The following is a 57,409-nucleotide window of genomic DNA, read 5'->3' on the forward strand; positions in this document are numbered from 1 at the left end:
CATGATTCGGCTCCTGCTGGAGAACGAGGCGGATTGCCTCATTCGCCAACATAAAACCGCGTGACCGGCCTCGCCCTGACCTCCCGCGTCGGACCGGAGCCCTCTACCGCGCGAGCGGTTTCGTTCGGCGGCCATAAGCAGCCGCCGGAACCCAACCTGCGACCGTCCGTTCCCCATTCAACATACGACAGCCACTGGGGTTGACCTGTCTTGCGTAGCAATCGGAAAGGAGGACTGCAGGGCTCCGCGTCGCCGGAATCGTCGCTATTTCCATACGCAGAGAACCGACGGCTGCCATTGCTTCGATCTGGAGGCCCGCGTTACGCGACGCCGTACAATGAGGCGTTTCCCACCCGTCGACAGATCGCATTCTGCGCCGCCCTACATCGCCATGAATCACGACACTGAACACGCTCTCGCTGCCGCGCAAAAGAACCTCATGGCCGGTCAATTCGACGATGCAACACGTCTGCTGAGCGGTATTCTGGCAAGCGTCCCCGACCACGGTGAAGCTCTTGCGGGCCTCGGTTACATCGCGGCCAAACAGGGCGATCATGCACGCGCAGCGGCGTATCTGATACAGGCATCGGCGCACATGTCCATGTCGGCGGAACACCTGAATTTCGCCGCGCAGGTGTGTCAGTTGGCGCAACGTCACGATGATGCGATAGCGCTGTTCGAGCGCTGCCTGGCCCAGTTTCCAAACCATGCCGCTTCATTGCATGGCGTCGCAATGTCGCTGATACAGCTTGGCGAACCGCAGCGTGCACTCGAAATCCTGGTGCATCTGTGCAAAATCCAGGCACATTCAGCCGAAGCGCATTACAACCGGGGCGCGCTGCTCGGCAAGTTGGAGCGCTATGAGGACGAACTGGATGCCTACCGGCAGGCGATCGCGCTCAAGCCGCGTTTCGTGCGCGCATACGTCAATCTCGGTGTCGCGTTGCGAGATCTGCGACGCTTTGATGAGGCGTTGCTTCAATTCAAGAAGGCGCTTTCGCTCGATCCGAACGACGTCGGCGCCCGCACCAATCGGGCTCAGACGAATTTGCTGCTCGGCGAATTCGAACACGGCTGGCGCGAATATGAATGGCGTTGGCGCGATGGCACCGATAGCCACGGTTTTCCGCAGAACACGCTATGGACCGGCACCCAACCGATACGTGACAAGACAATACTCGTTCATCACGAGCAGGGGTTCGGCGACACGCTGCAATTCGTGCGTTTCGTGGATCGACTCAGTGCAGTTGGAGCTCGGGTCGTGTTGCGTGTTCAGGATGCACTGCTGCCGCTTCTCAAGAATTATCAGGGTGCGGCCGAAGTCATCGGCGAGACAGGACAGGTGCCGCATTTCGATTATCACGTTCCGACCCTGAGTCTACCGTTTGCGCTCAAGGTTCGTGCACCCGATCTCGCGGTGACCGGTCCATATATTCACGCAGACGACGCGCTTGTACGTCAATGGGACGATCTTTTTGCAGGCTCTGCTCGACGGCCGAGAGTTGGGATCGTATGGTCGGGAAGCCTGACGCATGTAAATGACTGCAACCGGTCTATGTCGCTCAAGCAACTGAAGCCGTTGTTAGATGCCGACGCGGACTTCTTCGCGCTGCAACAGGATGTACGCGACAGTGATCGTACGTGCCTCGCGCAGCTTGAGCAGCGCGCGGTGCTGCGTGATGTTTCCACGCGGCTCACTACGTTCGCTGAGACGGCTGCGCTGATCGCTCGCCTCGACCTCGTCATCAGCGTCGACACGGCTGTAGCGCATCTGTCGGGGGCGCTCGGCAAGCCCGTATGGATTGCTTTGCCGTTCATGCCGGACTGGAGATGGCAACTCGACAGAAGCGATAGTCCATGGTACGCACAGGCGCACTTGTTTCGACAAACGACGCGAGGTGATTGGACTGGCGTAGTGGCTGCGCTTCGCGCAGAGCTCGACGCATTGCGGGGTGCCTGAACGAGCGTCCAAGAAAGACACTGGACTGCGAGACGCCCGCCGAACGATTCCAGCAAACTATTGCATCCACCGGTTGAATCCGCCGCTCTCTTACGGACATTCGCTATGGTGACTCGACAGGCGGCTCAGGGTCGAACTCTGCCGACCGTAATATGCCCGGTTCGCCGATAAGCATTCGCTCGCTCATTCTGGCAAATACGCACGCCCGGTGGTATTTTTGGTGGTATCCGTACCGGCAAAATTCCTCGAACCCGCTCAAGCAAAGCGATAGCAGGGGGTTTTTCATTCCGGCCCTGCTCAAACAATCTTCCCGATTCCCAATCGTCCGGAAGACATCGCCAGTCGCATCTCCCATCAAAAACCCTTTGGCCACACCGGGATCATTCATCCAGGCTGGTAAGCACGCCCTCGCCGCCTCACCGACGGTGGAAAGTACCTTGCGACACAGAGCCCGTAAATGATCAGCGCCGCGACCGTGTAGGACACGAATCGCGCCGCAAAGAACAGCAAGACTACGACGATCGCGGCCAGCAGCATCTCCAGTCTCGGACCGAGCGCCGACAGTTGCCCGCCGCGCGCTTCGAAGGCGGTCCCCAGCAAAATCAGCAACGGGATTAACGCGAGCACCATGTGGATCGGCTCGAGGATCGGATAAGCCGCGAGCATCGTCATCGAAGCGAGCGCGTAGTCGATGCGGCTGTCCCGATGGCGGCGAAACACCAGATACGCGGACAGTAGGCAAGCAGCCAGCACCAACGCATGCGAAGCAATCGACAGCAACGTACCGGACACCGGCATGCCGACCGTCGCCGATAGCGTCTGCAGCGCGCCCCTCACGGCATTGTTCATCGGCGCGCCGCCACCGCTCATCGCCAGTGCCATGCTGTTCAGGCGCGGCATGTCCGACACGAAGTAGTGCCACAAAACGTCGAAGCCGACGCGCGCTCCGGTGATCAGCGTCAACGCAATCGCAACGACGCTCGCCATCACGAACGTCCGCCATTCGCGACGCAGCAACAGCAGGCCGGCGACGGCCAGGGGCGTGAGCTTGATCGCGATCGCAAAGCCAAGAAAGAGTCCAGCGGCATAACCTTTGCCACGCTCGATCAGCGCGAAAGTCGCAATCAACAGGAAGAACAGCAGTTCGTTCGATTGGCCGTCGTAGGTATCTTCGACGAGCGGAAAGCTCAGCAGCGCGACCGCCACCAGCAGCAGGTTCACGCTGCGCTCCGTGCCGCGGTACGCCATCGTGACGACGAGATACAAAGCCACCGAGAACAACACGAGCGACGTACTCACCCAGACGATTTTCGCGGCGAGCGGCGTCAGCAGCGCGAGCGGCGCAAACACCAGCGCGAACTGCGGCGGGTAGGCGTAGAAGATGTCGTCGCCCGTCGAGCGCGCGCCGATGCCCTGCAAAAACGCGATGAGCGCGTCGTGGTCGTACAGGCGCGCCGGGTCATGCAGCACGACGTTGAAGGCGTACAGGTAGAAATTGAAATCGCCGAAGGCGTCAGGGACGTTGCCACGAAACTTCGCGACGACGTGCAGAATACGCAGCGCGAGGCAGGCTACCGCAATCAGCAAAAGGAGCGCGGCACCCGCGCCGAAGTTCGACCTGGTTCGTACGGCGCCTGCGTTGAACATGGTGTCTCTCCGCGGTACGTCAATCAACGTGGGAGTTGCTGCGCCCATGAGACCCGCGCTAGCGGGGGCGTACCAGCAGACCATGTCGCCGGTACGGTCCGGGGATGGCCGGCATGGCCAGCCATGCCGGCTTCGTGCCGGACGACCGGACAGAGATTACCGATTCGCAAAAATCGATCTGTGCGCTCGCCCACACGAGACCGACCTATGTCGGGAACTTCGGCGCGCGAAGATCGTTCGTTGGCGGCGAATCGCCGTGTTCGCTGCGGAATGCCACGCACGTCGCGCCGATCGGCGCTTATCGGCTCGCGGCCCCCATGCCAGCGCGCGCAACCTCGCGGCGTCGCTTGATCACGTAGCCGCCCCACATCAGCGCGAGCCATGCCGGCACCAGCCACACCGAGATCGACAAGCCCGGCGTCAGCGCCAGAATCACGAGGATCGGCGCCATGAATGCCAGGCAGATCCAGTTGCTGACCGGGAACCAGAACGAGCGGAACACCAGCGTTTCGCCCGCGGCTACCATCGCCTTGCGCGACTTCAGATGCGTGAGGCTGATCAGCGCCCAGTTCAGCACCAGCGCCGCGACCACGAGCGACATCAGCAGTCCGAGCGCTTCCGCCGGGATCACGTAGTTGATGATCACGCACGCGAACGTCGCGAGCGCCGACAGACCGATCGCCAGATACGGCACGCCTCGCCGGTCGAGCTTCAGCAGCGCGCGCGGCGCGTTGCCCTGTTCGGCGAGGCCCTATTCCTCTGACATTCGGAGCCGCCCGCTTCGTTCTGCGCCGCACTTAAGCGCGCGGATTGTAATTGTCACGGGGATGGCGCCTGGGTATGTTGCCGAAGTCCACTTTTCATGCCGCGGAGCTTCAATATGTTGCCCAAACGTCTGCTTTGCGCCGCCGTGTTGTGCCTCTGTTTCGCGGGCGTCAGTACGTCCGCGCTCGCGCAGACGGTGCCCGCCGCCCAGCAAACGGCCGATGACGCCGCGTCGCAGGCAAGCGGCCAGCCTGCGCCAGCGCCTGCCCCCGCTACTGCCAGCAAGCCGCCTGCCGCCGCGCTCGGCGGACCGGTGCGCAACATCGTGCTCGTGCATGGCGCGTTCGTCGACGGATCGAGCTGGAACGGCGTGGTCGCGAAGCTGCAGCAAAAGGGTTATCACGTGAGCTCGGTGCAGAACCCGCTGACCTCGCTCGCCGACGACGTCGCCGCGACCCGCCGCGTGCTCGATCGCGAGAACGGTCCGGTGCTGCTGGTCGGGCACTCGTGGGGCGGCGTCGTGATCACCGAGGTCGCCGCGAATGCGCCGAACGTCGCCGGGCTCGTGTATGTCGCCGCGCTTGCGCCGCAACTGCACGAATCGGCGATGGACGTGATGAAGGCCGGCGGGCCGATGCCGGCCGGCCAGAGCATCAGCAAGGACGCGAACGGGTTCTTGTGGATCGACCGCGCGCGCTATCACGCCGATCTCGCCGCCGACGTGCCCGAGACCGTCACACGCGTGCTCGCCGCCGCGCAGGTGCCGATCGCCGCGAGCGCATTCGACGAACCGGTCGATCAGGTCGGCTGGAAGGACAAACCGTCGTGGTACGTGCTGACGACCAAAGACCACGCGGTGTCGCCCGATCTGCAGAGAATGATCGCCGCGCGCATCGGCGCGAAGGTGGTGCCGGTCGCGTCGAGCCATCTCGCGCCGGTGTCGCACGCCGGGGCGGTGGCGGAGGCGATCGATCACGCGGCGCGCGAGTTGAGCCGGCAGCAGCAGTAAGCCGGCGGCTCGACGCCGCGCGGCTCAGCGCAGCATGAACGACATCGCCGACAGACAGTTCAGCATCCGCACCGCATGCTCGGCCGACGCCGCACTGAAGCGCAACCTCACGCCATCGACGCGCGTAAGCGTCGGCCATTGGCAGAACAGATCGGCGAGCCCGCTCGTTTGCACGCGCAGTTCGCAGTCGATCGTTCGCGGCTCCGCGCGCGTCGCGGCAGGCGCGCGGCCCGCTTCGACATGCTGACGGACCACGTCGCGCGCGGCGGCCCGCAGCGCCTCGCGCACGCTCGCGGGCGACCGCGTGACGCCGCTTGCCTGCCCGGTTGCGGTCTTCGTGACGACGAAACGCGCGCCGGGAAAACGCGACGCGGTTTCCTCGGCGAACACGTCGTCACCCGATAAAAGCACCACGCGCGCGCCATATTCTTCGGCGAGCGCACCGTACAGCCCCGCTTCGCCCAGCTCCACGCCGTTGAACGCCACGCGCGCGAATGCGAAGCTGTTGATCGTGTGCGCGAGGATGCCGCGCGTTTGCGCCTTCGCGTGATAGCCGAGCATGAAGACCAGCGCCGCACCGTATTCGAGCCCGGCCATCATGCCGAGCGTGCGCGGCTTGCCGAGCACGAGCTGGGCGCGCGGATCGAGCAGATCGGGCAGCAGGTTGCGAAAGCCGCCGTGCGAATCATTGACCCACACGTCGGTCGCGCCGCCCGCGAACGCGCCTTCGACGGCCGCGTTGGCTTCGAGCGTCATCCAGCGTCGCGCGGCTTCGTATTCGCCGTTGCCCGCGCGCGTCTGCTCGGCATGGAACACGCCGGCGATGCCTTCGATGTCGGTGGAGATCAGGACTTTCATCGCGCGGAATTCCTCAGCAGGTGGGCAAGGTCCGGCACGCTGTCGCGCAGCGACAGCCGCCGATGGCCGTCGCGACCGGTGACCGACTCGGCGCTCCACAATGCATCGACGATCGCCTGCTCGACGCTGTCGGCGCAGGCGCGAAACAGCGGGTCCATCCAGTGATCCGCGACCAGCGGCGGCAGCGCGACGAAGTCCGCGCCGTGCGGCACCGTGTACGCGGTCGAAAACGCCAGCGCGATATCGCCGCTGCCGTGGCCGTACACCGAGCCGGTGCGCGCGAGACCGGCCGCCGCGCGCAACGACAGGCGTTTCAGCTGGCGCGCGTCGAGTGGCGCATCGGTCGCGACGATCATGATGATCGAGCCTTGCTCGGGTTGCTCGGGGGTCGCGTGAGCAGCGGCACTGGCAGCATTCGCCGCCTCAGCGACGGCCGCGCGTTCGGCCAGCATGCGGCCGAGCGGCGTGCCGTCGATCGTCAGCATCGGCAGACGGCCGAAGTTGGCAAGCACGAGCGCGCCAACGGTGTAGTCCCGGCCCGCCGCACTGAACACGCGCGACGCAGTGCCGATGCCGCCCTTCAGATCGAAACACGACATGCCGCGCCCCGCGCCGAGCGCACCGCTCGCGACATCGGCGCTGGCCGCATCGAATGCTTCGGTGAAGTGCTGTTCGGTCACGGCAAGCGCCTGAATGTCGTTCAGGTAGCCGTCGTTGCACTCGAACACGAGCGGATTGAGCGTCGACCATTCGCGGCCGATGAGCGGATTCGCGCGAATCGCCGCGCGGATCTGCGCCTGCGCGACCGTACCGACGCCGAAGGTGTTGGTCAGCGCGATCGGCGTCTCCAGCGTGCCGAGTTCGTCGAGCTGCACGAGCCCGATGCTCTTGCCGAAGCCGTTGATCACCGACGCGGCGGCCGGCACCTTGTCGACGAACGGATCGCCGCGATGCGGCCGGATCACGGTCACGCCGGTTTGCAGCGCGCCTTCGGCAAGCGTGCAATGACCGACGCTGACGCCGTCCACGTCGGCGATCGTGCCGAGCGCTCCGGCCGGCAACGTGCCGATATGCGGCGCGCGCTCAGCCCAATGATGGTTGCTCATGCTCATGGCCGATCCAGCTTCGGATCGAGCGCATCGCGCAGACCGTCGCCGAGCAGATTGAACGCGAGCACGGTCAGGAAGATAGCGAGGCTCGGAAACAGCGCGATATGCGGCGCGGTCACCATGTCGGCGCGAGCTTCGTTGAGCATCGCGCCCCACTCGGGCGTCGGCGGCTGCGCGCCCAAGCCGAGAAACGACAGGCTCGCCGCCGTGATGATCGACGTGCCGATGCGCATCGTCAGGTACACGACGACCGACGAAATCGTGCCCGGCAGAATGTGCCGCGCCATGATCGTCCAGTCCGACGCGCCGATGCTGCGCGCCGCCTCGATATAGGTGAGCTGCTTGAGCATCAGCGTATTGCCGCGCACGAGCCGCGCGAATGCCGGGATGCTGAAGATCGCCACGGCGCAGATCACGTTGATCATGCCGTTGCCGAGAATCGCGACCACGCCGATCGCGAGCAGAATGCCGGGGAACGCGAACAGCACGTCGGCCACGCGCATCGTGATGCGATCCCACCAGCCCTCGTAGTAACCGGCAAGCAGACCGAAGAACGTGCCGATCACCGCGCCGATCGCAACGGACAGAAAGCCTGCCTCGAGCGAAATGCGCGAGCCGACGAGGATGCGGCTGAAGATATCGCGGCCCAGCGAATCGACGCCGAACCAGTGCGCGGCCGACGGCCCCGCGTTCAGCGCGTCGTAGTCGAAGAAATTCTCGGGGTCGTACCGCACGATATGCGGCGCGATGATCGCGACCACGATCAGGAGCAGCACGAACACGCCGGCGGCCAGCGCGACATGCTGCTTGCGGAACTTGCGCCAGAATTCGCTCCACGGTGTGCGGATCGCGCGTTCGGAGGCAACGGGAGTGGCCGCATTCGGCCCGGTGGCAGTGGTGCTCATGCGGGCCTCACTTGAAACGGATGGTTGGGTTGATCACCGCGTACAGCACGTCGACGATCAGGTTGATGATGATGAATTCGAGCGAGAACAGCAGCACCTCGGCCTGAATGATCGGATAGTCGCGCATCGACACGGCATCGACGAGCAAACGGCCGAGGCCCGGCCAGTTGAACACCACCTCGACGACGATCGAGCCGCCGAGCAGAAAGCCGAACTGCAGACCCATCATCGTGACGACGGGAATCAGCGCGTTGCGCAGGCAATGCTTGATGATCACGAGCCGCTCGGGCACGCCCTTCGCACGCGCGGTGCGCACGAAGTCCTCGTGCAGCACTTCGACGAACGAGGCCCGCGTGAAGCGCGCCATCACGGCCGCGACCGCCGCGCCGAGCGTCAGCGACGGCAGCACGTAGCTGCGCCACGAACCATCGCCGACGATCGGCAGCCAGCCGAGCTGCACCGAGAAAATCTGCATCAGCAGCATGCCGAGCGCGAACGCCGGAAACGAAATGCCCGACACCGCGAGCGTCATGCCCAGGCGGTCCGGCCAGCGGTTGCGCCACACCGCCGAGGCGATGCCGATCGCCATGCCGATCACGACCGCCCACACCATGCTCGCGATCGTCAGCCACAACGTCGGGAAGAAGCGTTCCGCGATCTCCTGGCTCACCGGCCGCTTGCTGCGCGTCGAAACGCCGAAGTCGCCATGCGCCATCCGCCAGAAGAAACGGACGAACTGCTGCGGCAGCGGCTTGTCGAGCCCGAGGTCGGAGCGCACGAGCGCCACGGTCGCCTCGTCCGCTTCAGGACCGGCGGCGAGCCGCGCCGGATCGCCCGGCAGCAGATGCACGAACAGAAACACCAGCACGGCGACGATGAAGAGCGTCGGCAGCAGGCCTAGAAGACGTTTGACGAGGAAGTTCAGCATGAAACCAGTCCGGCAAATGAGCGGCAAATGAGCGGCAAATCAGGCGGGCAACGAGGACTCGTGTGCGGCGGCGGCGCGGCGGCGGGCTGGCTGAACCGCCGCCTGCGCATGCCGCCTCGTCAGCTCATCACCTGATCGCGATCTCGTCGAAGTTGAACGAGCCGTCCGGCGCGACGTAAGCGCCCGACAGACGCTTGCTGCGCGCATACACGACCTTCTCCTTGACGAGGAAGATCCACGGCGCGTCGGCCCAGATGCGCTTCTGCGCGTCGGTGTAGAGCGCGGCCTTCTGCGTGCGGTCGGTCGTTTCGAGCGCCTGCTTCAGATCGTTGTCGACCGCGTCGTTCTTGTAGTACGACGTGTTGACCATCTTCGGCGGAATCGAGTAGCCCGCGAGCAGCGGGCTGATCGCCCAGTCCGCCTCGCCGGTCGACGACGACCAGCCCGCGTAGTACATCCGCACCGGCGCGGTCGCCGGGTCCTGCGCGCTTTCGACCTTGGCGACGCGCTGACCCGCTTCGAGCGCCTCGACGCTGGCCTTGATGCCGACCTGCGCGAGCTGCTGCTGCACGAACTGGATCACCTTCTGCGCAGTCGAGTAGTTATACGCGGACCACAGCGTCGTTTCGAAGCCGTTCGGATAGCCCGCTTCCTTCAGCAGTTCGCGCGCCTTCGCGGGATCGTACGGCCAGGGTCCGAGCTTGACCGCATAGTCGACGCCCTGCGGCACCACGCCGTCGGCCGGCGTCGCGTAACCGGCGAACGCGACCTTCGTCAGCGCTTCCTTGTTGACCGCGTAATTCAGCGCCTCACGCACCTTCGGGTTGTCGAAGGGCTTCTGGTTCATGTTCAGGCTGATGTAGCGCTGGATGATCGACGGCGCCGCGATCAGATCGAGCTTCGGGCTCGACTGCAGTTGCGCGGCCTGCTCGAACGGCACCTGGAACGCGAAGTCCGCTTCGCCGGTGCGCATCAGCGCGGCGCGCGTGTTGTTGTCGACGACCGGCTTCCAGTCGATCGCATCGATCTTCGGATAACCCTTCTTCCAGTAGCCGGCGAACTTCTTCACGGTCAGGTCGCCGGCCGGGTCCCACTTCACGAGTTCGAATGGGCCCGTGCCGACCGGATGAAACGCGATGTCCTTGCCGTACTTCTTCAGCGCGTCCGGCGAGATCATCACCGCAGACGGATGCGCGAGCACGTTGATGAACGCCGAGAACGGCGTTTTCAGCGTGACGCGCACCGTGTACGGATCGACCACTTCCGTTTTCTCGATGCGGCTGAACATGTTGTAGCGCTTCAGCTTGTTGGCCGGATCGGTCACGCGGTCGAAGTTCGCCTTCACGGCGGCCGCATTGAAGTCGGTGCCGTCCTGGAACTTCACGCCATGGCGCAGCTTGATCGTATAGACGCGCGCGTCGGGGCTCGCCTCATAGCTGTCGGCGAGCACGTTGACGAGCTTCATGTCCTTGTCGAAGCCGAACAGCCCCTGATAGAAGGATTTCGCGACCGCCTGCGACAGCGTGTCGTTCGCGTCGTACGGATCGAGCGACGTGAAGGTCGACGCGACGGCCATCACGGCCGTCGTTTCGGCGTGCGCCAGATTGCCCGCGAGCGTCGCGAACACCACCGCGCCGCCGCTGACGAGCGCGCGCAAACGAAACGGAGAGGACGGGAACAGCAGGTTCATGAGGTTGCTCCAGGCTGCGAGTTAAGGGTGTGACAGGGTCGTTATGGTTGGCTTGTGCTTCGGCTGCGGGTGCTGCGGGTTTTGCTTCGGGTCTTTTTGCTTTAACGCGATGCGGCGCTTCGCTCAATAAGCGCCGCCGACGCGATGCTGCGCGACGAAATGATCCGGGCCCACCGCGACGAGCGGCGCGACGACCGGCTCGTCGTGCAGCGCGCGAATCGGGCTCGGAATATCGTCGGCGGCGAGCATGCGTTTCGCATAACGGCGCGCGGGATCGGCGACCGGCACCGCGCTCATCAGCTTCTTCGTGTACGGATGCTGCGGCGCCTCGAACACCGCGCGACGCGGACCGATCTCGACGATCTGGCCGAGATACATCACCGCGACGCGATGGCTGACCCGCTCGACCACCGCCATGTCGTGCGAAATGAACAGATACGCGACGCCGAGCTCGCGCTGCAGGTCGAGCATCAGATTGACGATCTGCGCCTGCACGGAGACGTCGAGCGCGGACACCGATTCGTCGGCGATCACGACCTTCGGATTCAGCGCGAGCGCGCGAGCAATCGCGATACGCTGACGCTGCCCGCCCGAAAACTCATGCGGATAGCGGCGCGCGGCCTCGGCCGGCAAACCGACTTTCTCGAGCAGCCACGCGACGCGCGCCTGCGCTTGCCCACCCTGCGCGACGCCATGCACGAGCAGCGGCTCCATGATCGAGAAGCCGACGGTCAAGCGCGGATTCAACGACGCGAACGGATCCTGGAAAATAAACTGGATATCGCGGCGCAGCGCCTGCAACGCGGGCCCGGTCAGCGAGCTGATTTCCTTGCCAGCGAATTCGATCGAGCCACTCTGACTTTCGACGAGCCTCAGCAGCGAGCGGCCCGTGGTCGACTTGCCGCAGCCCGACTCGCCGACCAGCGCGAGCGTTTCGCCGGGCCGCAGATCGAAGCTGACTTTTTCGACCGCATGCACACGGCCCGTCATACGGCCGAACAGGCCGCTACGGACCGGAAAGCGCGTGACCAGATCGCGCACGCGCAGGATCGGCGGCGTGTCGTCGCGCACCAGCGGCTGCGCTTCTTCGGCGACAGCCGCCGCCGGCTGCACCGCCGCATCGGCGCCGTTCGCGCCGGCCTGCTCGACGCTCAGGATCGGAAAGCGCGCGGGCTGATCGGTGCCCTGCATCGAGCCGAGACGAGGCACCGCCGCGAGCAGCGCCTTCGTGTACGGATGCGACGGCGCGGCGAACAACGCGTCCGACGCGCCCTCCTCGACCTTCTCGCCGCGATACATGACGAGCACGCGGTCGGCCACTTCGGCAACCACGCCCATGTCGTGCGTGATGAAGATCACGCCCATGTTCATCTCGTCCTGCAAGCCGTGAATCAGTTGCAGGATCTGCGCCTGGATCGTGACGTCGAGCGCGGTGGTCGGTTCATCGGCGATCAGCAGCGCGGGCTTGCACGACAACGCCATCGCGATCATCACGCGCTGGCGCATGCCGCCCGACAGCTGATGCGGGTAACGCGCCGCGACGCGCCTTGCCTCGGGAATCCGCACGATCTCGAGCAGACGCAAGGTTTCGGCGCGCGCGGCCTCGCGGCTCTTGCCCTGGTGCAGCGAAATCGCCTCGCTGATCTGATCGCCGACCGTGAAGACCGGATTGAGCGAGGTCATCGGCTCCTGGAAGATCATCGCGATGTCGGCGCCGCGAACTGTGCGCATCGTGCCGGACGACGCCTTCGCGAGATCGAGCACGCTGCCGTCGCGCCCCCGGAATGCGATGCTGCCGCCGGCAAGACGGCCGCCGCCATGCTCGATCAGCCGCATCAGCGCCAGCGACGTGACCGACTTGCCGGAGCCCGATTCGCCGACGATCGCGAGCGTCTCGCCGCGCTCGACCGTGAACGACAGATTGCGCACCGCGTTGAAGGTCGAATCGCCGCGGCGGAACGCGACCGTCAGATCGTCGACCGCGAGCACGCGCTGCGGCGGCAGGGTTTCGATAAGCGGGCTGGCGGTGTGCGAGGAAGAAGGCACGGTGGTTCCTTTGCTTTGAATTCGAACGCGGCTAACGGCGCCTCAGGCAGGTGGCGACACGCGCCAGCGGCTAGCCATAGATCGCCGTCACCGGCGCTTCGCCGAGCCGCGCGAAACCGCGGTACATACCCTCGGTATTGAACGGCAGCGTGACATTGCCCCGCGCGTCGACGGCGACGAGGCCGCCGCGTCCGTCGATCTTCGGCAAGCGGTTCATCACGACGTCGTGCGCGGCTTCTTCGAGCGACACCCGGCGATAGGCCATCTGCGCGGCGACGTCGTAGGCGGCGACCATGCGCATGAACATTTCGCCCGCGCCGGTGGTCGATACCGCGCAGGTCGCGTCGTCCGCGTAGCAGCCCGCGCCGATCAGCGGTGTATCGCCGACGCGGCCCACCTGCTTGTTGGTCACGCCGCCCGTCGAGGTCGCCGCGGCGAGATGCCCGTGGCGGTCGAGCGCGACCGCGCCGACGGTGCCGAACTTGCGATTCGGATCGAGCGGCTCGTGCGGCGTCGGGTCGTCGCTGCTCGAAGCCGTGGACGCGAGCGTCGCGGCGTCGTGATCGAGCATCGGACGCTGCCGCTCACGCGCCAGTTGCCATTGGCGATAGCGCGCGTCGGTATCGAAGTAGCTGTTGTCGACGAACTCGAGCCCCTGCGCGGCCGCGAACGCTTCCGCGCCGTCACCGGTGAACAGCACGTGGTCGCTGCGCTCGAGCACGCGGCGCGCGGCGAGAATCGGATTGCGCACGCGCTTCACGCAACAGATCGCGCCCGCGTCGAGCGTGCGGCCGTCCATGATCGCGGCGTCGAGCTCGTGCGTGCCGGCTGCCGTGTAGACCGCGCCGTGGCCCGCATTGAAGAGCGCGCAGTCTTCGAGCAGCCGCACCGCTTCGCTGACCGCGTCGAGCGCGCTGCCGCCGTCGGCGAGCACGCGCTGGCCAGCGCTCAGCACCGCGTTGAGCGCCGCGTGATATCCGGTTTCGGCGCTGGCCGACATCGACGTGCGCAGGATCGTCCCGGCCCCGCCGTGAATGGCAATGACTGCGTTGGAGTTCATCGTTTGGATCGTGGAGTGCGGGTGGTTCGGGGAGTGCGGGGTGCTGTGATGGCTTTTGCTTCGGCATCCCTGGCTTTCGTGCTTCTGGCTTGGGTGCTGTCGGCCTTTGCGCCGTCGCTGTGTTTTAGCCTTGCAGCCCTCGCGCGCGCGGCTTTGCTCAGGGCGCGCGCCGGCTCCTGCGCGGCGCCGGCCGCGCCCGACTGCGGATCGAACAGCCACGGCAGCACGAACTCGCTGACCTCGGCGGCCGCCTTGACCGAGCGTTGCGCGCTATACGCGACCGCGTCGCACAAGGCCTCGATGACCGCGAGCACGGCCGAATCGGCATTCGACGCGAGACGCCGGTCGGTGCGGACATACAGCGCCAGGTCCGCGAACCGCACGAGCGGCGAGCGCGGACCGTCGGTGAGCGCGAGCACGCGCGCGCCGCGTTCGGAGGCGCGGCGCGCGAGTTCGATCGTGTCCTCGACATAGCGCGGAAACGCGATGCCGATCACGAGATCGCCCGGGCCCGAACCCACGAGGTGCCGCGCCGCATGCGACGGCCCGCCGCTCAGCGCCAGCGAATGCACGTTGTCGTGATACGGCAGCAGCCCGTGCTCCATCAGGCTCGCGAGAAACGCGCTGGCGCCGAAGCCGATCACGAATACGCGACGCGCGGCGATGATCGCGTCGACGGCGGCGTCGGCGGTCGCGCGATCGATCGACGTACGCGTTGCGTGCAGATTGTTGGCGGCCTGCTCGAGCGACGCGTCGATCAGATCGTCACCGGCCGCGAGCGTTTCCTGCGCGCTGCGCAGCCGCTCGATCGGCGCGAGCGTCGCCTCGAAGCCACGCACGAGCGCCTCGCGAAACTGCGGATAACCGTCGAAGCCGAGCGCGCGCGCAAAGCGATTCGCGCTCGCGACCGACGCGCCGACCACGCTCGCGAGCTCGTCGATACGCATCGTCGCCGCGCGGAACAGATGGGCCAGCACGTACTCGCCCATGCGCTGGTGGATCGGCGTGAGCGTCGGCATCGCAGCGGTGATGCGCGTGGCAATGGCCTGCTCGGCGGGGTTCGACACAGCGGACGGGTGATGGATCATGCGAGCGGAAAGGCGCGGTTGTTCCGGGTGAAGGAGATGAAATTATATTTACATGAAACACGCGCCGAAAAAAATTCATTTTCATTATTTCGAGGGTTTTCACCGACCGAAGGTCTTCAGACAATAGAGTTCAGCATCCACGCCATGCCGCACCCCGGTGAAAATCCATTTTCATCGGGGCGACGAGTGGCTTCACCGCGTGCCGCGCTCCGCCGCTCAGCACGCCGCCGCGCTCTGTTCGGGAATGCCCAGGAGCCGCGCCGCCGGCGACATCACGATGATCAGCGCCTGCACGACGAACGCGAGCGACGCCGCGACCGGACACACGTCGATGCTCCAGCGCGCGCTGAGCGCGGCGCCGAGCAGCGCGCCCACCGGCCGCGCGCCGTAGGTGGCGGTGCTGATCAGCGCGGACACGCGGCCGATCATCCGTTCGGGCGTGATCGCCTGACGCAGCGTGGTCGAGCCGACGACCCACAGGATTGGTCCCGCGCCGAGCAGGAAGAAGCTCGCGAGCGCGAGCCAGAACGATGGGACGATCAGCGTCGCCACCATCACGAGCGACGCGAGCAGGCCGCACGACGGTCCGACGATCAACAGACGGCCGAATGCGAGACGCCGCACCACCGCGGGCGCGGCGAGCGCGCCGCAGACCATGCCGACCCCGTACGCGCCGAGCGTCACGCCGACCGCCGAGGCATTGAGCCCCAGCCGATGCACCGCGTAAGGTACATAGACCGCCTGCAGGATGAAGAAGCCGAGATTGAAGAACACGGCGGTCAGCAGCAACGGATCGCGCAGCACGAAGCGCGTGCCGTCGCGCAGCTCCAGCATGAAGTGCCGCCGCGGCGCGGCCGCGCGCGGCGGCTCGCGCAATCCCGCCAGCAACGCGACCGCGAACGCCGACAACATCGCCGCGCCGCCATACGCCCAGCCCGCGCCGATCCAGCCGACCAGCACGCCGCCCAGCGCCGGCCCCGCCGAATACGCGACGCTGCGCGCGAGTTCGAGCCGGCCGTTCGCGCTCGCATAGGCGTCGCGCGGCACGATCGACGACACCAGCGACGGCGCCGCAACGTTGTAGGCAACCGTACCCGTCGCGGCGACGAAGCCGAGCGCGGCGAGCAGCGGCAGGTTCAGCGCATGCGTGAGCACCAGCAGCAGCACGCACAGCATCGCGCAGACCCGCACGCTCTCGGCGAGCGTCATCAGAACGCGGCGCGAGCGGCGGTCGGCCCAGACGCCGAGCGGCATCGACAGCAACAGGAACGGCAGCGTCTGCGCGGTTTGCAGCAGACCGGTATCGCGCGCGTCGGCGCCGAGCGCGAACACCGCGACGAGCGGTGCGGCGGCGAGGCTGATCTGCTCCGCCGATTGCGCGCACAGGTTCGACCAGGCGAGGCGCTGGAATGCGCGGGGCAGACGTTGAGCATTGGACGGCGAAGACGACGAAGGGGAAGACGTGGCGGACATCGATGCACTCCCGAGTTTGACGTGAGGCATTCATCGTCGGCGCTTGGGACTTGCGGGGCGCTCCGCTTCTTGCGGTGTTATTCTTCGCTCGCCATGAATCTCGAAAGCATTCTCTTCACTCAAGGTTTCGGTTCGCGCCGCCAATGCCGTGCGCTGATCGGCGACGGCCGCGTCAGCGTCGACGGTGCGATTTGCACCGATGCCGACGCCGATTTCGCTATTGATGGCGGCGCGTTGCGCTTTAGCGTCGACAACGTCGAATGGCCGTATCGCGAGCACGCGTATCTGCTGCTGAACAAGCCCATCGGCTACGAATGCTCGCGCGATCCGCAGCATCATCTGAGTGTCTTCAGCCTGCTGCCGCCGCAGTTCGCCGAGCGCGGCGTGCAGTGCGTCGGCCGTCTCGATCAGGACACCACGGGCCTCCTGCTGCTCTCCGACGACGGCAAGTTCGTGCATCAGTTCACGTCGCCGAAACGCAAGGTGCCGAAGCTCTACGTCGCGACCACGCGCCATCCGCTCGACGACGCGCAGCTCGCCGCGCTGCGCGACGGCGTGCTGCTGCACGGCGAAACGAAACCGAGCGCCGCGCTCGACGCCCAGGCGCGCGACACTCACACGCTCGCGCTCACCGTGCTCGAAGGCAAATACCACCAGGTCAAGCGGATGATCGCGGCCTCGGGCAACCGCTGCGAGGCGCTGCATCGCGAACGGATCGGTGGGCTCGCGCTTCCCGCGGCGCTCGCGCCCGGCGCATGGCAATGGCTCGACGCAGCGGCTCTTGCCGCGCTGCGGGCCGGGTAAACGACTAGCCCCAACGAGCGCCCGCCTAAGCCCTAGATGCGCCGGAGAAAGCCCGCGCGCATTGCGGTGCACCGAACATAGGCCGTTGCGTTGCAGCATGCCGTTGCTTACATGTCGCCCTATACTCGTCTAAACAAACGACTACAAAGGTTTCAAGGAGGGGCGTCATGCAAATCGACGGCACGATGGCGTTTTCGCACGCAATGATCGTGTTCATCTGCCTTGCGCTGCTGCTGGTCGGCGGATTGCTGGTCATCATGCGGCTGCGGCACAAGTACCATCCGAATCTGATCGGCGCATTGATCGGCGGCATGCTGTGCTTCCTGTTGCTGGAAGTGCTGCCTGCGCTGAGCTGATGCCGGTTGGACCGCGCAGCTCGTTTTGCGCGGCGCATTGATGCGGTGCGGCGGATACGCTTTGCGGGGCAACCCGGCCCTCGCGGGGCGGTATTTTGTTTCTGCTGCCGGCCTAGCCGCGTTTCCCGTTCGCCTCGCGCAAAAAATCCTCGACGCTCGGATAGCGCAGACGTACCCGCAGTTCCTCCTTCAGACGCCGGTTCGCGAGCCGGCGCGACTCGCGCATGAACGACAGCAGCATCGGATCGATCTGCTGCTCCGCCTGCTCTCTCGTGATGCGCGGCGGGCGCGCGAGCCCGAACGCATCGGCGACCGCATCGAAATACTCCCCCATTTTCAGCGACGAATTGTCGGACGCGTGCAGTGCGCGCGCGGGCCGGCCATGCGTGGCGAGACGCACGAGGATCGCGGCGAGGTCGTCGGCGTGGATGTGATTCGTGTAGACGTCGTCGGCATCGACGAGCGCCGGCGTGCCTCTTTCGAGCCGCGCGAGCGGCAGACGGTTGCGCGCATAGATGCCCGGGATCCGCGCGATGCTCGTGGCGACGCTGCCGCGCGCCGTCGCGCGCCGCAACTGCCGCTCGGCCGACACGCGACGTTTGGCGCGCGCATTCGCGGGCCGCGGCGCGCGCGTTTCGTCGATCCACGCGCCGCCGCAATCGCCGTAGACGCCCGTCGTGCTCGCGTAAACGATGCGCACCGGAGCGCGCGAAGCGCCGGTCCGGCGCACCCCGTCGGGTACAATATCGGGTGTTTCAGCGTCCAGACCTGAAGCGCGTGCACGGCGCAACCGCGCGATCGGCGCGACGGACGACCTCGCCGCGCAAGCGTTCATGCGGCCCGCGGCACCTAACGTCGCAAGCAGCGCGCGAGTGCGTCGATCGTCGTCGCCGGACTTCTGCGGCGGCGCGAGATGCAGCACCGTCGGCGCGAGGCGCGCGAGCCGTTTGAGGCTGCCGCGCGCGTCGAGATCGCCGACGAGCGGCATCACGCCCGCGGCGCGCAACTCATCGCAGCGCGCGGCATGGCTCGTCAACGCGAAGATACGCGCGCGCGGCCGCAACAGGGACACGCAGCGCATGCCGACGTCGCCGCATCCTACGATCAGCACGCGCGGCCGGCGGAAGTTTCGTGTCGCTTTCATGGTGGGCGCATTGTAGCGGTCACACGCAACAGGTACCGCGCGGTTGATCCGGCGGGTCCCATTACGATTCCGAATTTTCGATTCCGAACACTTTATGGCATTTAACGTCACGCTCCGGCAAACCGGCCGGCAGTTTCAGGTAGAACAGGACGAACCGGTGCTCTCCGCAGCGCTGCGTCAAGGCATCGGCCTGCCGTACGGCTGCAAGAACGGCGCGTGCGGTTCGTGCAAAGGCACGGTCGTGAGCGGCGAGGTCGAACAGCGCGCGCACTCGTCGTCGGCGCTGTCGAACGACGAAAAGACGCGCGGCATGGCGCTCCTGTGCTGCGCGACCGCGTGCTCCGATCTCGAAGTCGACATCCGCGAAGTGGCCGGCGTCGGCGATGTGCAGGTCAAGAAGCTGCCGTGCCGCGTGAACGCGATCGAGCGCAAGGCCGACGACGTGATCGTCGTGAAGCTGCAACTGCCCGCCAACGAACGTCTGCAATATCTGGCCGGCCAGTACCTCGAATTCACCCTGAAGGACGGCAAGCGCCGCAGCTATTCGATGGCGAGCGCGCCGCACGTCGAAGGCCCGGTCGAACTGCACATCCGCCACATGCCCGGCGGTGCGTTCACCGACCATGTGTTCAACACGATGAAGGAGCGCGACATCCTGCGCTTCGAAGCGCCGCTCGGCACGTTCTTCCTGCGCGAAAACTCGGACAAGCCGATCGTGCTGCTCGCGTCGGGCACCGGCTTCGCGCCGCTGAAGGCGATCGTCGAGCATGCGGTGTTCAAGAGCATGACGCGCCCCATGACGCTCTACTGGGGCGCGCGCCGCAAGAAAGACCTGTATCTGCTCGAACTCGCCGAGCAATGGGCGCGCGAGATTCCGAACTTCAAGTTCGTGCCGGTGCTCTCCGAGCCCGATGCGGGCGACGCATGGACGGGCCGCACGGGCTTCGTGCATCGGGCGGTGATCGAGGATCTGCCCGATCTGTCGGCCTACCAGGTGTATGCATGCGGCGCGCCGGTGATGGTCGAATCGGCGCTGCGCGACTTCACGCAGCATCACCAGCTGCCGGAAGACGAGTTCTACGCGGACTCGTTCACCAGCGCGGCCGATCTCGCGAACGCGGTCTGATTGCACGGCGGCAAATTCCCCCCGATGCAGCGCCAGTGCAAATTCATGGTTTACACCAGCGCTTTTCTTATCGTATTCTTTCGCGCATGAACCGCATCCAGTCCGAATTCCGACGTCGCCGCTCGCCGCTCCCTTAGGGACGCCGCTGGCTTCGTCACGGACTCGCGCCACACAAAACCTGGGCGCAAGCTGTTCGAATCATGAAAGCCACGGCATGCCGTGGCTTTTCTGTTTTTCCGGCCGCCGTTTTTATTGGCCAAATCGTCACCGTTTCTTCACCCTGCTCTTACCCTTTTGCCTGGAGCCTGCCGTCATGAATTTCAATGAGTATCCAATCGATTCGCTGATGTACATCACGAACCGGCCTGAAATCGTTTTCACGCATGGTAAAGGCTCGTGGATTTACGACAACAACGGCAAGCGCTACCTGGATTTCATTCAGGGCTGGGCGGTCAATTGTCTCGGCCACTGCAACGACGGCATGATCGAAGCGCTGAACCAGCAGGCCAAGCTGCTGATCAACCCGTCGCCGGCGTTCTACAACGAGCCGATGGCGAAGCTAGCGGACCTGCTCACGCAGCACAGCTGCTTCGACAAGGTGTTCTTCGCGAACAGCGGCGCCGAGGCGAACGAAGGCGCGATCAAGCTCGCGCGCAAGTGGGGCAGAAAGTTCAAGGACGGCGCGTTCGAGATCATCACGTTCGACCACAGCTTCCACGGCCGCACGCTCGCGACGATGTCGGCCAGCGGCAAGCCGGGCTGGGACACGATCTACGCGCCGCAGGTGCCGGGCTTCCCGAAGGCGGACCTGAACGACATCGCGTCGGTGGAAAAGCTGATCAACGCGAAGACCGTCGCGGTGATGCTCGAGCCGATCCAGGGCGAAGGCGGCGTGATCCCCGCAACCCGCGAGTTCATGCAGCAACTGCGCGAGCTGACGAAAAAACACAACATCTTGCTGATCGTCGACGAAGTGCAAAGCGGCTGTGGTCGCGCCGGCACGCTGTTCGCGTATCAGCTGTCTGGCATCGAGCCGGACATCATGACGCTCGGCAAAGGCATCGGCGGCGGCGTGCCGCTCGCGGCGCTGCTGTCGAAGGCGGAAATCGCCGTGTTTGAAGCGGGCGATCAGGGCGGCACCTACAACGGCAATCCGCTGATGACCGCGGTCGGCTACTCGGTGATCTCGCAGCTGACGGCGCCGGGCTTCCTCGAAGGCGTGCGCTCGCGCGGCGAATATCTGCGCACGAAGCTGCTCGAGCTGTCCGAGGAGCGCGGCTTCAAGGGCGAGCGCGGCGAGGGTCTGCTGCGCGCGCTGCTGCTCGGCAAGGACATCGGCAACCAGATTGTCGAGAAGGCGCGCGACATGCAACCCGACGGCGTGCTGCTGAACGCCGCGCGTCCGAACCTGCTGCGCTTCATGCCGGCGCTTAACGTGACGACCGGAGAAATCGACCAGATGCTGGCGATGCTGCGCTCGGTTCTCGACTCGCTGTAATCAACCACGGAGCGCACCGATGACGACGAACACGACGCTGTCGATCCGCCGCTTCGACGCGACCGATACCGAAGCCGTGATTGCGCTATGGCAGGACGTGTTTCCCGAGTATCGCGACGTGACGCGACCGCAGCGCAACCCGCGTCAGTCGATCGCCAACAAGCTCGCGACGCAACCGGAGCTGTTCTTCGTCGCGGCGCTCGATGGACGCATCGTCGGCACCGTAATGGGCGGCTATGATGGACACCGCGGCTGGTTGTATTCGCTCGCGGTCGACGCATCGCTGCGACGTAATGGCATCGGCACGCGGCTCGTCGCGCACGTCGAGAGCGAGTTGACGAAGCTTGGTTGTCCGAAGCTGAACCTGCAGATACTGTCGTCGGCAACGGCTGAGATACGGGCGTTCTACGATGCGCTCGGGTATCGCACCGATGCGGTGATCAGCCTCGGCAAGCGGCTCGGCCAATACGCCGACGCGGCCCCGGCCGGTTGATTCGCGTCGTACGCCTGATTAAAGAAAGCCGCATGCGTTGCTTGACGCATGCGACTTTTTCAATGGTTCTCCCGCAAGCAGCGCACGTATCGGCGGATTCGGACAAATAGCAGATGGCGAGCAGTTGGATTGCCTAGAATCGTTTACGCACGAGACGACGCCGGCGCTGGAAAGACAGGTTTGCGGCGAATCGCGACCCTTCCCCCCCGGGGGCGGCTCATGCGTCTGAGTCCCAACGCGTTGGAATCCTAAGGGGAATCTTCATGGCGACTTATGTGGTGCTCCTGCAATTTACGGATCAGGGTATCCGCACGATCAAGAACAGTGCAGAGCGAGCCGGGCAGGCGGCGGAAATGGCGAAATCTTTTGGCTGCGAAATGAAGCAGATCTACTGGACGTTAGGGGCATACGACGTTGTCTCGGTCGTCGAAGCGGCAGACGAGCAGAGCTTCCTCGCCTTCGGCTTCGCACTCGGCTCGGCCGGCAATGTCCGCTCGCAAACGCTGCGTGCGTTCACAAAAGACGAAATCAGTTCGGTTATCGGGCGACTCCCTTAATTCACGTCCCAACCAGAAAAATAAAACGCGCCCCGCGACATTGCATCGCGGGGCGCGTTGCAAGCCGGACGTATGCGCCACCGGCGCGCACGTCCAACTCGTCACATGCTTATTCACCCACTCGTTCGCCCGCTCATTCGCCCGCTCATTCGCCCAAATACGCGGCCCGAACCTTCGGATCGTCAAGCATCTGCTTCGCGTCGCCCGACATCGTGATCAGACCGGAGTCCATCACGTAGCCGCGATTCGCCGCCTGCAGCGCGAGCCGCGCGTTCTGCTCGACGAGCAGCACAGTCATGCCTTCAGAGGAAATCAGGCGCACCACTTCGAAGATCTTCTCGACCATGATCGGCGACAGACCCATCGACGGTTCGTCGAGCAGCAGCAGTTTGGGCCGCGAGATGATCGCGCGTGCCATTGCGAGCATCTGCTGCTCGCCGCCCGACAGCGTGCCCGCGTATTGCGATGCACGCTCCTTCAGACGCGGAAAGAAGCCGAACATGCGCTCGACGTCCGACTTGATGCCATCGTCATCGTTGCGCAGATACGCACCCATCTGCATGTTCTCGACGATCGACATGCGCGCGAAAATGCCGCGCCCTTCCGGCACCATCGCGAGACCGCGCTTCAGAAGCTCATGCGCGGGCAACCCCTTGATCGACTGACCCATGTACTCGATGTCGCCGGCCGCATACGCCTTCAGGCCGGTGATCGCCTTCATCGTCGTGGTTTTGCCCGCGCCGTTCGCGCCGATCAGCGTGACGAGTTCGCCCTGCCCGACCTCGAGGTCGACACCCTTGACCGCCTGGATGCCACCGTAGTTGACCTGCAGGCCCTTGATTTTCAACATTGCTTGCGTCGTGGACATCAGTGGACCCCCGCACCCAGATAAGCTTCGATCACCTTCGCATCCTTCTGCACGTCCTGCGGCAAACCTTGCGCAATCACCTTGCCGTAGTCGAGCACCGTCATCTGATTGCACAGACCCATCACGAGCTTCACGTCGTGTTCGATCAGCAGAATCGTCTTGCCGTCCGCACGGATCTTGTCGAGCAGCCTGGTCAGCTCGACCTTCTCGGTGGCGTTCATGCCGGCCGCCGGTTCGTCGAGCGCGAGCAGCTTCGGATCGGTCGCCAGCGCACGCGCGATTTCGAGCCGCCGCTGGTGGCCATACGACAGGTTGCGCGACGTATAGTCCGCGTACTGCGTAATGCCGACGTAGTCGAGCAGTTCGAGCGCGCGCTCCTTGATCTCGCGCTCTTCCTGGCGTTCGGCCGGCGTCTGGAACACTGCGCCGAGCAGACCGTGCTTCGTGCGCACATGACGGCCGACCATCACGTTTTCGAGCGCGGTCATGCCGCCGAACAGACGGATGTTCTGGAACGTGCGCGCAATGCCCGCCTTCGCGACCTGATAGACCGCGGTCGGCGTGTAGCTCTCGCCGTCGAGCTTGAACTCGCCTGAATCCGGCGTGTACAGACCCGTGATCACATTGAAGAAGGTGGTCTTGCCGGCGCCGTTCGGGCCGATCAGGCCGTAGATCTCGCCCGCGCGGATCTGCAGGCCGACCTCGGAAAGCGCCTGAAGGCCGCCGAAGCGCTTGTTGACGCCCTTCACCGACAGCCGGGTCGTCGCGTTGTTGCTTACGTTATCGCTCATGTCTTTTTCTCCACCGGACCTTATGCGCGCACCGGCTTCTTGCCGCCACGCTTCGCCAGCTTCGCAATCCTGTCTTCGTGCTTCGGCGCGGGCCACAGGCCTTCCGAGCGGTACAGCATGATCACGACCATCGCGAGGCCGTACAGCAACTGACGGATCACTTCGGTATCGACGATTTCATGGCCGAAGATCATGTTCTGCAGCGGACCCATCGTCGAGCGCAGGAACTCGGGGAACACCGCGAGCAGCACCGCGCCGAGGATCACGCCCGGAATGTGGCCCATGCCGCCGAGCACCACGCAGGCGAGCACCACGACCGATTCCCAGAACGTGAACGATTCCGGCGACACGAAACCCTGGAACGAGCCGAACATGGCGCCCGACAGGCCGCCGAACGACGCGCCCATCGCGAACGCAAGCAGCTTCACGTTACGGGTATTGATGCCCATCGCCTTGGCCGCGATTTCGTCTTCGCGGATTGCGGCCCACGCGCGGCCGATCCGCGAATGCTGCAGACGCGTACAGGTCCAGATCACGAACAGCGCGCACAGCACGAACAGGTAGTAGTACAGGTACACCGACGGAAACTGCATGCCGAACAGCGAGTGTGTCTGCGCGAGGCTGAAGCCGCCGATGGACACCGGATCGATCCCGGTGATCCCCTTCGGGCCGTTGGTGATGTTCACCGGACGGTCGAGGTTGTTCATGAAGATCCGCACGATTTCCCCGAAGCCGAGGGTCACGATCGCGAGGTAGTCGCCACGCAGACGCAGTGTCGGCGCACCGAGCAGAATCCCGAACATCGCGGCGAGCGCCATCGCGATCGGCGCGATGATCCAGATCGGCACGTGGATGCCGTTCGGCGCGAGATGCGCGATCCACGCGAATTGCGTCGCGAGGTGCGGTGAGCTCAGCAGCGCGGCCGTGTAGGCGCCGATCGCGTAGAACGCGATGTAGCCCAGGTCCAGCAGGCCGGCAAAGCCGACCACCACGTTCAGGCCCAGCGCGAGCATCACGTACAGCATCGCGAAGTCGAGCACGCGGACCCAGTAGTTGCCGCCCGCGGCGCCGATGACCATCGGCGCCGCGATCACGAAGATCGCCGTGAGAATACCGATAGTCAGCGTCTTCGTGCGGTTCTTTTCGGGGATGAGCGTCGTGGACGGCTCGATCGGTTGAATTGAGGTCATGATTGTTGACTCCTTGTGGCCCGGGATCAGGCGCGATCCGCGACACGTTCGCCGAGCAGGCCCGACGGACGGAACACCAGCACGACGATCAGCACGATGAACGCGAACACGTCCTGGTAGTTACTGCCGAACACGCCGCCCGTGAGGTCGCCGATATAGCCGGCACCCAACTGCTCGATCAGGCCGAGGAGCACGCCGCCGACCATCGCGCCGCCGAGATTGCCGATACCGCCGAGCACCGCCGCGGTAAAGGCCTTCAGGCCAGGGATGAAGCCCATGTAGAAGTGCGCGTTGCCGTATTCGGACGCGATCATCACGCCGGCGAGCGCAGCCAGCGCCGAGCCGATCATGAAGGTCGCCGAAATCACGAAGTTCGGGTTCACACCCATCAGACTCGCGACGTTCGGGTTCTCGGCGATCGCGCGCATCGCACGGCCGAGCCTGGTCTTGTGCACGAGCAGCAGGAGGCCGCCCATCACGAGGAACGCCGCCACGATGATCACGATTTCAGTCATCGAGATCACGGCGCCGGGCGTCGTGTCGGTGGCCTTGATCACGTTGATCGGGTCGGTGGGCAGCAGTTGCGGGAACGGCAGCGGATTGCGCGACCAGATCATCATCGCGAGCGTCTGCAGCAGAATCGATACACCGATCGCGGTGATCAGCGGCGCGAGACGCGGCGCACGCCGCAACGGCCGGTAGGCGACCCGCTCGATCGTGTAGCCGACCACCGCGCAGACGGCCGCCGCGATGATCAACGCGATCACGAGCGTCAGCACATTGCCGAGGCCGGGGAAGTGGTTCTGCAGCACACCTATGGCGGAGAGCGCAACCATCGCGCCCACCATCAACACGTCGCCGTGGGCGAAGTTGATGATGCCCAGAATGCCGTAAACCATCGTATAGCCCAGTGCGATGATGGCGTAGACACTGCCAAGCACCAGTCCATTCAGGATCTGCTGGATGAAGATATCCATTTAATGCTCCTTAGCCCGTGCGACTGGATTCGCGTTTTTCATCTGCCGATGGGCGGTGATGCGCTACGAATCTCAACGGCACTGCGGGTACTGATGTAAAAGACCGGTAAGGGTTATCCGTTGCCGGCTTGCCCTGACGACCGTGATGCGGTCGCGAGCTCACCTTGGGCGGATGCAAAAACGGCACCGTTGGATGGTGTCGGTGCCGTCAGGCCGAACTTCCCGTCATCACATCTTTACGACGTCGAGCACTGCTTTCTTGCCGTCCTTGAAGTCGTAAAGCGTAATGGCGCCCTCTTTCAAATCACCCTTGTCGTCGAACGCGATGTGGCCGATTACCCCGTTGTAATCGGTCGAAGGCATCGCAGCCAGCACCTTGGGCGCCTCGATAGAATTAGCGCGCTTCATTGCATCGACGATCACGTACACAGCGTCATACGTGAACGGCGCGTAAATCTGCACCGGCGTGTGGAAGCGGTCCTCGTACTTCTTTTCGAAGTCCGCTCCATTGGTCATTTTCGAAAGCGCGAGTCCTGCTTCCGAACAGACCAGGTTTTGCACGGCGCTACCCGCCAGCTCACCTACCTTGTCGGTACACACACCGTCGCCGCCAAGGATTTTTGCCCTGATACCGAGCGCCGCCGCCTGCTTCGTAAACGGGCCGCCCGTCGCGTCCATGCCGCCGAACATGATGGCGTCCGGCTGAACACTCTTGATCTTCGTGAGAATGGCCCGGAAATCCGTGGCCTTGTCGCTCGTCGCCTCCCGCGCGACGATCTTCGCGCCGCTCGCCTCGGCGGTCTTCGTGAACTCGTCCGCGAGACCTTTGCCGTAGGCGGTCGCATCGTCCACGACCGCGATGCGTTTGGCGCCCAGCGCCTTCGTCGCGTAATTGGCGAGCGCCGGACCCTGCTGCGCGTCGGTCGCGACCACCCGATAGGTCGTCTTGAACCCTTGCTGCGTATAGGCCGGATTCGTCGACGACGGCGAGATCTCGACGATGCTCGCGTCGCTATAGATCTTCGACGCCGGAATCGAGACCCCGGAGTTCAGGTGTCCGATCACCGCGACCACGTGATCGTCGACCAGCTTCTGCGCGACGGCGGTGCCGGTTTTCGGGTCCGCTGCATCGTCCTGCGCGTCGAGTTGCAGCTGGATCTTGCGACCGTCGATCGTCAAACCCTGCGCATTGATTTCTTCGACCGCGAGGCGCGCCCCATTTTCGTTGTCCTTGCCCAGGTGCGCGATGCCGCCCGTCAACGGAGCCGCATGACCGATCTTCACGATAGTCGCTTCGCTCGCGGCGGCAACCGCCGCGGCCGAGGCCCCCGATGTGCCCGTTCCCGCTTCGCCATCCTGTTTCTTGCCGCACGCGGTCAGCATCGCAACCGTGGCCGCGATGGACACGGCGTAAGCAAATTTGACTCGCATCAAGTAAGGTCTCCTGCGCCTTGCAAAATCCACTGTCCAGGACCTCAAGGCCTTGAGAACGCGCGCATTGTAACTCCAATTATGCGGGTGGCAATATTGTTGAACCGGTGGGGTTTTCCTGCATTGCAACCTGATTTTGAGAGCGAAATCCGTCAAAAGGCGCAACCTGGTTGCGATCCGTTTTCGTGCACCAGTTGCACCGGCGCCGAACCCGCTGGCATCAAGTGTTGCGGGCGATCGGCGCGAATCCCGGATAGGCCGGGCTTTGCGTCGGGTATGACCATTTAGCGCGCGCTCGGCAAATTGCACCAATTCAGTGCATTCTCAATCCGTCTTAAAGCTTTGGCGAGCTTAAAACGGGGACGCATCGCGCCAAAATCGATAAAAGCCCCGATCACCATTCAAAATAATTTGTGCGCGAGACCACCGAAAGTTGACCGGTCATTCGATGTGGCACTTAATTTAATCAGAGGTTCGTCGGGCACGGGCATAAAAAAAGCGCGCCCACGGGCGCGCTTTCCTTTCAGTGTAGCTAACGGATTGTCAGGCTGGCAGACCGAGCCCGCGTGGCAGCGGAAACGCGATGTTTTCCTCGATGCCCTCGAGCGCGCGCACGTTGCGCACACCCAGTTCGCGCAAACGCGCGATCACCGCCTGCGCCAGTACCTCCGGCGCCGACGCACCGGCGGTCACGCCAATGCGGCGCTTGCCCTCGACCCAAACCGGATCGATCTGATCGGGCGAATCGACCATATAGGCTGGCACGCCGAGCTTCTCGGCGAGCTCGCGCAAGCGGTTCGAATTCGAGCTGTTCGGACTGCCGACGACGATCACGACGTCGCACTGCGGCGCCATGAACTTCACTGCGTCCTGGCGATTCTGCGTGGCGTAGCAGATGTCCTGCTTCTTCGGCTCACGGATGGACGGGTACTTGGCCTTCAGCGCGCCGATGATTTCGGCGGCGTCGTCGACCGACAGCGTGGTTTGCGTGACGAAGGCGATCCGCTCCGGATCGGCGAGCTGCAACGCCTGCACATCCTCGATGTCCTCGACCAGATGCATGCCCTCGGCCGCCTGGCCCATCGTGCCTTCGACTTCCGGATGGCCCTTGTGGCCGATCATCACGATGTCGAAACCGTCCTGGCGCATCTTCGCGACTTCGATATGCACCTTGGTCACGAGCGGACAGGTGGCGTCGTACACCCGCAGCCCGCGCGACTCCGCCTCCGAGCGCACGGCCTTCGACACGCCATGCGCGCTGAAGATCACCGTGTTGCCCGCCGGCACTTCGTCCAGGTTCTCGATGAAGATCGCACCCTTCTTGCGCAGGTCTTCGACCACATAGGCGTTATGGACGATTTCGTGACGCACGTAGATCGGCGAGCCATACAGCTTGATGGCCCGCTCGACGATCTCGATCGCCCGGTCGACGCCGGCGCAGAACCCGCGTGGCTGGGCCAGCAGGATCTCCGCTTCGGCAAGAGTCGTATCCGTGATGCTCATGTTTACAGAATCCCGATGATTTTCACTTCAAACGCCAGCGCCTGGCCGGCAAGCGGGTGATTGAAATCGAATAGGGCCGACGTTTCGCCAACTTCCTTCAGTACGCCGGCATAGCGCCCGCCGCCCGGCGCGTTGAATTCGATCAGGTCACCCGGGGAAAAATCCTCGCCGATCATGCTGTTCTCCCGCAGCGTGGCGAGGGACACGCGCTGGATCAGATCCGGATTGCGCGGGCCGAACGCCTGGCCCGGCGCTAGCTGAAAGGTCGAATGGCGGCCCACCTTCAAACCCAGCAAAATATCTTCCAGCGGCGGCGCCAGTTGACCGGCGCCGAGCAGCAGCGTGGCCGGCTTGTCGTTGAACGTGTTGATCACTTCGGCGCCATCGGCAAGGGAAAGCCGGTAATGCAGCGTGACGTGTGAACCGGGTTTCACCTCGGAAATATCGATGATGCTCATGCAATGCTCGCTCAGTCGAAGCGCTGCACGCGTGCGCCGCGGGGCAGTCGACGCGTGTGGCAAACCGTCGGCGTGCCGTGCGCAAAGTGTCTATTGTAAGCCACCTAGCGGGCGCCGGCTTGAGTCCGTCGCGCGCGAGGGCGGCACGGCCCGGCGGCGCATTGCGCCGCGTGCGCCGTCAACCTTACGCGGAGGACTCTATATATATGGCTGATTTCGCCAGCACAATCGACGAAACACCTGCGCCAACGCTGCGACGACCGAAGGCGCCGGCACGCGCCGGAGGCGGCGTGAAAGCCGCCGCGAATCGGTCGGCCGAGGCCCCGTCAGAAGCCGCCGACTCCACCGCCCGCTGCCGGCGGCAACTGTTTCGGGGTAAATGGCTCCGGCGCGACATGCCGCGCGAGCGACTGATCGAGCAGGGCCCCGACGTGCTGTCGGACACCGAAATGATCGCGCTCGTGCTCGGCTCTGGCCTGCCCGGTCACGACGTGTTCAGCGTCGCGCGGGCGCTGCTGGATCGCTTCGGCTCCCTGCGCGCGATGCTCGACGCGACTTATGCGGACTTCGACGGCATTCGCGGCATCGGCCCCGCGAAAAAAGCGCAATTACTCGCGATCATGGAAATGGCGCGTCGCTCGCTGGTCGACAAGATGCGCAAGCGCCCGCTAATGAATTCGCCCGAAGCGGTCGAAAGTTATCTGCGCCTTCTGATCGGCGGACAGCCGCAGGAGGTGTTCGTGTCGCTGTTTCTCGACGCCCGGCATCGGCTGATCCGCTGCGAGGAAAGCGCGCGCGGCTCGCTCACGCGCATGGCCGTGTATCCGCGCGAGATCGTGCGGCGGGCGCTCGCCGCGAACGCGGCCAGCCTGATCGTCGCGCATAATCATCCGTCCGGCGCCGTCGAGCCGAGTGCCAGCGACTGCCGCCTCACGCAGACGCTGCGCGACGCGCTCGCGCTCGTCGATGTGCAGTTGATCGATCATCTGGTGATCGGCGCGGACACCGTATATTCGTTCGCCCGCGCCGGCTGGCCGGGGCTCGCGCGCAAGCCCGCCCGAGCGCGGGAAGCGGAATGGCCGCCGTACGGCGCAGCGTCCCGCATCGCAAATAAGGTTTGATTTTGCGGCTTTTTTTCTGCTAGAATTCCGGTTTGCCTATTTCCAACCCCCTGTTCCGAAGCCATCAAGGCGTTCCGCAAAGGTCAGGCAGCTGTGGTAGCGAAGTGTCTCGATGCAAATTCGGCGCAACTTCGCACACTTTCAGCGCGGCTCTTTTCGGGAAACTTTCACGGCGTTCGAACTCAGAATTAGCGTATTAGGAGTGCTCTCATGGCACGCGTATGCCAAGTAACTGGGAAAGCGCCGATGAGCGGCAACAACGTTTCCCACGCGAACAACAAGACCAAGCGCCGGTTCCTGCCGAACCTGCAAAACCGCCGTATCTGGGTGGAAAGCGAAAACCGTTGGGTGCGTCTGCGCGTTTCGAACGCCGGTCTGCGCCTGATCGACAAGAACGGTATCGACGCTGTGCTCGCAGATTTGCGCGCACGCGGTGAAGCCTAAGGAGTAAATCATGGCGAAAGGCGCACGCGACAAGATCAAGCTGGAATCGACCGCAGGCACGGGTCACTTCTACACGACCACGAAGAACAAACGCAACATGCCGGAAAAGATGCTGATCAAGAAATTTGATCCGGTCATCCGCAAGCACGTTGACTACAAGGAAACCAAGATCAAGTAATCTTGGCTGTCCAGCCTGACGAAGGCAAAAACATGAAAGGCCTCGCATTCGTGCGAGGCTTTTTTGTTTTTGCGCGGACCTCGCGATAGCTCCGCAAGGCGCGCGCGAATCGCCCTATTCCGTTTGGCCAGCTTTCGCCAGGGCGATGCGGCGCGTATCCTTTGTCGTTTTCGCGGCGTGCGGTTCGCGCGCCGTCATCGCAAAACGAAAGACGGAGATGTGGGCAATGGAATTCGATGTGGCGATTGTCGGTAGCGGTCTGGCTGGTTTGAGCGTCGCGCTCAATCTCGCGCAGACACGGCGCGTTGCTGTGATCGCCAAGCGATCGCTGACCGAAGGCGCGAGCGACTGGGCGCAAGGCGGCATCGCCGCGGTGCTCGATTCGGCGGACAGCGTCGAGAATCACGTGCGCGATACGCTGACCGCAGGCGGCGGCCTGTGCGACGAGGCGGCGACACGCTTTATCGTCGAGCATGGGCGCGCCGCGATCGAATGGCTGATCGGACAGGGCGTGCCGTTCACGAAAGACGAGGCCGCCGAACTGGGCTTTCATTTGACGCGCGAAGGCGGCCATAGCCATCGCCGGATCATTCACGCGGCCGACGCGACCGGCCATGCGGTCGTCGCCACGCTCAGCGAGCAGGTGCGCCAGCATCCGAACATCACGCTGTTCGAAGACCATCACGCAATCGACCTGATCACGTCCGAACGCCTCGGCCTGCCCGGCCGCCGCTGCCATGGTCTGTATGCGCTCGATCTGCAAAGCGGCCGCACCGTTACGATCGAAGCGCCGCATACGGTGCTCGCGACCGGCGGCGCCGGCAAGGTCTACCTGTACACGACCAACCCCGACACCGCGACCGGCGACGGCATCGCGATGGCATGGCGCGCCGGTTGCCGCGTGTCGAACATGGAATTCATCCAGTTCCACCCGACGTGCCTGTTTCACCCATACGCGAAGTCGTTCCTGATTTCGGAAGCAGTGCGCGGCGAAGGCGGCATTCTGAAACTGCCGGATGGCACGCGCTTCATGCCCAATCACGACGAGCGCGCGGAGCTTGCGCCGCGCGACATCGTCGCGCGGGCGATCGATTTCGAGATCAAGAAACGCGGCATCGATTGCGTGTACCTCGACATCAGCCACCAGCCGGCCGCGTTCCTGCACGAGCATTTCCCGACGATCCTGGCACGCTGCCGCGAGTTCGGCATCGACATCACGAAAGAGCCGATTCCAGTGGTACCGGCCGCGCATTACACGTGCGGCGGCGTCGTCACCGATCTGGCGGGCCGCACCGATCTCGCGGGTCTCTACGCAGTCGGCGAAACGTCCTGCACCGGCCTGCACGGCGCGAACCGACTTGCCAGCAATTCGCTGCTCGAATGCCTCGTGACCGGCCGCTCCGCCGCCAAGGCGATCGAAGAGGAAGGCTTCGCTGCCGCCGTTCACGCGCCGCTGCCGGCCTGGGACGAAAGCCGCGTGTCCGATCCGGACGAGGAGGTCGTGGTCGCGCACAACTGGGACGAACTGCGCCGGCTGATGTGGAACTACGTCGGTATCGTGCGCACCGACAAGCGACTCGAGCGCGCGAAGCATCGGCTCGCGTTGCTGCGCGACGAGATCCACGAGTACTACGCGAACTTCAAGGTGAGCCGCGATCTGCTGGAACTGCGCAATCTGGTCGATGTGGCGTCGCTGATCGTGGACAGCGCGCGCTCGCGGCGCGAAAGCCGCGGCCTGCATTTCAGCCGCGACTGGCCGTCCACATTACCCAAGGCGCTACCGACGGTGCTCACGCCGAAGTATGTACACAGGCCGAATCCCTGACAGCCTTGGGCCGAAATACACGCTGAAACGACGCCACAAACGACAAGGCCATTGCCGGTAAGCTCCGGCAATGGCCTTGTTAAGTCGTCACGAGCGTCGACTGTCGCGCTAAAACGCGCGGCGCTCAAACGATCCGCATCGAGTAGTCGGTCGCGCGCACGTCTTTGGTCAGTGCGCCAATCGACACGCGGTCCACGCCAGTCTCCGCGATCGTGCGCACGGTCTCGAAATTCACGCCGCCGGACACTTCGAGCACCGCGCGCCCGGCCGTGATGCGAACCGCGTCGCGCATCATGTCGAACGAGAAGTTGTCGAGCAGGATCGACTGCGCGCCATGCGCGAGCGCAGTTTCCAGTTGTTCGAGCGTTTCGACTTCGATCTGGATCGGCACGCCCGCATTCAACGCGAGCGCCGCGTCCATCGCCGCGCCCAAGCCGCCGGCCGCGGCGATATGGTTTTCCTTGATCAGAATGCCGTCGTACAGCGCGAGCCGCTGGTTCGCACCGCCGCCGATGCGCACCGCGTACTTCTGCGCGAGCCGCAAGCCCGGGAGCGTCTTGCGCGTATCGAGAACGCGCGCGTGCGTGTGAGCAATCGCGTCGACATAGCGGCGCGTCGCGCTCGCCACGCCCGACAGCAGCTGCAGGAAATTCACCGCGTTGCGCTCGGCGGTCAGCAGCGCGCGCACCGGCCCGCGAAGATCGCAGACCGTCGTGTCGGCGCTCATGCGGTCGCCCTCGCGGTAACGCCATTGAACTACGATGCGAGGATCGACCGCGCGCATCACCGCATCGAACCACGGCACGCCGCACAGTACCGCTTCCTCGCGCACGATGATGCGCGCGTCGCGAACGTCATCGGCAGGCACGAGGCGGCCGGTCTGATCGCCGGTGCCGATATCTTCGGCGAGTGCATCGGCGACATTGCGTGCGAGCGCCGCGTCGAACGCCACGCCATATTGCGCGTGAATCGCCGCGAAAAGCGGCGACACTGCGTCGGCCCCTTCGCGCGCCACTACCTGCTCAGGCGCCTTCTCCACCACCTTCATTACGCTGCCCCCACATTCGAATACAGTTGCGCGTCGCGCGCGAGATCGCCGCTCGCCTGCACGCGCTTCTTGTGACGCGCCGCGAAATCGAGCATGCGATCGATAGGCAGACGCGCACGCTCGCCGATCCCACGCTCGACGAAGATTTCGTTGTGGCCGCGCTCGAGCACGTCGGCCAGATTGGCGAGTCCGTTCATCGCCATCCACGGGCAATGCGCGCAGCTCTTGCAGGTCGCGCTGTTGCCGGCCGTCGGCGCGGCAATCAGCGTCTTGCCGGGCGCGGCGAGTTGCATCTTGTGCAGGATGCCGAGGTCGGTCGCGACGATGAAGTGCGTCGCGTCGAGCTTCTGCGCGGCGTCGATCAACTGCGTGGTCGAGCCGACCACGTCCGCCTGGGCGACCACGTTGGCCGGCGACTCCGGATGCACGAGCACCTTCGCGTGCGGATAATCGGCGCGCAGCAGATCGAGTTCGATGCCCTTGAATTCGTCGTGCACGAGGCACGAGCCCTGCCACATCAGCATGTCCGCGCCGGTCTTGCCCTGGATGAAGCTGCCGAGATGACGGTCCGGCGCCCAGATGATCTTCTCGCCGCGCGCATGCAGATCGGCGACGATCTCCAACCCGATCGACGACGTCACCATCCAGTCCGCGCGCGCCTTCACGGCCGCGCTCGTGTTCGCGTACACGACCACCGTGCGGTCCGGGTGTGCGTCGCAGAACGCCGAGAACTCGTCGACCGGACAACCGAGGTCGAGCGAACAGGTCGCATCCAGATCCGGCATCAGAATGCGCTTGTCTGGACTGAGGATTTTTGCGGTCTCGCCCATGAAGCGCACGCCCGCAACCACCAGCGTCTGCGCCTCGTGATCGCGGCCGAAGCGCGCCATTTCCAGCGAATCGGCCACGCAACCGCCGGTTTCGTCGGCGAGTTCCTGCAATTCGGCGTCGACATAATAGTGCGCGACCAGCACCGCTTTCTCGCGCTTGAGTAATTCGCGAATGCGCGCCTTCAGCGCCCGCTTTTCTTCCGCCGACGGCGTCTCGGGCACCTTCGCCCACGCCTGCCCGATCCCGCAGGTCGTGCCCTGCGCCTGAGGCCGATCGAATTCGACGGTCCTGATCGCCTGCTGCTTCATCATCTCCTCTGCCCTCACCTGGCCGCCGCGGCTTGCCGATCGCGCTACACGCGCAATGCATTTCCACGGCCCAAAAATGCAGAACCCCGCCAACGCGGGGTTTTGTGACGTCCTGAAATTTTAATGGATTTCAGGCATAGCGACGCAGTCGCATCGCGAAGTCTTGCAGCGCCTTGATACCGCTCTGCTCTGCGCGATGGCACCAGTCCTGCAATTGCACCAGCAATTGCTCGCGCGACGCGTTGGAGCGCTCCCACATTGCCGCCAGTTCGTTGCGCATGTCGATGTAGGTCTTCAGCTTCTGGCTGTTCGCGAAAATCTGCGGCAGCTGGAGCTTCTGCGGCTCGTTCAGGCCCGCCTCTTCCTTGTGGAACCAGCTGCGCGCACCACGCATCACCTGATACTTTTCGCGCGCGCCGACTTCCTTCAGATGCGCGAGCTCCTGGCGGTATGCGCGCTTGATCGCTTTCGCGTAACGCGCCATCACTTCGTAGCGGTTCGCGAGCACGGCCTGCAGCGTGTCCTGATCGAGCACGAGCTTGCCGGTGGTCAGGCGCGGCGTCGGTGCGACCTTCTTCACTTTGGCCAGACGAAACGCCTGCATGATGCGGATGTACATCCAGCCAATGTCGAACTCGTACCACTTGTTCGACAGCTTCGCCGACGTCGCATACGTGTGGTGATTGTTATGCAGCTCTTCGCCACCGATGATGATGCCCCACGGGAAAATGTTGGTGCTCGCATCCGACGAATTGAAGTTGCGATAGCCCCAGAAGTGCGCGAGGCCGTTGACCACGCCCGCGGCCCAGAAAGGGATCCACACCATCTGCACGGCCCAGATGGTCAGGCCGACGACGCCGAACAGCGCGACGTTGATCACCATCATGAGGCTCACGCCAAGAATCGGGTACTTCGTGTAGACGTTGCGCTCCATCCAGTCGTTCGGTGTACCGTGACTGAACTTGCGCATCGTTTCTTCGTTTTTCGCTTCGGTGCGATAGAGCTCGGCGCCTTGGAGCAGTACCTTCCAGATGCCGCGCGTCTGCGGGCTGTGCGGATCCTCTTCGGTCTCGCATTTCGCGTGGTGCTTGCGGTGAATCGCGGCCCACTGGCCGGTCAGCATGCCGGTGGTCATCCACAGCCAGAAGCGGAAAAAATGACTGGCGATCGGGTGCAGATCCAGCGCGCGATGCGCCTGGCAGCGATGCAGATAGACGGTCACGCCGATAATCGTGATGTGCGTCACGATCAGCGTGTACACGACGAGTTGCCACCACGAGAAACGCAGCAGCCCGTGGGCAAGGAAATCGAGCAAAGAATTCAACAAGGTAAGTTACCTGCAGAACGAGAGATACGAAGCACACGCGGCGCGCGTGTCATGAAAGTGAAAGCATACAGCGGGATAGGACGATATTCTACTTGAACGGTTCCAAGTGTTTGTAACAAATAGGGATTTTTTGTGCGCAATCAAGTCGATAGCGATTGCCTGGGCACTGGCGCATGCCTTGCCGCGGCGCGAAATGGGGCTTAACGGCCGTCGTTGGCGGCACGGTTGGCGGGCCTGAGCGCGGGATCGGACGTGGTGTCGGAAATCGGATCGGTCATCGCCACCGGGTGCGGCATTGGGCCGCTTGCCTGACCGACGATGCGCACCTCGCGTTGCGGGAGCGCAATAGTGATGCCGTGCTCGGAAAAGAGACGCCAGATATTGCAGTTGACGGTTGAGAGCACGCCACGTGCCGCTCACCGCATCTTCGATCCAGAAACCCAACCCGAGATTGATGCCGTCCCGGCCAAAGCCGACCAGAAATGGCGTCGGCGCCAGTTCGCGCAGCACCCGCGGCACGTCGGCGGCGGCCTGGGCGAGCAGCGTCATCGCCGGCTCGACGTCGGATGTGTAGGCATCTGCACGGCCGCCCGCGCGTAGCCGCGGGTCAGATACGACGACTGGTTCTGCACGACGTCGGTGATCAGCTTTTCGTTCGGAATCAGCGTCTCGATGCCGTCGAGTCCGCGCGCCACGGTATAGCGTGTGCGGATCTGCGTGACGCGGCCCTGCAGGCCGCTCACGTTGATCGTGTCGCCGATCCGCAACGAGCGATCGAGAAGGGTGATGAAGCCCGATACATAGTTGCTCGCGATCTTCTGCATGCCGAAGCCGAGCCCGACGCCGAGCGCGCCGCCGAACACGCCGAGCACCGTGATGTCGATGCCGACGATCGACAGGCTGATCAGGATCGCCGCCAGCACGAAGGCCGCTCGGCCGACGCGCGCGACCACGACCTTCAGATTCCCGTCGAGCGTCTTCGTGCGCATCAGGCGATCTTCGAACGACGAGCCGAGCCACATCGCGACGATCAACGTGACGGCGACCCACAACAGCCCCGTGATCAGCGACAGCAGCGTCATATGCGCATTACCGGCGCCAAAGCTCACGCTGTCCATCCACGCGATCACGGCGTTCTGAATGCCCAACAGCGTGAGTACCATGCCGATCCACACGACCACCGACACGATCTTCTCGACGAGAAACAGCCACGGATGCTCGCCACCTTCGCGCTTGAACACCCGCCGAAGAAGAACGCGATGTAGATCAGCCCAATGCCGGCGAGCGGCACCAGCGCCAGATCGAGCAGCGCGGTGTCCATGAACTGGCCGGCGATCGCCCGCGCGAGCCACACCAGTGCCGCGCCGATCAGCGGAAAAGCCGCCCGGTCGAGGCTTTCCATGCCGAAACGCAGGCTCTCGTAGCGCGTCGATTGCGGCCGCTTGATGCGGCGGCGCAGCGTCCGCGCGAGCAGCCACGCGACGAGCAGCGTCGCAAGCAGGATCGCGACCTGCCACAGCATCCCGCGCTGACCGAAGTCGCGCGCGATGTCGCTGAACATGTGGGTAAAGTCGTATGCATGGATGTCGCCGGAATGGCCGGCGCGCGCGGATTCATCCGCCAATCCGCGCGCCGGCCTGCAGCCGGTTGCCTAGCTCTGGCGCTCGAGCACGGCGGCGAAAAAGCCGTCGGTCGCGTGGCGGTGCGGCCACAGCGACAGGTAGTCGCCCATCTCCAGCTCGATACGCTGCTCGGCAAGGACGTCGCGCACCGGCACCAGCGCGAAATCAGGGTGATCGGCGAGGAACCGCTGCACGACCGCCTCGTTTTCGGCTTCGAGAATCGAGCACGTAGCATAGACGAGCCGGCCGCCCTTCTTCACGAGACGCGCCGCGCTCGTGAGAATCGACGCCTGCTTCGGCGCCAGCTCGGCGATCGACTCCGGCGACTGGCGCCACTTCAGATCCGGGTTGCGGCGCAGCGTGCCGAGGCCGCTGCACGGTGCATCGACGAGCACGCGGTCGATCTTGCCAGCCAGACGCTTGATCTTCGCGTCGTGTTCGCTGTCGATCAGCACCGGGTTCACGTTCGACAGGCCGCTGCGCGCGAGACGCGGCTTCAGCTTCGCGAGACGCCGCTCGGAGATATCGAACGCGTAGAGCCGGCCGGTCGAGCGCATTGCCGCGCCGAGCGCCAGCGTCTTGCCGCCCGCGCCCGCACAGAAATCGACGATCATCTCGCCGCGCCGAGGTGCGACCACCGAGCACAGCAGCTGGCTGCCCTCGTCCTGCACTTCGAGCCAGCCCTGCTGGAACGCGTCGAGCTTGGTGAGCGCCGGCTTGCCGACCACGCGCACCCCGAGCGGCGCGAACGGCGTCGCGCCCGCCTCGATGCCCGCCTTCGACAGCGCACCCAGCACGTCGTCGCGGCTCGCCTTGATCGGGTTCGCGCGCAGATCGAGCGGCGCCGGGTAGTTCAGCGCGGCGGCCAGCTGCGCGAGCTCGGCGGCCTCGAAGCGCGAGCTGAGCGCCTGGCTGATCCAGTCGGGCAGGTTCAGGCGAATCCGCAGCGGCAGGCTTTCCGGGTCGATCTTCGCCACGTGTTCGAGCCAAGTCGCCTCGGCCTCGGTGACGAACGGCTTGAGCGCCGAGCGTCCGGCCGTCTGCATCAGGCCCAGCAGCGCCATGCGGCGCGCGGGGCTGCCAGTGCCGCTTTCGGCCAGATGCGCGAACTCCATCCGGCGGCGCAGCACGGCGAACACCGCCTCGGCGATCACGCCGCGCTCGGCGTGCCCGAGCTTCGGATGCGCGCGGAAGAAGCGGCTCGTGGTGGCGTCGGCGGGGCCGTTCAGCCGCAGCACTTCGGCCAGCAGCGTTTCAGTTTGTCCAATCAGGAAACCATGCAATCTCATGCGCCCTCTCCGGCGGTGTGACCGGCAAAGAGCCATTGCGGCTCCGACGGCGTAAGCGTGACGCGCGAGCCGTCCAGAGCGAGACGCCCTTCGACGAACCAGCGCACCGCGCGTGGATAAATGATGTGCTCGGTGGCGAGCACGCGTGCGGCGAGCGTCTGTGCGGTATCGCCCGCCTCGACAGGCACCGCCGACTGCAAAACGATCGGCCCGTGATCCAGCTTTGATGTGACAAAATGCACCGACGCGCCGTGGAACCGCACGCCGGCGTCGAGCGCCTGCTGATGGGTCTTCAGACCCGGAAAGCTCGGCAGCAATGACGGGTGCACGTTCAGCATGCGCGCTGCGTAGTGGTCGACGAAGCGCTCGGTCAGCACGCGCATGAAGCCCGCGAGCACGACGAGGTCCGGCGCGATGGCGTCGATCTGCTCGGCGAGTGCCGTGTCGAAGCTGTCGCGATCCGGAAACTGGCGGTGGTCGACCACCGCCGTGGCGATGCCATGCGACGCCGCGAACGCGAGCCCCGCGGCATCGGGACGGTTAGCAATCACGGCGGCGACCCGCGCCGGCCAGCCCTCGCTCGCGCAGGCGCGCACGATGGCTTCCATGTTGCTACCCCGCCCGGAAATCAGGATGACGAGTTTTTTCATGCGCGGATTTTATCATTCGGCAATCGCCGGACCGCGACCGCGCAGCCGTCTGTTGCGCCAAGCGTTTATAATCGATTGTTTTGCGGCACCCCGCCCGCGCCCCTATTGCAATCGCAGCAACGCCTGCAACCCACTATCGTGAGAGTCTTCCGCGGCCTTCCCAATGCCGAGAGCCGCGCGCCGTGCGCGCTGACCATCGGCAACTTCGACGGTGTCCACCGCGGCCACCAGGCTCTGCTCGCCCACGTGCGCGCGGCCGCGAGCGCGCGTGGCCTGCCCGTCTGCGTGATGACCTTCGAGCCGCACCCGCGCGAGTTCTTCAACCCGGCCGGCGCGCCGCCGCGCATCGCAATGCTGCGCGACAAGCTCGAGGCGCTGCGCACCAACGGGGTCGACCGGGTCGTCGTCGAGCACTTCAATCACACGTTCGCGAGCCAGTCGCCAGATGCGTTCGTCGAGCGGATCATCGTCAACGGCTTGCACGCGCGCTGGATCATGATCGGCGACGACTTCCGCTACGGCGCGAAGCGCGCCGGCGATTTCGCGTCGCTGCGGACGGCCGGCAAGCAGTACGGTTTCGAAGTCGAACAGATGGCGACGGTCGCCGATCCGTCGGGCGCGCGCATCTCGAGCTCGGGCGTGCGCGCGGCGCTGGTCGCGGGCGACCTCGACTCGGCGCGCGCAGCGCTCGGCCGCGACTATCTGATCAGCGGCCACGTCACCCATGGCATGAAGCTCGGCCGCGATCTCGGCTTTCCGACGCTCAATCTGCCGATCGCGCACAAGCGTCCGGCACTGGCCGGCATCTTCGTCGTACAGGTGCACGGCATCGCCGAGCAACCGCTGCCGGGCGTCGCGAGCCTCGGCCTGCGCCCCACCGTCGATGATTCCGGCCGCGTGCTGCTCGAAGTGCACCTGCTCGATTGGCACGGCGACGCGTATGGCAAACTCGTGCGCGTCGAATTTCTGAAGAAGCTGCGCGACGAGGAGAAGTTCGTCGATCTCGAAACGCTGACCGCCGCGATCGCGCGCGACGTCGCCAATGCGCGCGCATGGTTCGCTGCGGTCGGCGCCGGCACGCCGGGCAGCCGTTCCACCGGTTTCGCCACCTCGGCCACCGACCGAATTAGATAACCACCGCGGTTCGGGCCGGCGCGCCGTGCCGCACGAACCGTCGCCGCGCGCATCGAAGGGCGTCCGGGCTTCACGCGGAGCCGCCTGCCGGGCGCGTCCCACGCTCCTCGCGCAGCGCGCAATCCGCGCGCCGCTACGCATAGAAACGAATTCACCGCCACCCACATCATGAGCAACAAGAAAGCTGATTCGAAACCGCAGTCCCGCTACCCGGTCAACCTGCTCGACACACCGTTCCCGATGCGCGGCGACCTGCCCAAGCGCGAGCCGCAATGGGTCAAGGACTGGCAGGAACGCAAGGTGTACGACAAGATCCGCGCCGCCTCCAGGGGCCGCACGAAGTTCATCCTGCACGACGGCCCGCCGTATGCGAACGGCGACATCCACCTCGGTCACGCGGTGAACAAAATCCTGAAGGACATGATCGTCAAGGCGCGCAATCTGGCGGGCTTCGACGCGGTCTACGTGCCGGGCTGGGACTGTCACGGCATGCCGATCGAAATCCAGATCGAAAAGCAGTTCGGCAAGTCGCTGCCGGCGGCCGAAGTGATGCAGAAGGCGCGCGCCTACGCGACCGAGCAGATCGAGAAGCAGAAGGCGGGCTTCCGCCGTCTGGGCGTGCTCGGCGACTGGGACAATCCGTACAAGACGATGAACTTCGCGAATGAAGCCGGCGAAATCCGCGCGCTCGCGAAGATCATGGAAAAGGGCTACGTATTCCGCGGCCTGAAGCCGGTCAACTGGTGTTTCGACTGCGGCTCGGCGCTCGCCGAAGCGGAAGTCGAGTACAAGGACAAGACCGATCCGACCATCGACGTGCTGTTCAGCTTCGCCGAACCGGAAAAGACCGCGCGGGCGTTCGGCCTCGCCGCGCTGCCGCGCAACGAAGGCGGCATCGTGATCTGGACCACCACGCCGTGGACCATCCCCGCCAACCAGGCGCTGAACCTGCATCCGGAACTCGTCTACGCGCTCGTCGACACGCCGCGCGGCCTGCTGATCCTCGCCGAGGAACGCGTCGAGGCGTGCCTGAAGCTGTACGGCCTCGAAGGCACGGTCGTCGCGACGACGCCCGGCGAAAAGCTCGTGAACCTGCGCTTCAACCACCCGCTCGCGTCCGCGCATCCGGGCTACAAGCGCACCGCGCCGGTCTACCTCGGCGACTACGTGACGACCGAAACCGGCACCGGCATCGTGCACTCGTCGCCGGCGTACGGCGTGGAAGACTTCGTGTCGTGCAAGGCGCACGGCATGGCCGACTCGGACATCATCAACCCGGTGATGGGCGACGGCCGCTACATCGAATCGCTCGCGCTGTTCGGCGGCCTGTCGATCTGGGCTGCCAATCCGCAGATCGTCGAGGCGCTACAAGGCGCCGGCTCGCTGCTGCGCACCGAGAAGTACACGCACAGCTATATGCACTGCTGGCGCCACAAGACGCCGATCATCTACCGCGCCACTTCGCAGTGGTTCGCCGGCATGGACGTGAAGCCCAACGACGCCGACAAGACGCTGCGCGAGACCGCACTCGAAGGCATCGAGAACACGGCGTTCTATCCGTCGTGGGGCAAGCAGCGCCTCTTCAGCATGATCGCGAACCGCCCGGACTGGACGCTGTCGCGGCAGCGCCAGTGGGGCGTGCCGATGGCGTTCTTCGTGCACAAGGAAACCGGCGAGCTGCATCCGCGCACGCTGGAGTTGCTCGAACAGGTCGCGCAGCGCGTCGAGGAGGAAGGCATCGAGGCATGGCAGACGGTCGATCCGCGAGAGCTGATCGGCGAGGACGCCAACCTGTACGAAAAGAACCGCGACACGCTCGACGTGTGGTTCGATTCAGGCACCACGCACTGGCACGTGCTGCGCGGCTCGCACAAGGACGAGCTGCAGTTTCCGGCCGACCTGTACCTCGAAGGCTCGGACCAGCATCGCGGCTGGTTCCATTCGTCGCTGTTGACCGCGTCGATGCTCGACGGCCGCCCGCCCTACAACGCGCTGCTCACACACGGCTTCACCGTCGACGGCGAAGGCCGCAAGATGAGCAAGTCGCTCGGCAACGGCATCGATCCGCATGAAGTCGCAAACCGCCTCGGCGCGGAAATCATCCGCCTGTGGATCGCGTCGACCGACTACTCGGGCGAGCTCGCGATCTCCGAGGAAATCCTGAAGCGCGTGACGGAAGGCTATCGCCGCATCCGCAATACGCTGCGCTTCCTGCTCGCGAACCTGTCGGACTTCGACTTCGCGCAGCACGCGCGTCCGGTCGAAGACTGGCTCGAAATCGACCGTTACGCGGTGACGCTGTCGGCGAATCTGCAGAACGACATCCTCGCGCACTACGAGAAGTACGAGTTCCACCCGGTCGTCGCCAAGTTGCAGACGTTCTGCTCGGAAGACCTGGGCGGCTTCTACCTCGACGTGCTGAAGGACCGCCTCTACACGACCGCGGCGGATTCGGTCGCCCGCCGCTCGGCGCAGACCGCGCTCTACCACATCGCGCACGGCCTCCTGCGCGTGATGGCGCCGTTCCTGTCGTTCACCGCGGAAGAAGCGTGGAAGGTGTTCCAGCCCAATAGCGAGACGATCTTCACCGAGACGTACCACGCGTACCCGGCCGTGCCGGACGCGGGCGCGCTGCTCGACAAGTGGACGCTGCTGCGCGCGGTGCGCGGCGACGTGACCAAGGCGCTCGAAGAGGCGCGGGTCGCGAACCTGATCGGCTCGTCGCTGCAGGCGGAAGTCGAAATCCGCGCGAGCGGGGCGCGTTACGACGCACTCGCGAGCCTCGGCGACGACCTGAAGTTCGTGCTGATCACGTCGGCGGCGAACGTCGTCAAGGTTGACAGCGAAGCCTATGAAGGCGTCGAAGTGATCGCGTCGAAGTACCTGAAGTGCGAGCGCTGCTGGCACTATCGCGCGGACGTCGGCGCGAACGCCGAGCATCCGTCGCTGTGCGGCCGCTGCTTCAGCAACCTGTTCGGCAGTGGCGAATCGAGGAGCGCGGCATAATGGCGAGAACCATGTCGAAAACGCGCACCGGAAGCAGTTCGCTCGCACCCTGGCTCGGCATTGCGCTGATCGTCATCCTGTTCGACCAGCTGACGAAAATCGCCGTGCGCAAGGTGTTCGCCTACGGTGTGCCGCACGAGGTCACGCCGTTCTTCAACCTGATTCTCGTGTTCAACCGCGGCGCCGCGTTCAGCTTCCTCGCGATGGCGGGCGGCTGGCAGCGCTGGGCGTTCACCGCGCTCGGCGTGGTCGCGGCGCTCGTGATCTGCTATCTGCTCAAGCGGCATAGCGGGCAGAAAATGTTCTGCACGGCGCTCGCGCTGATTCTCGGCGGCGCGCTCGGCAATGTGATCGACCGGCTCGCGTACGGCCACGTGATCGACTTCCTCGATTTCCACGTGGGCGGCTGGCACTGGCCGGCGTTCAATCTCGCCGACAGCGCGATCACGATCGGCGCGATCCTGCTCGTGATCGACGAGCTGCGGCGGGTACGCGGCACACGCTAACGTCGCCGACGTGAGGCACGGTCGCGGCTGCGCGAGCCGTGCCTCAGGTCCGGTTTCAAGCGCGCGGCGACGACGGGCAACGCCCTCGCGCCGCCGCGCGATCACGCTTTGTCGGAGGCTTTCGTTGGCAACCGCAGAACTCGCAGGCAAACACCTCGTCCTCGGCATGACGGGCGGCATCGCCTGCTACAAGATCGCCGAACTCACGCGTCTGCTGACCAAGGCAGGCGCGACCGTGCAGGTCGTCATGACCGAAGCGGCCACCCAGTTCATCACCCCCGTCACGATGCAGGCGCTGTCGGGGCGGCCGGTCTTCACGAGCCAGTGGGACGGTCGCGTGCCGAACAACATGGCGCACATCGATCTATCGCGCGAAGCCGATGTGATCGTGATCGCGCCGGCGTCGACCGACTTCCTCGCCAAGCTCGCGCACGGCATGGCCGACGATCTGCTGTCGACGCTGTGCATCGCACGCGACTGCCCGCTGCTCGTCGTGCCGGCGATGAACCGGCAGATGTGGCAGAACCCGGCCACGCAACGCAACGTCGCGCAACTGCGCGCGGACGGCGTCGAGGTGCTCGGCCCCGATTCGGGCCCGCAGGCCTGCGGCGAAATCGGCGATGGGCGCATGCTCGAAGCGGCCGCGACCTACGAGGCGGTCTCGTCGTTCTTCGCGCCGAAAATCCTGTCCGGCCGGCGCGTGCTGCTGACCGCCGGGCCGACCTTCGAACCGCTCGACCCGGTGCGCGGCATCACCAATCGTTCGAGCGGCAAGATGGGCTTCGCGCTCGCGCGTGCCGCGCAGCAGGCCGGCGCCGACGTGCATCTGGTGGCCGGTCCGGTCGCGCTGGAAACGCCGTGGGGCGTCTTGCGCGAGGACGTGCAGACCGCGCAGCAGATGCACGACGCGGTGATGCGCGCGGTCGCGGAGGCGGACATTTTCATCGGCGTCGCGGCGGTGGCCGACTGGCGCGTCGACCAAGTCAGCGATCAGAAGATCAAGAAGACCACCGAGCACGCGCTGCCGAGCTTTTCATTCGTCGAGAATCCAGACATCCTCGCCGCGGTCGCCGGGCTGCCGAAGCCGCCGTTCGCGGTCGGCTTCGCCGCCGAAAGCGACAACCTCGAAGTCCACGGCGAGGAAAAGCGCGCCCGCAAGAACGTGCCGCTGCTGATCGGCAATCTGGGGCCGCAAACGTTCGGGCTCGACGACAACGAAGTGATTCTGTTCGAAGCAGGCCGCGCGACGAAGCTGCCACGCGCCGACAAGCAGTCGCTGGCGCGCGCGCTGATCGCGGAAATCGCGAAGCGTCTGCCGCCCGGCATCAGTCCGGTTGGCTGAACGAGCGAGCGGCAGTGGGCCCGTGTGGCCCTACCATCTTTGCGCGGTTAGCCGACCGGAATCACCTGGAGCACTACTGCCATGACGCTACTCTCCGTGCTCGATCAAACACCGGTGATCGCCGGCCATTCGGTGGCGGACGCGATCGCCGCGACCGTCGAACTCGCGCAACTCGCCGACGACCTCGGCTACACGCGCTACTGGTGCGCCGAGCACCACGGCCTGCGCGGCGTGTCGAATCCCTGCCCTGAAGTGATGCTGGCGCGCCTCGGCAGCGTGACCAAACGCATTCGCATCGGCTCGGGCGGCATCATGCTGCCGTACTACAGCCCGTTCAAGGTCGCCGAGCAGTTCATGATGCTCGAGGCGCTGTTTCCGAATCGCGTCGATCTCGGCGTCGGACGCGCGCCGGGCGGCGACATGCGCACCGCGCAGGCGGTCGCCGCCGGCGCTTACAATCGCGGCGAGCATTTTCCGCAGCAGGTCGCCGAGTTGCTTGGCCTCATGCACGGCGCGCTGCCCGACGATCATCTCGCGCAGGGCGTGCTGCTGCAGCCGCAGATCGATACGCGCCCGCAGCTGTGGATGCTCGGCTCGAGCGACTTCGGCGGTTTGCTCGCGGCGCAGCTCGGCATCCGCTTTTCGTTCGCGCATTTCATCAACGCGCATTTCGGCAAACAGGTCGCGCTGGCGTATCGCGAGCGCTTCCAGCCTGGCAACGACGCGTCGCGGCCGTATCTGGCGGCCGCGGTCTTCGTGATCTGCGCGGATACCGAGCAGGAAGCCGCGGACCTCGAAAAAGCCGTCGATCTGCGTCGCGTGCAGATGGCGTATGGTCTGAACGAACCGATACCCTCGATCGAGCAAGCCATCGCGCAGGAATATGGCGAGCGCGAACAGCTCGTGATCGACCGCGAAAAGCCGCGCAGCATCATCGGCACGCCTGAGCGCGTGACCGAACGGCTCACGGATTTACAGCAGCAGTTCCAGGCCGACGAGCTGATGGTGCTGACCGTCGCCGGCAGCTATCGTGCGCGCTTGCGCTCCTACGAACTGCTCGCCGACGCGTTTCAGCTCGGCTCGAACCAGGCGGCTTGATCGCAAAGGCGTTGCCAGTCAGCCGCGTGCCCCTTCACCAACCTCACCCCCAACTATCGAACCTGAATGAAACTCGACCTGAAGATTCTCGATCAGCGCATGCGCGAACAGCTCCCCGCTTACGCGACGACCGGTAGCGCCGGCCTCGATCTGCGCGCCTGCCTCGACGAACCGCTGACGCTGAAACCCGGCGAAACCGCGCTGGTGCCGACCGGACTCGCGATCCACGTCGGCGACCCCGGTTATGCGGCGTTGATTCTGCCGCGCTCGGGTCTCGGCCATAAGCATGGGATCGTGCTCGGCAATCTGGTCGGCCTGATCGATTCCGATTACCAGGGCCAACTGATGATTTCGACGTGGAATCGCGGCGAGACGACATTCGTGCTGAATCCGATGGAACGCCTCGCGCAACTGGTGATCGTGCCCGTCGTGCAGGCCGGGTTCAATATCGTCGATGACTTCGAGGAAAGCGTGCGCGGCGCGGGCGGGTTTGGTAGCACCGGCAAGCATTGATCGATTGCTGCGACGCGGCGGCTGGCGCCTTCAGCGCACGCCGTGAGAAAAAACCAGAGCATAAAAAACGGCGCGGGATAAAACCCGCGCCGTTCTGCCTTTGGTGTCCGGCCAGCTCAACGCCACGCCGGCCTGATGACTGACATCACTCGACTTCCACCGCCTCCGGATTCGGATTGCGCGGCGCCGGATGCTCGTCGAAGGTCAACTGCACCTTGTCGTCGGCATCGACGTCGACCGTCACGCGGCCGCCGTTCATCAGCTTGCCGAACAGCAGCTCGTCGGCAAGCGCACGACGGATCGTGTCCTGGATCAGGCGCTGCATTGGCCGCGCGCCCATCAGCGGATCGAAACCGTGCTTCGCCAGATGCTTGCGCAGCGCATCGGTGAACAGCGCATCGACCTTCTTCTCGTGCAGCTGATCTTCCAGCTGCATCAGGAATTTGTCGACCACGCGCATGATGATTTCCTCATCGAGCGAACGGAAGCTGATCGTCGCGTCCAGACGGTTGCGGAACTCCGGCGTGAACATGCGCTTGATGTCGACCATCTCGTCGCCCGCCTCGCGGCGGTTCGTGAAGCCGATCACCGACTTGCCCATCGCCTCGGCGCCCGCGTTCGTCGTCATGATGATGATGACGTTGCGGAAGTCCGCCTTACGCCCGTTGTTGTCCGTCAGCGTGCCGTGGTCCATCACCTGCAGCAGCACGTTGAAGATGTCCGGATGCGCCTTTTCGATTTCATCGAGCAGCAGCACGCAATGCGGCTTCTTCGTGATCGCCTCGGTCAGCAGGCCACCCTGGTCGAAACCGACGTAGCCCGGCGGCGCGCCAATCAGCCGGCTCACCGCGTGACGCTCCATGTACTCCGACATGTCGAAGCGGATCAGCTCGATGCCGAGCGTGAACGCGAGCTGCTTCGCGACCTCGGTCTTGCCGACGCCGGTCGGACCCGAGAACAGGAATGCGCCGATCGGCTTGTCGAGCTTGCCGAGGCCCGCGCGCGCCATCTTGATCGCGGCCGACAGTGCGTCGATAGCCGGATCTTGACCAAACACGACGCTCTTCAGATCGCGGTCGAGCGTCTGCAGCTTGCTGCGATCGTCCTGCGACACGCTTTGCGCCGGCACGCGCGCGATCTTCGAGATGATTTCCTCGATCTCGTTCTTGCCGATCGTCTTCTTCTGCTTCGACTTCGGCAGAATGCGCTGCGCCGCGCCCGCTTCGTCGATCACGTCGATCGCCTTGTCCGGCAAATGACGATCGGTGATGAAGCGCGCCGACAGCTCAGCCGCCGCCGACAGTGCACCCGACGAATACTTGACGCCGTGGTGCTCTTCGAAGCGCGACTTCAGCCCGCGCAGGATCGCGACCGTCTGCTCGACGGTCGGCTCGGTCACGTCGATCTTCTGGAAACGACGCGACAGCGCCGCGTCCTTTTCGAAGATGCCGCGATATTCGGTGAAGGTGGTTGCGCCGATGCACTTCAGCGTGCCCGACGAGAGCGCCGGTTTCAGCAGGTTCGACGCGTCCAGCGTGCCGCCCGACGCGGCGCCCGCGCCGATCAGCGTATGGATTTCGTCGATGAAGAGAATGGCGTGCGGACGCTCCTTCAGTTCCTTCAGCACCGTCTTCAGACGCTGCTCGAAGTCGCCGCGATACTTGGTGCCCGCGAGCAGCGCGCCCATGTCGAGCGAATACACCTGGGCATCGGCCAGGATGTCCGGCACCTCGCCGCGCGTGATGCGCCATGCGAGCCCTTCGGCGATCGCGGTCTTGCCGACACCGGCCTCGCCGACCAGCAGCGGATTGTTCTTGCGGCGGCGACACAGCACCTGCACCACACGCTCGACTTCCGACTCACGTCCGATCAGCGGATCGATGCGGCCGTCCTTCGCCATCTGGTTCAGGTTCTGCGTGAACTGGGCGAGCGGCGTTTCCTTCTGCGCGGCGGCTTCGTCGGACTCGGCATTCGCATCGCTCGCCTTCGCGGCGTCCGAACTGCTCGTCTTGGCGATGCCGTGCGAGATGAAATTGACTACGTCCAGACGCGTGACGCCCTGCTGCTGCAGGTAGTACACCGCATGCGAGTCCTTCTCGCCGAAGATCGCGACCAGCACGTTCGCGCCGGTCACTTCCTTCTTGCCGTTCGAGGTGGACTGCACATGCATGATCGCGCGCTGGATCACACGCTGGAAACCGAGCGTGGGCTGCGTGTCGACGTCGTCCGTGCCCGGCACGGTCGGCGTGTTGTCATGAATGAAGTTGCGCAGGTTCTGGCGCAGATCCTCGATATTGGCCGCGCATGCGCGCAGTACCTCTGCCGCCGTCGGGTTATCCAACAGCGCGAGCAAAAGATGTTCGACCGTTATGAACTCGTGCCTTGCCTGGCGCGCTTCCATGAACGCCATATGCAGGCTGACTTCCAGTTCCTGGGCAATCATGCTTCCTCCATCACACACTGCAGCGGATGCCCGGCCTGCCGTGCGTGGGTAACGACTTGCTCGACTTTGGTCGACGCGATGTCCCGCGTATAGACCCCACAAACTCCCCTGCCCTCGCGATGCACCTTCAACATGACCTGCGTTGCGGTTTCACGATCTTTATTGAAATATTCCTGCACGATCATCACGACAAATTCCATCGGCGTGAAGTCGTCATTCAGCAGCACCACCTTGTACATGGACGGCGGCTTGAGTTTCTGCTCCTGCCGCTCCAGTACGGTGCCGTCCTGCTTGTCCGGGATAATCGCCATACACCCATTCTAAACAACTAGGACAGGCCCGCAATCCTGTCAGAACCCGGCCGCCCGGCCGATGAGCCCGTTCGCTGCCACCCGGCGGTCACGACGCTGTCATGTTCGGCCCGGCCTGCGCGTTTTCGACGGGCCGATTGCGGTGCCGGCCCCGATCCTGTCATGCGCGGCGCGTGCTGCACCGCGGTCGGATCGAGTATCGCACAACCTGCCGGCACTGGCTGCGAGCGCTCGCCGCGCTGGGCGTCGGCGCCGCGGGCACAGTCAGCATGTGAGTGGATTATGCGACTTTTCAAGCCACGCCGCTTGCGCCACCGCACATACGGAAGCGGTAAAAACCCTGGAAAGCGGCCTGTTTGCAACGCGACAACGACGTCTCAAAATTTTCTTGACACTCGAATAAAGAGCCCCAACAATCAAGCTGGCACTTTTTTCACCAAGCCATAATTTCGAAAAAATGCCGATGGTGAGCTTGTGAGGAGGGAACGACTGCCTCGCGTGGTCGTGGCTTTTCGAGGGCTCGTGGTAGTGACATGAGTTACAGGGGAAGTTGGAATGGCAACTGGTACGGTCAAATGGTTTAACGACGCAAAGGGTTTCGGATTCATCACGCCCGACGAGGGCGGCGAGGATCTGTTTGCACACTTCTCGGCCATCCAGATGAATGGCTTCAAGACGCTGAAGGAAGGCCAGAAGGTCACCTTCGAAGTCGTGCAAGGCCCGAAAGGCAAGCAGGCATCGAACATTCAGGCGCCAGCCTGAAACGTTTCGACACCCGTCCTTTTTGAAACCCGGCTCCGCGCCGGGTTTCTTTTTTGCGGCAGCTTTCTATTGCAACGGATTTTCCGGCCGGAAAGCCGCGCGAAAATTCCGGGTAAAAAAATACCCCGGCCGTTTGCTGGCGCCGGGGTTTTTATGCGAACCGCATAATCCCGGCGCGTCAATTACATGTTTTCGATCATCACTTGCCCAAATGCCGAGCACGACACCTGGGTCGCGCCTTCCATCAGGCGGGCAAAATCGTAAGTAACGCGCTTTTGCAGGATCGATTTTTCCATCGAGCTGATTATCAGATCCGCCGCCTCGAACCAGCCCAGGTGGCGCAGCATCATTTCCGCTGACAGGATTTCCGAGCCGGGATTCACGTAATCCTTGCCCGCGTATTTCGGCGCCGTGCCGTGCGTCGCTTCGAACATCGCAACCGAATCCGACAGGTTCGCGCCCGGCGCGATTCCGATTCCGCCGACCTGCGCGGCGAGCGCGTCCGAGATGTAGTCGCCGTTCAGGTTCAGCGTGGCGATCACGTCGTATTCGGCCGGGCGCAGCAGGATCTGCTGCAGGAACGCGTCGGCAATCACGTCCTTCACGACGACGTCGCCGCCGGTCTTCGGATTCCTGACTTTCATCCAGGGGCCGCCGTCGATCAGTTCCGCGTTGAACTCCTTCTGCGCGAGCGCGTAGCCGTAGTCGCGAAACGCGCCTTCGGTGTACTTCATGATGTTGCCCTTGTGCACCAGCGTGACCGAGCGGCGTTCATTGTCGATCGCGTACTGGATCGCCTTGCGCACCAGACGCTCGGTACCTTCGCGCGACACCGGCTTGATGCCGATACCCGACGAATCCGGAAAGCGGATCTTCTTCACGCCCATTTCTTCGCGCAAGAACTTGATGATCTTCTTCGCCTGTTCGGATTCAGCCGGCCATTCGATGCCCGCGTAGATGTCTTCCGAGTTCTCGCGGAAGATCACCATGTTGGTCTTCTCGGGCTCGCGCACCGGCGAGGGCACGCCCTTCAAATATCGCACCGGGCGCAGGCACACATAGAGGTCCAGTTCCTGGCGCAACGCGACGTTCAGCGAGCGGATGCCGCCCCCGACTGGCGTGGTGAGCGGCCCCTTGATCGACACGATGTATTCCTTGACCGCCTGCAGCGTTTCGTCCGGCAGCCATACGTCCGGGCCGTACACCCGGGTCGCCTTCTCGCCCGCGTAGATTTCCATCCAGTGGATTTTCTTCTTGCCGCCGTACGCCTTTTCGACCGCCGCATCCACGACCTTGAGCATGACCGGCGTGATGTCCAGACCGGTGCCGTCGCCTTCGATGTACGGGATGATCGGCTCGTCGGAAACGTTGAGCGAGAAGTCGGCGTTGACGGTGATCTTATCGCCACCTGTCGGAATCTTGATGTGCTGATACGGCATGATCGGACTCCAGTGAAAGCTGTGCAAAAGCTGATGGGAGACTGCGAAAGAGACGCCCTCGCCGCGCAATGCCGAACCGCCGCGAGCGGCCTGGCCGCTATTCTAGCCCACGTCCCACGCGCGACGCGGCCGCCCCTCGCTCCGGGTTTTCCAACATAGACGGCCTCTCGAACGCGCCACGCTCCTCTATAAGATAGAAGAATCTGCGTCCCGGTTTATGCATTATCATCGCGCCGTATCGCTCTGCCGTATCGCTCTCCTATGCGCCTTCTCGCCCTCAACAAGCCGTTCGGCACCATCTGTCAATTTTCGCCACACGAGACGCGGACGTCGCTTGCCGACTGGGTCAGGCTACCCGGCGTCTATCCGGCCGGCCGGCTCGACTCCGATAGCGAAGGCCTGCTGCTGCTCACCGACGACGGCGCGCTGCAGGCGCGCATCGCCGAGCCGCGTCACAAGCTCGTCAAACGCTATTGGGCGCAAGTCGAAGGCGCGCTCGACGACGCCGCGTTGAAAAAGCTCGCGCGCGGCGTCGATCTCGGCGACTACGTGACACGCCCATGTCAGGCGAGCTATGTTGAACCGTCCAGCTCGCTGTGGGCGCGCACGCCGCCGATCCGCTATCGCGCCGCGATCCCGACCACATGGATCGAGCTGTCGATCACCGAAGGCAAGAACCGTCAGGTGCGTCGCATGACGGCGGCGGTGGGTTTTCCGACGCTGCGTCTCGTTCGCGTCGGCATCGGTGCGCTTGACATTTTTTCACTCGGACTGCAACCTGGACAGAGCACGGAGTTGCGAACGAACGCGCCATGGGATGGCGTCGCCTGAACATGATTTGACGATTGTTCGTTCATCGCCGCAACACCGCGTGCCGAACTCACGCACGCACGAATCAGCCTGCACGTGCTCACTCCAAACCCGTTTCACGGCTGTGACAATCAAGCTAACTCGTTGTAGCAGCACGCAAAATAATGCGTGAAACGCAGGCCCGAAATGCGTGAAACAAGTGGGCTCGCCGCGAGCCTGCGCCACGCGGTTTGATCGCGTGTCATCACGATCAAAATATCCGCGCAATTCGCGTCAACCGCCGTACAACTCCACGCGTTATCCGACGCAGATGCCGCCGAAGCTATCCGGCATTCAGCCTTAAAGACATTTGCATACGCCGTTTTCGCGGCGAGTACGAAAGTCCGAACGCTAGCAGACGCGTCGAAAAATTTGTTCGATGCGGCTGTCAACCGAAAGGTGGATGGCACGTTTACCGACATGACTCTACATATGCCGGGTCATTTGGTTAATTAACTCAAGCTGAGGATTCACAAAATGAACAAACTGATCGCCGCTCTGGTCGCTGGCCTCTTCGCAACGGCAGCATTCGCACAAGCATCGGCACCGGAAGCAGCTCCGGCAGCTCCGGCAGCAGCTTCGTCGGCAAAGAAGACCACCAAGCACGCTCACAAGAAGTCGCACAAGAAGGCAGCAGCGGCCGCTTCGGCAGCTTCGGAGTAAGTTGCTTGTAAAAACGCAGTAAAGAACTAGCTTCACTGCCGTTCTTACGGCGTTGTAAGGCAGATCACCGCAAGGCGATCTGCCTTTTTGTTTTTGACGCGCTCGCGTAACATGCGCGAGTCAATTTCAGCAAGGAGTCTTGCCGTGCGATTTTCCATGCGCTCGTCGATGGCGCGTTTCGCCATTGCCGTAGCACTGCCGCTCGCGGCGCTGTCGTTCGTCGTCACCACGGCTCCCGCCCAGGCGCAGCAGATGCCGCCGGGCGCCAAGCAGCCGAGCGAGTTTCCGCGCGTCAAGCTGACCGCTGGCATGTTCGTGATCGACGCGGCCGTCGCCGCCAACGACGCGGACCGCGAACAGGGCTTGATGTATCGCACGAAGCTAGCGCCGAACGAAGGGATGCTGTTCGTGTTCAACGAGAACGCGGGCCACTGCTTCTGGATGAAGAACACGCTGATCCCGCTGTCGATCGCATTCATGCGCGCCGACGGCACGATCACCGACATCGACGAAATGCAGGCCGAGACCACCAACAACCACTGCCCGACGCACAACGGCGTGTTCGCGCTGGAAATGCCCAAGGGCTGGTTCTCGGCGAAGGGCATCAAGCCGGGCATGCAGGTCCAGGGCTTACCGCCGGTGCCGGGTGTCACGCAGTAAGACCCTCACCGCCGGGCCGCGTGTTCGTGCAGCCCCGTAAATGGCCCCGGAGCGGCCTCTGAGCGGGGGCACCGTCCCGCCCGCTGTCCCGCGAAAAGCCGGCGTCTCAACCCGAGGCGCCGGCTTTTTTTCGCCCGCTCAGCCCCGCGCCACCAGCCTTCGCGCCGGCTGGCAGGATTCATGCAAAAGACCAATCGACGCGCTATCCTTGTAATCTCGATAAGGTAACGCCAGATAAAGCACCACTCAGACTCCCCGGGCGGCCCACGCGGTCGCCCGACATGCGTTTCAGGCGCGCCATTACAAGGAGATTCACGTGCCCCGCAAGACTCCCATCGAGCGCTACCGGAATATCGGCATCAGCGCTCACATCGATGCCGGCAAAACCACCACCACCGAACGGATCCTGTTCTACACCGGCGTGACCCACAAGATCGGCGAGGTTCACGACGGTGCGGCGACGATGGACTGGATGGAACAGGAGCAGGAGCGCGGCATCACGATCACGTCGGCGGCCACGACCGCGTTCTGGAAAGGCATGGCCGGCAACTATCCCGAGCATCGGATCAACATCATCGACACCCCCGGGCACGTCGACTTCACGATCGAAGTCGAGCGCTCGATGCGCGTGCTCGACGGCGCCTGCATGGTGTACGACTCGGTCGGCGGCGTGCAGCCGCAATCGGAAACCGTGTGGCGCCAGGCGAACAAGTACAAGGTGCCGCGCATCGCGTTCGTCAACAAGATGGACCGCGTCGGCGCGGACTTCTTCCGCGTGCAGCGGCAGATCGGCGATCGTCTGAAGGGGGTCGCCGTGCCGATCCAGATTCCGATCGGCGCGGAAGAGCACTTCCAGGGCGTGGTCGACCTCGTCAAGATGAAGGCGATCTACTGGGACGACGACAGCCAGGGCATCAAGTTCGAGTACCGCGACATCCCGGCTGAACTCGCGGCCACCGCGAAGGAATGGCACGACAAGATGGTCGAGGCCGCGGCCGAGGCGAACGAGGAACTGCTCGAGAAGTACCTCGGCGGCGAATCGCTGAGCGAAGCCGAAATCAAGCACGGCATCCGCGCGCGCACGATCGCCAACGAGATCGTGCCGATGTTGTGCGGCAGCGCGTTCAAGAACAAGGGCGTGCAGGCGATGCTCGACGCGGTGATCGACTATCTGCCGTCGCCGGTCGACGTGCCCGCGATCACCGGTCACGACGAGCACGACAAGGAAATCGAGCGTCATCCCAACGACGACGATCCGTTCTCGGCGCTCGCCTTCAAGATCATGACCGACCCGTTCGTCGGTCAGCTGATCTTCTTCCGCGTGTACTCGGGCGTCGTCAACTCGGGCGACACGGTCTACAACGCGGTCAAGGAAAAGAAGGAACGCCTCGGCCGGATCCTGCAGATGCACGCGAACGAGCGCAAGGAAATCAAGGAGGTCTACGCGGGCGACATCGCCGCGGCCGTCGGCCTGAAGGAAGCGACCACCGGCGACACGCTCTGCGATCCTGATCATGTGATCATCCTTGAAAAGATGATCTTCCCGGACCCGGTGATCTCGCAGGCCGTCGAACCGAAGACCAAGGCCGACCAGGAAAAGATGGGCATCGCGCTGAACCGTCTCGCGCAGGAAGACCCGTCGTTCCGCGTGCAGACCGATGAGGAATCCGGACAGACGATCATCTCCGGCATGGGCGAGCTGCACCTCGAAATTCTGGTCGACCGGATGAAGCGCGAGTTCGGCGTGGAAGCGACCGTCGGCAAGCCGCAGGTCGCGTATCGCGAAACCGTGCGCAACAAGGTCGAGGACGTCGAAGGCAAGTTCGTCAAGCAGTCGGGCGGCCGCGGTCAGTATGGCCACGCGGTGATTACGCTGGAGCCGTCCGAGCAGGGCAAGGGCTACGAATTCGTAGACGCGATCAAGGGCGGCGTGATTCCGCGCGAATTCATCCCCGCGGTCGACAAGGGCATCGTGGAAACGCTGAAAGCCGGCGTGCTCGCGGGCTATCCGGTCGTCGATGTGAAGGTCACGCTGACTTTCGGTTCGTACCACGACGTCGACTCGAACGAAAACGCGTTCCGCATGGCCGGCTCGATAGCGTTCAAGGAAGCGATGCGCAAGGCGAAGCCCATCCTGCTCGAACCGATGATGGCCGTGGAGGTGGAAACGCCCGAGGACTTCATGGGCAACGTGATGGGCGACCTGTCGAGCCGACGCGGCATGGTGCAGGGCATGGAAGACATCGCGGGCGGCGGCGGCAAGCTGGTGCGCGCGGAGGTGCCGCTCGCCGAGATGTTCGGCTATT

At 64.2% G+C, this 57,409-nt stretch carries 49 protein-coding genes and 2 pseudogenes (1 of these 51 cut by a window edge); 23 read left to right on the forward strand and 28 right to left on the reverse strand.

Features of this window, described 5'->3' with window-relative positions:
* Positions 1-391 precede the first annotated feature (391 nt).
* Positions 392-1,960: a tetratricopeptide repeat protein gene (locus F6X40_RS31040; RefSeq protein WP_187630461.1), complete on the forward strand. Its 1,569-nt coding sequence runs from the start codon at positions 392-394 to the stop codon at positions 1,958-1,960.
* 384 nt (positions 1,961-2,344) lie between these two features.
* Here F6X40_RS31040 and F6X40_RS31045 read toward each other — a convergent pair whose 3' ends face one another.
* Positions 2,345-3,607, reverse strand: coding sequence for a glycosyltransferase family 87 protein (locus F6X40_RS31045; protein WP_187630462.1), 1,263 nt, complete (start codon positions 3,605-3,607; stop codon positions 2,345-2,347).
* A 298-nt stretch (positions 3,608-3,905) separates the two neighbouring features.
* Positions 3,906-4,358: pseudogene (locus F6X40_RS31050) on the reverse strand (aromatic amino acid transporter AroP); the annotation flags it as partial.
* A 129-nt stretch (positions 4,359-4,487) separates the two neighbouring features.
* On the opposite strand from F6X40_RS31050, the gene F6X40_RS31055 reads away from it, so the two are divergent.
* Entirely contained in the window at positions 4,488-5,381 is an 894-nt protein-coding gene (locus F6X40_RS31055; RefSeq protein WP_184072613.1) for an alpha/beta fold hydrolase, read from the forward strand.
* 24 nt (positions 5,382-5,405) lie between these two features.
* On the opposite strand, the gene F6X40_RS31060 is transcribed toward F6X40_RS31055, so the two are convergent.
* The 9 genes from F6X40_RS31060 to F6X40_RS31100 form a co-directional block, all read right to left on the reverse strand.
* A complete protein-coding gene (locus F6X40_RS31060; RefSeq protein WP_187630463.1) occupies positions 5,406-6,239 on the reverse strand; it encodes a M55 family metallopeptidase in 834 nt (277 codons plus the stop codon).
* Entirely contained in the window at positions 6,236-7,351 is a 1,116-nt protein-coding gene (locus F6X40_RS31065) for a P1 family peptidase (RefSeq protein WP_187630464.1), read from the reverse strand. The genes F6X40_RS31060 and F6X40_RS31065 overlap by 4 nt, the downstream gene beginning before the upstream one ends.
* Positions 7,348-8,253 (reverse strand): glutathione ABC transporter permease GsiD, encoded by a 906-nt coding sequence (gene gsiD / locus F6X40_RS31070; protein ID WP_184072618.1) that lies wholly within the window; start codon positions 8,251-8,253, stop codon positions 7,348-7,350. The genes F6X40_RS31065 and gsiD overlap by 4 nt, the downstream gene beginning before the upstream one ends.
* 7 nt (positions 8,254-8,260) lie before the next feature.
* The gene (gene gsiC, locus F6X40_RS31075) at positions 8,261-9,181 is read right to left on the reverse strand and encodes a glutathione ABC transporter permease GsiC (RefSeq protein ID WP_090801536.1); all 921 of its coding nucleotides are present in this window, start codon (positions 9,179-9,181) and stop codon (positions 8,261-8,263) included.
* Positions 9,182-9,308: 127 nt separating this feature from the next.
* Positions 9,309-10,871, reverse strand: coding sequence for a glutathione ABC transporter substrate-binding protein GsiB (gene gsiB, locus F6X40_RS31080; RefSeq protein WP_187630465.1), 1,563 nt, complete (start codon positions 10,869-10,871; stop codon positions 9,309-9,311).
* 123 nt (positions 10,872-10,994) lie between these two features.
* Entirely contained in the window at positions 10,995-12,917 is a 1,923-nt protein-coding gene (locus F6X40_RS31085; RefSeq protein WP_187630466.1) for a dipeptide ABC transporter ATP-binding protein, read from the reverse strand.
* Positions 12,918-12,987: 70 nt separating this feature from the next.
* The gene (locus F6X40_RS31090) at positions 12,988-13,977 is read right to left on the reverse strand and encodes an isoaspartyl peptidase/L-asparaginase family protein (protein ID WP_187630467.1); all 990 of its coding nucleotides are present in this window, start codon (positions 13,975-13,977) and stop codon (positions 12,988-12,990) included.
* Positions 13,974-15,065 carry a MurR/RpiR family transcriptional regulator gene (locus F6X40_RS31095; RefSeq protein ID WP_187630468.1) on the reverse strand — a complete coding sequence of 364 codons (1,092 nt, stop codon included), beginning with the start codon at positions 15,063-15,065 and terminating at the stop codon, positions 13,974-13,976. The genes F6X40_RS31090 and F6X40_RS31095 overlap by 4 nt, the downstream gene beginning before the upstream one ends.
* 216 nt (positions 15,066-15,281) lie before the next feature.
* Entirely contained in the window at positions 15,282-16,538 is a 1,257-nt protein-coding gene (locus F6X40_RS31100) for an MFS transporter (RefSeq protein ID WP_187630469.1), read from the reverse strand.
* 93 nt (positions 16,539-16,631) lie between these two features.
* On the opposite strand from F6X40_RS31100, the gene F6X40_RS31105 reads away from it, so the two are divergent.
* Both F6X40_RS31105 and F6X40_RS31110 read left to right on the forward strand, forming a co-directional pair.
* Positions 16,632-17,342, forward strand: coding sequence for a pseudouridine synthase (locus tag F6X40_RS31105; RefSeq protein ID WP_187630470.1), 711 nt, complete (start codon positions 16,632-16,634; stop codon positions 17,340-17,342).
* A gap of 167 nt (positions 17,343-17,509) precedes the next feature.
* Positions 17,510-17,698, forward strand: coding sequence for a hypothetical protein (locus F6X40_RS31110; protein WP_184072632.1), 189 nt, complete (start codon positions 17,510-17,512; stop codon positions 17,696-17,698).
* A gap of 112 nt (positions 17,699-17,810) precedes the next feature.
* Here F6X40_RS31110 and F6X40_RS31115 read toward each other — a convergent pair whose 3' ends face one another.
* On the reverse strand, positions 17,811-18,842 hold the full coding sequence (locus F6X40_RS31115) for an SDR family NAD(P)-dependent oxidoreductase (protein ID WP_187630471.1): 1,032 nt from the start codon (positions 18,840-18,842) through the stop codon (positions 17,811-17,813).
* Positions 18,843-18,936: 94 nt separating this feature from the next.
* Here F6X40_RS31115 and F6X40_RS31120 point away from each other — a divergent pair, with 94 nt between their 5' ends.
* The 4 genes from F6X40_RS31120 to F6X40_RS31135 all read left to right on the forward strand — a co-directional run bounded on the left by F6X40_RS31120 (position 18,937) and on the right by F6X40_RS31135 (position 22,516).
* Complete coding sequence (locus F6X40_RS31120; protein ID WP_187630472.1) at positions 18,937-19,968, forward strand: CDP-6-deoxy-delta-3,4-glucoseen reductase; 1,032 nt, start codon at positions 18,937-18,939, stop codon at positions 19,966-19,968.
* A gap of 313 nt (positions 19,969-20,281) precedes the next feature.
* Positions 20,282-21,466: an acetylornithine transaminase gene (locus F6X40_RS31125; RefSeq protein WP_187630473.1), complete on the forward strand. Its 1,185-nt coding sequence runs from the start codon at positions 20,282-20,284 to the stop codon at positions 21,464-21,466.
* 19 nt (positions 21,467-21,485) lie between these two features.
* Complete coding sequence (locus F6X40_RS31130; protein WP_187630474.1) at positions 21,486-21,959, forward strand: GNAT family acetyltransferase; 474 nt, start codon at positions 21,486-21,488, stop codon at positions 21,957-21,959.
* A gap of 263 nt (positions 21,960-22,222) precedes the next feature.
* Positions 22,223-22,516, forward strand: a complete 294-nt coding sequence (locus tag F6X40_RS31135; RefSeq protein ID WP_018421572.1) for a GYD domain-containing protein — start codon at positions 22,223-22,225, stop codon at positions 22,514-22,516.
* 145 nt (positions 22,517-22,661) lie between these two features.
* On the opposite strand, the gene F6X40_RS31140 is transcribed toward F6X40_RS31135, so the two are convergent.
* The 7 genes from F6X40_RS31140 to F6X40_RS31170 form a co-directional block, all read right to left on the reverse strand.
* A complete protein-coding gene (locus F6X40_RS31140) occupies positions 22,662-23,366 on the reverse strand; it encodes an ABC transporter ATP-binding protein (RefSeq protein WP_026225995.1) in 705 nt (234 codons plus the stop codon).
* A gap of 17 nt (positions 23,367-23,383) precedes the next feature.
* The gene (locus tag F6X40_RS31145; RefSeq protein WP_184023151.1) at positions 23,384-24,175 is read right to left on the reverse strand and encodes an ABC transporter ATP-binding protein; all 792 of its coding nucleotides are present in this window, start codon (positions 24,173-24,175) and stop codon (positions 23,384-23,386) included.
* A 20-nt stretch (positions 24,176-24,195) separates the two neighbouring features.
* The gene (locus tag F6X40_RS31150) at positions 24,196-25,365 is read right to left on the reverse strand and encodes an ABC transporter permease subunit (protein ID WP_184072642.1); all 1,170 of its coding nucleotides are present in this window, start codon (positions 25,363-25,365) and stop codon (positions 24,196-24,198) included.
* 26 nt (positions 25,366-25,391) lie between these two features.
* Entirely contained in the window at positions 25,392-26,342 is a 951-nt protein-coding gene (locus F6X40_RS31155; RefSeq protein ID WP_018421576.1) for a branched-chain amino acid ABC transporter permease, read from the reverse strand.
* Between the two features lie 228 nt (positions 26,343-26,570).
* Positions 26,571-27,773 (reverse strand): branched-chain amino acid ABC transporter substrate-binding protein, encoded by a 1,203-nt coding sequence (locus F6X40_RS31160; RefSeq protein WP_187630475.1) that lies wholly within the window; start codon positions 27,771-27,773, stop codon positions 26,571-26,573.
* Between the two features lie 543 nt (positions 27,774-28,316).
* Entirely contained in the window at positions 28,317-29,276 is a 960-nt protein-coding gene (ispH, locus tag F6X40_RS31165) for a 4-hydroxy-3-methylbut-2-enyl diphosphate reductase (protein ID WP_184006365.1), read from the reverse strand.
* A gap of 2 nt (positions 29,277-29,278) precedes the next feature.
* A complete protein-coding gene (locus F6X40_RS31170) occupies positions 29,279-29,734 on the reverse strand; it encodes a peptidylprolyl isomerase (RefSeq protein WP_184072644.1) in 456 nt (151 codons plus the stop codon).
* A 206-nt stretch (positions 29,735-29,940) separates the two neighbouring features.
* On the opposite strand from F6X40_RS31170, the gene radC reads away from it, so the two are divergent.
* The 4 genes from radC (at position 29,941) to nadB (ending at position 33,302) form a co-directional block, all read left to right on the forward strand.
* Positions 29,941-30,855: a RadC family protein gene (gene radC / locus F6X40_RS31175; RefSeq protein WP_184072717.1), complete on the forward strand. Its 915-nt coding sequence runs from the start codon at positions 29,941-29,943 to the stop codon at positions 30,853-30,855.
* Between the two features lie 210 nt (positions 30,856-31,065).
* Positions 31,066-31,299: a 50S ribosomal protein L28 gene (gene rpmB, locus F6X40_RS31180; RefSeq protein ID WP_007180631.1), complete on the forward strand. Its 234-nt coding sequence runs from the start codon at positions 31,066-31,068 to the stop codon at positions 31,297-31,299.
* Between the two features lie 10 nt (positions 31,300-31,309).
* Positions 31,310-31,477 carry a 50S ribosomal protein L33 gene (rpmG, locus tag F6X40_RS31185; protein ID WP_008919555.1) on the forward strand — a complete coding sequence of 56 codons (168 nt, stop codon included), beginning with the start codon at positions 31,310-31,312 and terminating at the stop codon, positions 31,475-31,477.
* 226 nt (positions 31,478-31,703) lie between these two features.
* Complete coding sequence (gene nadB, locus F6X40_RS31190; protein WP_187630476.1) at positions 31,704-33,302, forward strand: L-aspartate oxidase; 1,599 nt, start codon at positions 31,704-31,706, stop codon at positions 33,300-33,302.
* Between the two features lie 124 nt (positions 33,303-33,426).
* Here nadB and nadC read toward each other — a convergent pair whose 3' ends face one another.
* From nadC to purN, 6 genes and pseudogenes are all read right to left on the reverse strand, one after another.
* The gene (gene nadC, locus F6X40_RS31195; RefSeq protein ID WP_184023141.1) at positions 33,427-34,350 is read right to left on the reverse strand and encodes a carboxylating nicotinate-nucleotide diphosphorylase; all 924 of its coding nucleotides are present in this window, start codon (positions 34,348-34,350) and stop codon (positions 33,427-33,429) included.
* Positions 34,350-35,489 (reverse strand): quinolinate synthase NadA, encoded by a 1,140-nt coding sequence (gene nadA, locus F6X40_RS31200; protein ID WP_187630486.1) that lies wholly within the window; start codon positions 35,487-35,489, stop codon positions 34,350-34,352. Before nadA ends, nadC begins: the two co-directional genes overlap by 1 nt.
* Before the next feature lie 130 nt (positions 35,490-35,619).
* Entirely contained in the window at positions 35,620-36,816 is a 1,197-nt protein-coding gene (locus F6X40_RS31205) for an acyl-CoA desaturase (protein WP_184072649.1), read from the reverse strand.
* Positions 36,817-37,016: 200 nt separating this feature from the next.
* A pseudogene (locus tag F6X40_RS31210) lies at positions 37,017-38,377 on the reverse strand (mechanosensitive ion channel family protein).
* Positions 38,378-38,467: 90 nt separating this feature from the next.
* The gene (locus F6X40_RS31215) at positions 38,468-39,727 is read right to left on the reverse strand and encodes an RsmB/NOP family class I SAM-dependent RNA methyltransferase (protein WP_184023137.1); all 1,260 of its coding nucleotides are present in this window, start codon (positions 39,725-39,727) and stop codon (positions 38,468-38,470) included.
* Positions 39,724-40,377, reverse strand: coding sequence for a phosphoribosylglycinamide formyltransferase (gene purN / locus F6X40_RS31220; protein ID WP_187630477.1), 654 nt, complete (start codon positions 40,375-40,377; stop codon positions 39,724-39,726). Before purN ends, F6X40_RS31215 begins: the two co-directional genes overlap by 4 nt.
* A gap of 138 nt (positions 40,378-40,515) precedes the next feature.
* Between purN and F6X40_RS31225 the strand changes: the two genes are divergently transcribed.
* The 6 genes from F6X40_RS31225 (at position 40,516) to dut (ending at position 47,976) form a co-directional block, all read left to right on the forward strand.
* Positions 40,516-41,511, forward strand: coding sequence for a bifunctional riboflavin kinase/FAD synthetase (locus tag F6X40_RS31225; protein WP_187630478.1), 996 nt, complete (start codon positions 40,516-40,518; stop codon positions 41,509-41,511).
* Positions 41,512-41,679: 168 nt separating this feature from the next.
* Positions 41,680-44,517, forward strand: coding sequence for an isoleucine--tRNA ligase (gene ileS / locus F6X40_RS31230; RefSeq protein WP_187630479.1), 2,838 nt, complete (start codon positions 41,680-41,682; stop codon positions 44,515-44,517).
* Positions 44,517-45,023, forward strand: a complete 507-nt coding sequence (lspA, locus tag F6X40_RS31235) for a signal peptidase II (RefSeq protein WP_090801573.1) — start codon at positions 44,517-44,519, stop codon at positions 45,021-45,023. Before ileS ends, lspA begins: the two co-directional genes overlap by 1 nt.
* 124 nt (positions 45,024-45,147) lie before the next feature.
* Positions 45,148-46,365: a bifunctional phosphopantothenoylcysteine decarboxylase/phosphopantothenate--cysteine ligase CoaBC gene (gene coaBC, locus F6X40_RS31240; RefSeq protein WP_187630480.1), complete on the forward strand. Its 1,218-nt coding sequence runs from the start codon at positions 45,148-45,150 to the stop codon at positions 46,363-46,365.
* A gap of 81 nt (positions 46,366-46,446) precedes the next feature.
* The gene (locus tag F6X40_RS31245; RefSeq protein WP_187630481.1) at positions 46,447-47,463 is read left to right on the forward strand and encodes an LLM class flavin-dependent oxidoreductase; all 1,017 of its coding nucleotides are present in this window, start codon (positions 46,447-46,449) and stop codon (positions 47,461-47,463) included.
* A 66-nt stretch (positions 47,464-47,529) separates the two neighbouring features.
* A complete protein-coding gene (gene dut / locus F6X40_RS31250) occupies positions 47,530-47,976 on the forward strand; it encodes a dUTP diphosphatase (RefSeq protein ID WP_018421593.1) in 447 nt (148 codons plus the stop codon).
* 145 nt (positions 47,977-48,121) lie between these two features.
* On the opposite strand, the gene clpA is transcribed toward dut, so the two are convergent.
* Together clpA and clpS are read right to left on the reverse strand one after the other, a co-directional pair.
* The gene (clpA, locus tag F6X40_RS31255) at positions 48,122-50,419 is read right to left on the reverse strand and encodes an ATP-dependent Clp protease ATP-binding subunit ClpA (protein ID WP_090801577.1); all 2,298 of its coding nucleotides are present in this window, start codon (positions 50,417-50,419) and stop codon (positions 48,122-48,124) included.
* Positions 50,416-50,730 carry an ATP-dependent Clp protease adapter ClpS gene (clpS, locus tag F6X40_RS31260; protein WP_008919570.1) on the reverse strand — a complete coding sequence of 105 codons (315 nt, stop codon included), beginning with the start codon at positions 50,728-50,730 and terminating at the stop codon, positions 50,416-50,418. The genes clpA and clpS overlap by 4 nt, the downstream gene beginning before the upstream one ends.
* A 555-nt stretch (positions 50,731-51,285) precedes the next feature.
* Between clpS and F6X40_RS31265 the strand changes: the two genes are divergently transcribed.
* Positions 51,286-51,492 (forward strand): cold-shock protein, encoded by a 207-nt coding sequence (locus tag F6X40_RS31265; protein ID WP_007180614.1) that lies wholly within the window; start codon positions 51,286-51,288, stop codon positions 51,490-51,492.
* Positions 51,493-51,674: 182 nt separating this feature from the next.
* Here the strand turns inward: F6X40_RS31265 and icd are convergent, their stop codons facing one another.
* Entirely contained in the window at positions 51,675-52,931 is a 1,257-nt protein-coding gene (gene icd / locus F6X40_RS31270; protein WP_090801579.1) for an NADP-dependent isocitrate dehydrogenase, read from the reverse strand.
* A 261-nt stretch (positions 52,932-53,192) separates the two neighbouring features.
* Between icd and F6X40_RS31275 the strand changes: the two genes are divergently transcribed.
* The 4 genes from F6X40_RS31275 to fusA form a co-directional block, all read left to right on the forward strand.
* The gene (locus tag F6X40_RS31275) at positions 53,193-53,762 is read left to right on the forward strand and encodes a pseudouridine synthase (RefSeq protein ID WP_184072657.1); all 570 of its coding nucleotides are present in this window, start codon (positions 53,193-53,195) and stop codon (positions 53,760-53,762) included.
* Positions 53,763-54,257: 495 nt separating this feature from the next.
* Positions 54,258-54,443, forward strand: coding sequence for a hypothetical protein (locus F6X40_RS31280; RefSeq protein WP_090801582.1), 186 nt, complete (start codon positions 54,258-54,260; stop codon positions 54,441-54,443).
* Between the two features lie 144 nt (positions 54,444-54,587).
* The gene (locus tag F6X40_RS31285) at positions 54,588-55,103 is read left to right on the forward strand and encodes a DUF192 domain-containing protein (RefSeq protein WP_184072659.1); all 516 of its coding nucleotides are present in this window, start codon (positions 54,588-54,590) and stop codon (positions 55,101-55,103) included.
* A 316-nt stretch (positions 55,104-55,419) separates the two neighbouring features.
* Positions 55,420-57,409: the 5' portion of an elongation factor G gene (gene fusA / locus F6X40_RS31290; RefSeq protein ID WP_187630482.1), read on the forward strand. Its footprint extends 116 nt past the window's final position; 1,990 of the gene's 2,106 nt are visible here — the first part of the coding sequence; its start codon is at positions 55,420-55,422; its stop codon lies off the right edge, out of view.

Origin of the sequence: Paraburkholderia sp. UCT31 (genome assembly GCF_014397655.1) — a bacterium.
Taxonomy (GTDB): Bacteria; Pseudomonadota; Gammaproteobacteria; order Burkholderiales; family Burkholderiaceae; genus Paraburkholderia; species Paraburkholderia tuberum.

What these genes read in the sequence shown, in the direction of transcription:
- icd (WP_090801579.1), bottom strand. Translation starts at nt 52,931, where the DNA reads ATGCCGTATCAGCACATCAAGATTCCGACAGGTGGCGATAAGATCACC.
- purN (WP_187630477.1), bottom strand. Translation starts at nt 40,377, where the DNA reads ATGAAAAAACTCGTCATCCTGATTTCCGGGCGGGGTAGCAACATGGAA.
- F6X40_RS31130 (WP_187630474.1), top strand. Translation starts at nt 21,486, where the DNA reads ATGACGACGAACACGACGCTGTCGATCCGCCGCTTCGACGCGACCGAT.
- rpmB (WP_007180631.1), top strand. Translation starts at nt 31,066, where the DNA reads ATGGCACGCGTATGCCAAGTAACTGGGAAAGCGCCGATGAGCGGCAAC.
- gsiC (WP_090801536.1), bottom strand. Translation starts at nt 9,181, where the DNA reads ATGCTGAACTTCCTCGTCAAACGTCTTCTAGGCCTGCTGCCGACGCTC.
- F6X40_RS31090 (WP_187630467.1), bottom strand. Translation starts at nt 13,977, where the DNA reads ATGAACTCCAACGCAGTCATTGCCATTCACGGCGGGGCCGGGACGATC.
- F6X40_RS31110 (WP_184072632.1), top strand. Translation starts at nt 17,510, where the DNA reads ATGCAAATCGACGGCACGATGGCGTTTTCGCACGCAATGATCGTGTTC.
- F6X40_RS31115 (WP_187630471.1), bottom strand. Translation starts at nt 18,842, where the DNA reads ATGAAAGCGACACGAAACTTCCGCCGGCCGCGCGTGCTGATCGTAGGA.
- F6X40_RS31170 (WP_184072644.1), bottom strand. Translation starts at nt 29,734, where the DNA reads ATGAGCATCATCGATATTTCCGAGGTGAAACCCGGTTCACACGTCACG.
- ispH (WP_184006365.1), bottom strand. Translation starts at nt 29,276, where the DNA reads ATGAGCATCACGGATACGACTCTTGCCGAAGCGGAGATCCTGCTGGCC.
- nadC (WP_184023141.1), bottom strand. Translation starts at nt 34,350, where the DNA reads ATGAAGGTGGTGGAGAAGGCGCCTGAGCAGGTAGTGGCGCGCGAAGGG.
- clpA (WP_090801577.1), bottom strand. Translation starts at nt 50,419, where the DNA reads ATGATTGCCCAGGAACTGGAAGTCAGCCTGCATATGGCGTTCATGGAA.
- ileS (WP_187630479.1), top strand. Translation starts at nt 41,680, where the DNA reads ATGAGCAACAAGAAAGCTGATTCGAAACCGCAGTCCCGCTACCCGGTC.
- F6X40_RS31275 (WP_184072657.1), top strand. Translation starts at nt 53,193, where the DNA reads ATGCGCCTTCTCGCCCTCAACAAGCCGTTCGGCACCATCTGTCAATTT.
- F6X40_RS31105 (WP_187630470.1), top strand. Translation starts at nt 16,632, where the DNA reads ATGAATCTCGAAAGCATTCTCTTCACTCAAGGTTTCGGTTCGCGCCGC.
- F6X40_RS31150 (WP_184072642.1), bottom strand. Translation starts at nt 25,365, where the DNA reads ATGACCTCAATTCAACCGATCGAGCCGTCCACGACGCTCATCCCCGAA.
- F6X40_RS31155 (WP_018421576.1), bottom strand. Translation starts at nt 26,342, where the DNA reads ATGGATATCTTCATCCAGCAGATCCTGAATGGACTGGTGCTTGGCAGT.
- F6X40_RS31245 (WP_187630481.1), top strand. Translation starts at nt 46,447, where the DNA reads ATGACGCTACTCTCCGTGCTCGATCAAACACCGGTGATCGCCGGCCAT.
- clpS (WP_008919570.1), bottom strand. Translation starts at nt 50,730, where the DNA reads ATGGCGATTATCCCGGACAAGCAGGACGGCACCGTACTGGAGCGGCAG.
- F6X40_RS31060 (WP_187630463.1), bottom strand. Translation starts at nt 6,239, where the DNA reads ATGAAAGTCCTGATCTCCACCGACATCGAAGGCATCGCCGGCGTGTTC.
- F6X40_RS31145 (WP_184023151.1), bottom strand. Translation starts at nt 24,175, where the DNA reads ATGAGCGATAACGTAAGCAACAACGCGACGACCCGGCTGTCGGTGAAG.
- nadB (WP_187630476.1), top strand. Translation starts at nt 31,704, where the DNA reads ATGGAATTCGATGTGGCGATTGTCGGTAGCGGTCTGGCTGGTTTGAGC.
- gsiD (WP_184072618.1), bottom strand. Translation starts at nt 8,253, where the DNA reads ATGAGCACCACTGCCACCGGGCCGAATGCGGCCACTCCCGTTGCCTCC.
- F6X40_RS31215 (WP_184023137.1), bottom strand. Translation starts at nt 39,727, where the DNA reads ATGAGATTGCATGGTTTCCTGATTGGACAAACTGAAACGCTGCTGGCC.
- lspA (WP_090801573.1), top strand. Translation starts at nt 44,517, where the DNA reads ATGGCGAGAACCATGTCGAAAACGCGCACCGGAAGCAGTTCGCTCGCA.
- nadA (WP_187630486.1), bottom strand. Translation starts at nt 35,489, where the DNA reads ATGAAGCAGCAGGCGATCAGGACCGTCGAATTCGATCGGCCTCAGGCG.
- gsiB (WP_187630465.1), bottom strand. Translation starts at nt 10,871, where the DNA reads ATGAACCTGCTGTTCCCGTCCTCTCCGTTTCGTTTGCGCGCGCTCGTC.
- F6X40_RS31265 (WP_007180614.1), top strand. Translation starts at nt 51,286, where the DNA reads ATGGCAACTGGTACGGTCAAATGGTTTAACGACGCAAAGGGTTTCGGA.
- F6X40_RS31045 (WP_187630462.1), bottom strand. Translation starts at nt 3,607, where the DNA reads ATGTTCAACGCAGGCGCCGTACGAACCAGGTCGAACTTCGGCGCGGGT.
- F6X40_RS31095 (WP_187630468.1), bottom strand. Translation starts at nt 15,065, where the DNA reads ATGATCCATCACCCGTCCGCTGTGTCGAACCCCGCCGAGCAGGCCATT.
- F6X40_RS31065 (WP_187630464.1), bottom strand. Translation starts at nt 7,351, where the DNA reads ATGAGCATGAGCAACCATCATTGGGCTGAGCGCGCGCCGCATATCGGC.
- radC (WP_184072717.1), top strand. Translation starts at nt 29,941, where the DNA reads ATGGCTGATTTCGCCAGCACAATCGACGAAACACCTGCGCCAACGCTG.
- F6X40_RS31135 (WP_018421572.1), top strand. Translation starts at nt 22,223, where the DNA reads ATGGCGACTTATGTGGTGCTCCTGCAATTTACGGATCAGGGTATCCGC.
- F6X40_RS31040 (WP_187630461.1), top strand. Translation starts at nt 392, where the DNA reads ATGAATCACGACACTGAACACGCTCTCGCTGCCGCGCAAAAGAACCTC.
- rpmG (WP_008919555.1), top strand. Translation starts at nt 31,310, where the DNA reads ATGGCGAAAGGCGCACGCGACAAGATCAAGCTGGAATCGACCGCAGGC.
- F6X40_RS31055 (WP_184072613.1), top strand. Translation starts at nt 4,488, where the DNA reads ATGTTGCCCAAACGTCTGCTTTGCGCCGCCGTGTTGTGCCTCTGTTTC.
- F6X40_RS31100 (WP_187630469.1), bottom strand. Translation starts at nt 16,538, where the DNA reads ATGTCCGCCACGTCTTCCCCTTCGTCGTCTTCGCCGTCCAATGCTCAA.
- F6X40_RS31140 (WP_026225995.1), bottom strand. Translation starts at nt 23,366, where the DNA reads ATGTTGAAAATCAAGGGCCTGCAGGTCAACTACGGTGGCATCCAGGCG.
- F6X40_RS31280 (WP_090801582.1), top strand. Translation starts at nt 54,258, where the DNA reads ATGAACAAACTGATCGCCGCTCTGGTCGCTGGCCTCTTCGCAACGGCA.
- dut (WP_018421593.1), top strand. Translation starts at nt 47,530, where the DNA reads ATGAAACTCGACCTGAAGATTCTCGATCAGCGCATGCGCGAACAGCTC.
- F6X40_RS31120 (WP_187630472.1), top strand. Translation starts at nt 18,937, where the DNA reads ATGGCATTTAACGTCACGCTCCGGCAAACCGGCCGGCAGTTTCAGGTA.
- F6X40_RS31160 (WP_187630475.1), bottom strand. Translation starts at nt 27,773, where the DNA reads ATGCGAGTCAAATTTGCTTACGCCGTGTCCATCGCGGCCACGGTTGCG.
- F6X40_RS31125 (WP_187630473.1), top strand. Translation starts at nt 20,282, where the DNA reads ATGAATTTCAATGAGTATCCAATCGATTCGCTGATGTACATCACGAAC.